General features: G+C 71.8%; 55 protein-coding genes and 2 tRNA genes (1 of these 57 only partly in view). 33 read left to right on the plus strand and 24 right to left on the minus strand.

Translation table 11 applies throughout. The features are described 5' to 3' along the window. Nucleotides 1–250: 250 nt before the first annotated feature. A complete protein-coding gene (locus tag ACFYP0_RS20840; protein WP_167457767.1) occupies nucleotides 251–421 on the minus strand; it encodes a DUF5679 domain-containing protein in 171 nt (56 codons plus the stop codon). Nucleotides 422–934: 513 nt separating this feature from the next. Between ACFYP0_RS20840 and ACFYP0_RS20845 the strand changes: the two genes are divergently transcribed. Beyond that, a complete protein-coding gene (locus tag ACFYP0_RS20845; protein ID WP_124853456.1) occupies nucleotides 935–1,468 on the plus strand; it encodes a M48 metallopeptidase family protein in 534 nt (177 codons plus the stop codon). A gap of 365 nt (nucleotides 1,469–1,833) precedes the next feature. Further along, a complete protein-coding gene (locus tag ACFYP0_RS20850) occupies nucleotides 1,834–2,442 on the plus strand; it encodes a hypothetical protein (protein ID WP_357008638.1) in 609 nt (202 codons plus the stop codon). Between the two features lie 124 nt (nucleotides 2,443–2,566). Here ACFYP0_RS20850 and ACFYP0_RS20855 read toward each other — a convergent pair whose 3' ends face one another. Further along, on the minus strand, nucleotides 2,567–3,919 hold the full coding sequence (locus ACFYP0_RS20855) for a zinc-dependent metalloprotease (protein ID WP_357008641.1): 1,353 nt from the start codon (nucleotides 3,917–3,919) through the stop codon (nucleotides 2,567–2,569). A 115-nt stretch (nucleotides 3,920–4,034) separates the two neighbouring features. Between ACFYP0_RS20855 and ACFYP0_RS20860 the strand changes: the two genes are divergently transcribed. From ACFYP0_RS20860 to ACFYP0_RS20870, 3 genes are all read left to right on the plus strand, one after another. After that, a complete protein-coding gene (locus ACFYP0_RS20860; protein WP_357008645.1) occupies nucleotides 4,035–5,048 on the plus strand; it encodes a YlbL family protein in 1,014 nt (337 codons plus the stop codon). 96 nt (nucleotides 5,049–5,144) lie between these two features. Beyond that, nucleotides 5,145–8,129: a UPF0182 family membrane protein gene (locus ACFYP0_RS20865; protein ID WP_357008649.1), complete on the plus strand. Its 2,985-nt coding sequence runs from the start codon at nucleotides 5,145–5,147 to the stop codon at nucleotides 8,127–8,129. A 191-nt stretch (nucleotides 8,130–8,320) separates the two neighbouring features. After that, on the plus strand, nucleotides 8,321–8,830 hold the full coding sequence (locus tag ACFYP0_RS20870) for an RNA polymerase sigma factor (RefSeq protein ID WP_357008652.1): 510 nt from the start codon (nucleotides 8,321–8,323) through the stop codon (nucleotides 8,828–8,830). 75 nt (nucleotides 8,831–8,905) lie between these two features. Here the strand turns inward: ACFYP0_RS20870 and ACFYP0_RS20875 are convergent, their stop codons facing one another. Continuing rightward, entirely contained in the window at nucleotides 8,906–9,229 is a 324-nt protein-coding gene (locus ACFYP0_RS20875) for a hypothetical protein (protein WP_357008655.1), read from the minus strand. On the opposite strand from ACFYP0_RS20875, the gene ACFYP0_RS20880 reads away from it, so the two are divergent. The 3 genes from ACFYP0_RS20880 to ACFYP0_RS20890 all read left to right on the plus strand — a co-directional run bounded on the left by ACFYP0_RS20880 (nucleotide 9,222) and on the right by ACFYP0_RS20890 (nucleotide 10,103). Then, nucleotides 9,222–9,743 carry a hypothetical protein gene (locus tag ACFYP0_RS20880; RefSeq protein WP_357008658.1) on the plus strand — a complete coding sequence of 174 codons (522 nt, stop codon included), beginning with the start codon at nucleotides 9,222–9,224 and terminating at the stop codon, nucleotides 9,741–9,743. The genes ACFYP0_RS20875 and ACFYP0_RS20880 overlap by 8 nt on opposite strands. 84 nt (nucleotides 9,744–9,827) lie before the next feature. Beyond that, nucleotides 9,828–9,901, plus strand: a tRNA-Met gene (locus tag ACFYP0_RS20885). Between the two features lie 125 nt (nucleotides 9,902–10,026). Beyond that, nucleotides 10,027–10,103 (plus strand) — tRNA-Met (locus ACFYP0_RS20890). Between the two features lie 119 nt (nucleotides 10,104–10,222). On the opposite strand, the gene ACFYP0_RS20895 is transcribed toward ACFYP0_RS20890, so the two are convergent. Further along, nucleotides 10,223–13,999: a S8 family serine peptidase gene (locus ACFYP0_RS20895; RefSeq protein WP_386997237.1), complete on the minus strand. Its 3,777-nt coding sequence runs from the start codon at nucleotides 13,997–13,999 to the stop codon at nucleotides 10,223–10,225. Nucleotides 14,000–14,162: 163 nt separating this feature from the next. On the opposite strand from ACFYP0_RS20895, the gene ACFYP0_RS20900 reads away from it, so the two are divergent. Beyond that, nucleotides 14,163–14,411, plus strand: coding sequence for a hypothetical protein (locus ACFYP0_RS20900; RefSeq protein ID WP_124853751.1), 249 nt, complete (start codon nucleotides 14,163–14,165; stop codon nucleotides 14,409–14,411). 57 nt (nucleotides 14,412–14,468) lie between these two features. Here the strand turns inward: ACFYP0_RS20900 and ACFYP0_RS20905 are convergent, their stop codons facing one another. Next, a complete protein-coding gene (locus tag ACFYP0_RS20905) occupies nucleotides 14,469–15,788 on the minus strand; it encodes an ABC transporter substrate-binding protein (RefSeq protein ID WP_355494537.1) in 1,320 nt (439 codons plus the stop codon). A gap of 138 nt (nucleotides 15,789–15,926) precedes the next feature. Between ACFYP0_RS20905 and ACFYP0_RS20910 the strand changes: the two genes are divergently transcribed. Then, nucleotides 15,927–16,760, plus strand: a complete 834-nt coding sequence (locus ACFYP0_RS20910) for a phosphoribosylaminoimidazolesuccinocarboxamide synthase (RefSeq protein ID WP_124853753.1) — start codon at nucleotides 15,927–15,929, stop codon at nucleotides 16,758–16,760. A 4-nt stretch (nucleotides 16,761–16,764) separates the two neighbouring features. On the opposite strand, the gene glpK is transcribed toward ACFYP0_RS20910, so the two are convergent. After that, entirely contained in the window at nucleotides 16,765–18,249 is a 1,485-nt protein-coding gene (gene glpK / locus ACFYP0_RS20915) for a glycerol kinase GlpK (RefSeq protein ID WP_386997240.1), read from the minus strand. A gap of 101 nt (nucleotides 18,250–18,350) precedes the next feature. On the opposite strand from glpK, the gene ACFYP0_RS20920 reads away from it, so the two are divergent. Then, nucleotides 18,351–19,289: a ribose-phosphate diphosphokinase gene (locus tag ACFYP0_RS20920; RefSeq protein ID WP_124853755.1), complete on the plus strand. Its 939-nt coding sequence runs from the start codon at nucleotides 18,351–18,353 to the stop codon at nucleotides 19,287–19,289. A 143-nt stretch (nucleotides 19,290–19,432) separates the two neighbouring features. Here the strand turns inward: ACFYP0_RS20920 and ACFYP0_RS20925 are convergent, their stop codons facing one another. Beyond that, nucleotides 19,433–19,888 (minus strand): ATP-binding protein, encoded by a 456-nt coding sequence (locus tag ACFYP0_RS20925; protein WP_124860808.1) that lies wholly within the window; start codon nucleotides 19,886–19,888, stop codon nucleotides 19,433–19,435. A gap of 119 nt (nucleotides 19,889–20,007) precedes the next feature. Between ACFYP0_RS20925 and macS the strand changes: the two genes are divergently transcribed. After that, nucleotides 20,008–21,141: a MacS family sensor histidine kinase gene (macS, locus tag ACFYP0_RS20930; RefSeq protein ID WP_386997243.1), complete on the plus strand. Its 1,134-nt coding sequence runs from the start codon at nucleotides 20,008–20,010 to the stop codon at nucleotides 21,139–21,141. A 14-nt stretch (nucleotides 21,142–21,155) separates the two neighbouring features. Beyond that, nucleotides 21,156–21,809, plus strand: a complete 654-nt coding sequence (locus ACFYP0_RS20935) for a response regulator transcription factor (RefSeq protein ID WP_357008892.1) — start codon at nucleotides 21,156–21,158, stop codon at nucleotides 21,807–21,809. A 7-nt stretch (nucleotides 21,810–21,816) separates the two neighbouring features. On the opposite strand, the gene ACFYP0_RS20940 is transcribed toward ACFYP0_RS20935, so the two are convergent. From ACFYP0_RS20940 to ACFYP0_RS20950, 3 genes are all read right to left on the minus strand, one after another. Then, nucleotides 21,817–22,389, minus strand: coding sequence for a DUF5709 domain-containing protein (locus ACFYP0_RS20940; RefSeq protein ID WP_112583682.1), 573 nt, complete (start codon nucleotides 22,387–22,389; stop codon nucleotides 21,817–21,819). An 88-nt stretch (nucleotides 22,390–22,477) separates the two neighbouring features. After that, nucleotides 22,478–23,269, minus strand: coding sequence for an ATP-binding protein (locus tag ACFYP0_RS20945; RefSeq protein WP_355494533.1), 792 nt, complete (start codon nucleotides 23,267–23,269; stop codon nucleotides 22,478–22,480). Continuing rightward, the gene (locus ACFYP0_RS20950; RefSeq protein ID WP_355494532.1) at nucleotides 23,269–24,267 is read right to left on the minus strand and encodes an SDR family oxidoreductase; all 999 of its coding nucleotides are present in this window, start codon (nucleotides 24,265–24,267) and stop codon (nucleotides 23,269–23,271) included. Before ACFYP0_RS20950 ends, ACFYP0_RS20945 begins: the two co-directional genes overlap by 1 nt. Before the next feature lie 224 nt (nucleotides 24,268–24,491). Between ACFYP0_RS20950 and ACFYP0_RS20955 the strand changes: the two genes are divergently transcribed. Further along, on the plus strand, nucleotides 24,492–25,691 hold the full coding sequence (locus ACFYP0_RS20955) for a glycosyltransferase (RefSeq protein ID WP_355494531.1): 1,200 nt from the start codon (nucleotides 24,492–24,494) through the stop codon (nucleotides 25,689–25,691). An 82-nt stretch (nucleotides 25,692–25,773) separates the two neighbouring features. Here the strand turns inward: ACFYP0_RS20955 and ACFYP0_RS20960 are convergent, their stop codons facing one another. Genes ACFYP0_RS20960 through aroA form a run of 4 tightly spaced genes read right to left on the minus strand, consistent with a single transcriptional unit; the run spans nucleotide 25,774 to nucleotide 29,968 of the window. Further along, nucleotides 25,774–26,628 carry a hypothetical protein gene (locus ACFYP0_RS20960; RefSeq protein WP_225855223.1) on the minus strand — a complete coding sequence of 285 codons (855 nt, stop codon included), beginning with the start codon at nucleotides 26,626–26,628 and terminating at the stop codon, nucleotides 25,774–25,776. A gap of 59 nt (nucleotides 26,629–26,687) precedes the next feature. After that, a complete protein-coding gene (hisN, locus tag ACFYP0_RS20965) occupies nucleotides 26,688–27,506 on the minus strand; it encodes a histidinol-phosphatase (protein ID WP_386997246.1) in 819 nt (272 codons plus the stop codon). A 28-nt stretch (nucleotides 27,507–27,534) separates the two neighbouring features. Beyond that, nucleotides 27,535–28,611 (minus strand): ribosome small subunit-dependent GTPase A, encoded by a 1,077-nt coding sequence (gene rsgA, locus ACFYP0_RS20970; RefSeq protein ID WP_091406102.1) that lies wholly within the window; start codon nucleotides 28,609–28,611, stop codon nucleotides 27,535–27,537. Nucleotides 28,612–28,666: 55 nt separating this feature from the next. Next, entirely contained in the window at nucleotides 28,667–29,968 is a 1,302-nt protein-coding gene (gene aroA, locus ACFYP0_RS20975) for a 3-phosphoshikimate 1-carboxyvinyltransferase (protein WP_124860796.1), read from the minus strand. 103 nt (nucleotides 29,969–30,071) lie between these two features. Here aroA and ACFYP0_RS20980 point away from each other — a divergent pair, with 103 nt between their 5' ends. The 5 genes from ACFYP0_RS20980 (at nucleotide 30,072) to rsrA (ending at nucleotide 33,388) form a co-directional block, all read left to right on the plus strand. Continuing rightward, nucleotides 30,072–30,782, plus strand: coding sequence for an SOS response-associated peptidase (locus ACFYP0_RS20980; RefSeq protein WP_356976750.1), 711 nt, complete (start codon nucleotides 30,072–30,074; stop codon nucleotides 30,780–30,782). 196 nt (nucleotides 30,783–30,978) lie between these two features. Further along, nucleotides 30,979–31,371, plus strand: a complete 393-nt coding sequence (locus ACFYP0_RS20985) for a WhiB family transcriptional regulator (protein WP_091406097.1) — start codon at nucleotides 30,979–30,981, stop codon at nucleotides 31,369–31,371. A 51-nt stretch (nucleotides 31,372–31,422) separates the two neighbouring features. Next, nucleotides 31,423–32,040 (plus strand): alpha/beta hydrolase family protein, encoded by a 618-nt coding sequence (locus ACFYP0_RS20990; RefSeq protein ID WP_356976747.1) that lies wholly within the window; start codon nucleotides 31,423–31,425, stop codon nucleotides 32,038–32,040. 234 nt (nucleotides 32,041–32,274) lie between these two features. Next, a complete protein-coding gene (locus ACFYP0_RS20995) occupies nucleotides 32,275–33,099 on the plus strand; it encodes a sigma-70 family RNA polymerase sigma factor (RefSeq protein ID WP_112583674.1) in 825 nt (274 codons plus the stop codon). 1 nt (nucleotide 33,100) lies between these two features. Further along, complete coding sequence (gene rsrA / locus ACFYP0_RS21000) at nucleotides 33,101–33,388, plus strand: mycothiol system anti-sigma-R factor (RefSeq protein ID WP_030336658.1); 288 nt, start codon at nucleotides 33,101–33,103, stop codon at nucleotides 33,386–33,388. 139 nt (nucleotides 33,389–33,527) lie between these two features. Here the strand turns inward: rsrA and ACFYP0_RS21005 are convergent, their stop codons facing one another. Further along, a complete protein-coding gene (locus ACFYP0_RS21005) occupies nucleotides 33,528–33,743 on the minus strand; it encodes a 50S ribosomal protein bL37 (protein WP_373861592.1) in 216 nt (71 codons plus the stop codon). 80 nt (nucleotides 33,744–33,823) lie between these two features. Here ACFYP0_RS21005 and ACFYP0_RS21010 point away from each other — a divergent pair, with 80 nt between their 5' ends. Continuing rightward, entirely contained in the window at nucleotides 33,824–34,045 is a 222-nt protein-coding gene (locus tag ACFYP0_RS21010) for a biotin/lipoyl-binding carrier protein (protein WP_196930429.1), read from the plus strand. Beyond that, on the plus strand, nucleotides 34,042–34,551 hold the full coding sequence (locus ACFYP0_RS21015) for a GNAT family N-acetyltransferase (RefSeq protein WP_124860786.1): 510 nt from the start codon (nucleotides 34,042–34,044) through the stop codon (nucleotides 34,549–34,551). Before ACFYP0_RS21010 ends, ACFYP0_RS21015 begins: the two co-directional genes overlap by 4 nt. A gap of 41 nt (nucleotides 34,552–34,592) precedes the next feature. Here ACFYP0_RS21015 and ACFYP0_RS21020 read toward each other — a convergent pair whose 3' ends face one another. Continuing rightward, on the minus strand, nucleotides 34,593–35,171 hold the full coding sequence (locus ACFYP0_RS21020) for a TetR/AcrR family transcriptional regulator (protein ID WP_124860784.1): 579 nt from the start codon (nucleotides 35,169–35,171) through the stop codon (nucleotides 34,593–34,595). Nucleotides 35,172–35,281: 110 nt separating this feature from the next. On the opposite strand from ACFYP0_RS21020, the gene ACFYP0_RS21025 reads away from it, so the two are divergent. Then, nucleotides 35,282–36,871: an MDR family MFS transporter gene (locus ACFYP0_RS21025; RefSeq protein ID WP_356976743.1), complete on the plus strand. Its 1,590-nt coding sequence runs from the start codon at nucleotides 35,282–35,284 to the stop codon at nucleotides 36,869–36,871. A 99-nt stretch (nucleotides 36,872–36,970) separates the two neighbouring features. Here ACFYP0_RS21025 and ACFYP0_RS21030 read toward each other — a convergent pair whose 3' ends face one another. Continuing rightward, nucleotides 36,971–38,797: a tetratricopeptide repeat protein gene (locus ACFYP0_RS21030; RefSeq protein WP_356976741.1), complete on the minus strand. Its 1,827-nt coding sequence runs from the start codon at nucleotides 38,795–38,797 to the stop codon at nucleotides 36,971–36,973. Nucleotides 38,798–38,986: 189 nt separating this feature from the next. Here ACFYP0_RS21030 and ACFYP0_RS21035 point away from each other — a divergent pair, with 189 nt between their 5' ends. Further along, the gene (locus ACFYP0_RS21035) at nucleotides 38,987–40,018 is read left to right on the plus strand and encodes an SIS domain-containing protein (RefSeq protein ID WP_356976890.1); all 1,032 of its coding nucleotides are present in this window, start codon (nucleotides 38,987–38,989) and stop codon (nucleotides 40,016–40,018) included. A 25-nt stretch (nucleotides 40,019–40,043) separates the two neighbouring features. Next, a complete protein-coding gene (locus ACFYP0_RS21040; RefSeq protein ID WP_356976739.1) occupies nucleotides 40,044–41,636 on the plus strand; it encodes a histidine kinase N-terminal domain-containing protein in 1,593 nt (530 codons plus the stop codon). 150 nt (nucleotides 41,637–41,786) lie between these two features. Here ACFYP0_RS21040 and ACFYP0_RS21045 read toward each other — a convergent pair whose 3' ends face one another. Both ACFYP0_RS21045 and ACFYP0_RS21050 read right to left on the minus strand, forming a co-directional pair. Continuing rightward, nucleotides 41,787–43,295 carry a glycosyltransferase family 39 protein gene (locus ACFYP0_RS21045; RefSeq protein ID WP_386997253.1) on the minus strand — a complete coding sequence of 503 codons (1,509 nt, stop codon included), beginning with the start codon at nucleotides 43,293–43,295 and terminating at the stop codon, nucleotides 41,787–41,789. Between the two features lie 36 nt (nucleotides 43,296–43,331). Next, nucleotides 43,332–44,357: an aldo/keto reductase family protein gene (locus ACFYP0_RS21050; protein ID WP_386997255.1), complete on the minus strand. Its 1,026-nt coding sequence runs from the start codon at nucleotides 44,355–44,357 to the stop codon at nucleotides 43,332–43,334. A 62-nt stretch (nucleotides 44,358–44,419) separates the two neighbouring features. On the opposite strand from ACFYP0_RS21050, the gene ACFYP0_RS21055 reads away from it, so the two are divergent. From ACFYP0_RS21055 to ACFYP0_RS21075, 5 genes are all read left to right on the plus strand, one after another. Continuing rightward, a complete protein-coding gene (locus ACFYP0_RS21055; protein ID WP_355494520.1) occupies nucleotides 44,420–45,331 on the plus strand; it encodes an ArsR/SmtB family transcription factor in 912 nt (303 codons plus the stop codon). A gap of 292 nt (nucleotides 45,332–45,623) precedes the next feature. Beyond that, a complete protein-coding gene (locus tag ACFYP0_RS21060) occupies nucleotides 45,624–47,336 on the plus strand; it encodes a nitrite/sulfite reductase (RefSeq protein WP_356976735.1) in 1,713 nt (570 codons plus the stop codon). Continuing rightward, nucleotides 47,333–47,494: a hypothetical protein gene (locus ACFYP0_RS21065; RefSeq protein ID WP_165435836.1), complete on the plus strand. Its 162-nt coding sequence runs from the start codon at nucleotides 47,333–47,335 to the stop codon at nucleotides 47,492–47,494. The genes ACFYP0_RS21060 and ACFYP0_RS21065 overlap by 4 nt, the downstream gene beginning before the upstream one ends. Beyond that, nucleotides 47,491–48,252 (plus strand): phosphoadenylyl-sulfate reductase, encoded by a 762-nt coding sequence (locus ACFYP0_RS21070; RefSeq protein WP_356976733.1) that lies wholly within the window; start codon nucleotides 47,491–47,493, stop codon nucleotides 48,250–48,252. The genes ACFYP0_RS21065 and ACFYP0_RS21070 overlap by 4 nt, the downstream gene beginning before the upstream one ends. Next, nucleotides 48,234–49,037, plus strand: coding sequence for a sirohydrochlorin chelatase (locus ACFYP0_RS21075; RefSeq protein ID WP_386997258.1), 804 nt, complete (start codon nucleotides 48,234–48,236; stop codon nucleotides 49,035–49,037). Before ACFYP0_RS21070 ends, ACFYP0_RS21075 begins: the two co-directional genes overlap by 19 nt. An 87-nt stretch (nucleotides 49,038–49,124) precedes the next feature. On the opposite strand, the gene ACFYP0_RS21080 is transcribed toward ACFYP0_RS21075, so the two are convergent. Together ACFYP0_RS21080 and ACFYP0_RS21085 are read right to left on the minus strand one after the other, a co-directional pair. Beyond that, nucleotides 49,125–49,382, minus strand: a complete 258-nt coding sequence (locus ACFYP0_RS21080) for a WhiB family transcriptional regulator (protein ID WP_088950012.1) — start codon at nucleotides 49,380–49,382, stop codon at nucleotides 49,125–49,127. A gap of 446 nt (nucleotides 49,383–49,828) precedes the next feature. After that, nucleotides 49,829–50,779 (minus strand): diacylglycerol/lipid kinase family protein, encoded by a 951-nt coding sequence (locus ACFYP0_RS21085; protein ID WP_355494517.1) that lies wholly within the window; start codon nucleotides 50,777–50,779, stop codon nucleotides 49,829–49,831. 43 nt (nucleotides 50,780–50,822) lie between these two features. Here ACFYP0_RS21085 and ACFYP0_RS21090 point away from each other — a divergent pair, with 43 nt between their 5' ends. Then, entirely contained in the window at nucleotides 50,823–51,212 is a 390-nt protein-coding gene (locus tag ACFYP0_RS21090; RefSeq protein WP_124853891.1) for a hypothetical protein, read from the plus strand. Between the two features lie 22 nt (nucleotides 51,213–51,234). On the opposite strand, the gene ACFYP0_RS21095 is transcribed toward ACFYP0_RS21090, so the two are convergent. The 3 genes from ACFYP0_RS21095 to sodN are packed head-to-tail and all read right to left on the minus strand — an operon-like array spanning nucleotide 51,235 to nucleotide 52,642. Then, nucleotides 51,235–51,642: an ATP-binding protein gene (locus ACFYP0_RS21095; protein WP_091406059.1), complete on the minus strand. Its 408-nt coding sequence runs from the start codon at nucleotides 51,640–51,642 to the stop codon at nucleotides 51,235–51,237. Nucleotides 51,643–51,674: 32 nt separating this feature from the next. After that, complete coding sequence (locus tag ACFYP0_RS21100) at nucleotides 51,675–52,241, minus strand: GNAT family N-acetyltransferase (protein WP_355494516.1); 567 nt, start codon at nucleotides 52,239–52,241, stop codon at nucleotides 51,675–51,677. Further along, complete coding sequence (gene sodN / locus ACFYP0_RS21105) at nucleotides 52,238–52,642, minus strand: superoxide dismutase, Ni (protein ID WP_088987805.1); 405 nt, start codon at nucleotides 52,640–52,642, stop codon at nucleotides 52,238–52,240. The genes ACFYP0_RS21100 and sodN overlap by 4 nt, the downstream gene beginning before the upstream one ends. Nucleotides 52,643–52,725: 83 nt before the next feature. Between sodN and ACFYP0_RS21110 the strand changes: the two genes are divergently transcribed. From ACFYP0_RS21110 to ACFYP0_RS21120, 3 genes are all read left to right on the plus strand, one after another. After that, nucleotides 52,726–53,076, plus strand: a complete 351-nt coding sequence (locus ACFYP0_RS21110) for a S24/S26 family peptidase (protein WP_356976888.1) — start codon at nucleotides 52,726–52,728, stop codon at nucleotides 53,074–53,076. A gap of 145 nt (nucleotides 53,077–53,221) precedes the next feature. After that, nucleotides 53,222–54,400: an NAD(P)-dependent malic enzyme gene (locus tag ACFYP0_RS21115; RefSeq protein ID WP_112583660.1), complete on the plus strand. Its 1,179-nt coding sequence runs from the start codon at nucleotides 53,222–53,224 to the stop codon at nucleotides 54,398–54,400. A gap of 179 nt (nucleotides 54,401–54,579) precedes the next feature. Further along, nucleotides 54,580–55,221, plus strand: partial view of a zinc-binding dehydrogenase gene (locus ACFYP0_RS21120; protein WP_386997263.1) — the 5' portion only. Its footprint extends 321 nt past the window's final position; 642 of the gene's 963 nt are visible here — the first part of the coding sequence; its start codon is at nucleotides 54,580–54,582; the stop codon falls past the right edge of the window.

Below are 55,221 nucleotides of genomic sequence, written 5' to 3' on the forward strand. Positions count from 1 at the left end.
CCGGCGTGGATCGACACCGACCTGCCGGTCCGCCCGGCAACCGCCCTGCTCGTCCTCGGGCACGGCGCGGGTGGCAGCGTCGGCGCGCCCCCCCCGCGCGCGGGGCGGGGCGCGGCGGGGGGCGCCCGCCCGGCGGGGGGGCGGGGGGCGCCCCCCCGACAGCCCACCCCCCGCTGTGCCAGTAACCCCCGACCCGGCCCGGGGGGGGGGGGGGCCCGGCGCCCCCCCCACCCCCGTTCACCCGTTCGGGTCAGACCTTGGCCTTGCCCAGGATGCGGTTCACTGTTGTACCGCATACCGGACACTTGCCCTTGGCCATGTTCATTCCGGTCTTCGAGACCTCGACGTGCCCCTCGAAGTCCCGCTTCTCCTTGCACTTCACGCAGTAACCGTTGTAGGTCGTCTGGGCCTGGTCGGCCACGGTGCCCTCCTCGTCTCGTCCGCCGGTCAATGCCGTTCCGGCGGGGTACCCGGCGGCGGGCCACACGGGGCGCCGGCGCTGGGTCTCACTCCGCGGCCACCTTCGTGACCGCTGGTTCGCGGACCCTACCCAGGTCTGGGCAGTTCCATGTCAGCTGTGCATCGACACTGTGAGCAAGTCGACGTCGAGAGTGTGCATGGCGAAATAGGTCGGATAAGTCAGTTTGGCGGGGACACGCCGACCAAACCCTGTCAGCCACCCGTGCGAGTGCCCCCGCAGCGGCATCCGGGGCGGTGATCACCTACGGTGGAGACGCGCCTCGCACCGGCGCCATCGGCGTTCACCAAGGGTGACGAGATGACGCGATGGCGCTGCGGTCAAGAAATTTTCGGGACGCCTGGCGACCAATCACCATTTTCTGGGCGCGTGTCGTGCGGTTGACCCTTGCGGACCCCTGGTCAGTGGGCATTAGCTTTCCTTCGTGACACGTAGTCGAGGCTGCGCGGCCCAGTGATGGCGGGGACGCGCAAGCCGGTCGTCGAGGTGCGGCGCAGTCAGCGTCGACGACGCACGGTGTCCGCGTACCGTGACGGTGAGCGAGTGGTCGTCCTCATCCCCGACCAGTTCTCCCGTGCCGAGGAGAGCGAGTGGGTCGACCGGATGCTCGCCCGGCTCGCCGCCCGGGAGGGGCGCCTCGCCCGGTCCGACGACGAGCTGCTGGCCCGCGCCAATCGGCTCATCGACCTCTACCTCGCCGGATACGCCACGAAGGCGCTGCCGGCCAGCGTCCGATGGGTCACCAACCAGAACGGCCGGTGGGGCTCCTGCACGCCGGCGGACCGCAGCATCCGAATCTCGCACCGCGTCCAGGAGATGCCCGAATGGGTGATCGACTACGTGTTGCTGCACGAGCTGGCGCACCTCATCGTGCCCAGCCACAACTCCCGGTTCTGGGCGTTGGTCGGCCGCTACCCCAAGGCGGAACGCGCCCGCGGCTACCTCGAAGGGGTCGCCGCCGCCTCCTCCTGTGCACCGCTCCCCACCTGATCCACACACCCCCGAGGCGCTGGCGCAGCCCGCCGAACCCTTCGGACACCGCGCCGCGCTCTTCGGACGCCGCGGGTCGAGCCCCTGGGCGCCGCGCCGAGCGCCGGCCGCTGTCTGACGCGCGATCGGCCTAGATCCACTCGCCTTCCTGAAAAACGCGCTATCCAGGCTGCCGGGACGCCCCGACTTCAATGAAGCCGAGTCGATCATGTTGCCGCCGCGCCGCGCCGAGCCGCTCGGGGTTGGGTCGGATTGCCCGGTTCGGATCGTTTGCGTCGGGTGATCGGCCTCGGGTAGGTGGGTCGGCCTTAGGTAGGGCGGGCCGGGTGGAGTGGCTGCGTGGGGTGGGGCACTAGGGTCGGGGGATGGCGCGACGGTTGGTGGTGGCGTTGCTCGGGCCGGTGCACTGGTCGCCGCCCGGCGTCGACCTGGCGCAGTGGCGAGCGGCTCTCGCAGAAGACGTGATCGACCTGTTCGTCACGCTCAACGAGGTGGAGGTCGCGGTCGCGGTGACCCCGGCCGACCGGGCCCTGGCCGATGCGCTCGTGTGGCCCGGTACGGCGGTGTACGAGGTGGCCGAGCCGACGCCGAACGCCGTGTTCGCCGCGCTGGAGGGGTACGACCAGGCGGCCGTGCTGGTCAGTGACGTGCCTGACCTGCCTGCCCTGACCGTCGGCAAGCTGCTCCGCCCACTCACCAGTCGGCCGGTCGCGGTGGCCCCGGTCGAGGGCGGCGGCCCGGGCCTGCTCGGGGTCGCGGTACGACTGCCCGCGCCGGACTGGCTGCCGACGCTGGAGTTGGACACGGCGACGCCTGCTGAGGCGCGGGCCAACGCCCCGCGCCCGGGTGACGTGGCGGTCACCACCGGTTGGCGACGACTGCGCGGCCCGGCTGACCTGGCCACGCTGGACCCGGCCTTCGAGGGTTGGGAAGCGACCCGCGCCCTGCTCTCCGGGTCGGGCCGACCTGCCTGAACCGTCGGCACCGCCGAACGCGCCGCGGGTGCCCCCACCTGAACCGTCGGTACCGCCGAACGCGCCGCGGGTGCCCGCTGTCGATCTGCGGGCACCCGCGGCGCAGGCCGTCGATGCGCGGGCGTCAGGACTTGGTGTCGCCCCCGCCGTCGGTCTCGTCGGACGGACCGGACTGCCCCGACGGACCCGACGGACCGGACTGACCCGACGGACCGGACTGATCCGACTGGCCGGGGGCCTTCTCCTCCACCCCGCCGGGGGCGGTGAAGTCGAAGCTGTCCAGCTCGCTGAGGTCCATGTCGTTCATCGCGAAGGCGACCGGGTCGGCGAAGTCGTCGTCCGACGGGAGCAGGTCCGGGTGGCCCCAGACGGCGTCGCGGCCCTCGATGCCACGGTGCTGGGTGAGCGCGGCCCAGAGAGCCGCGGCCTCGCGCAGTCGGCGGGGGCGCAGTTCCAGACCGACCAGCGCGGCGAAGGTCTGCTCGGCGGGACCGCCGGCGGCCCGGCGACGGCGGAACGCCTCGCCCAGCCGGACGACGTTGGGCAGCCGGTCGCTGGCGGCGCTGTCGACGACGTGGCACACCCAGCCCTCGACCAGGGCGAGTGCGGTCTCCAGGCGGGCCAGTGACGCCTTCTGCGCCGGGGTGTCCTCCGGGGTGAAGATGCCCTCCAGGGCGATCGCCTGCATCGACTCGGGGTCGGTCGGGTCGACCCGGCCCATCGCCTCCTCGATCGCCTCCCGGTTGACCCGGATGCCCGAGGCGTACATCTCGACCGCGCTGAGCACATGCCCACGCAGCCACGGGACGTGTTGGAACAGCCGCTGGTGGGCGGCCTCGCGCAGCGCCACGTAGAGGCGGACCTCGTCCTCGGGCAGCTCCAGGCCCTCGCCGTACGCCCGGATGTTGGCCGGGATCAGTGCGGCCGTGCCGGCCGGGCCGAGCGGCAGCCCGATGTCGCCGGCGGAGAGCACCTCCGCGGCGAGCGAACCGAGGGCCTGGCCCAGCTGACCGCCGAAGAGCGCGCCACCGAGGGACGCCACCATCGACTGCATCGGGCCGAGCTGGGCGCGTGCCTCCGGTGGCACCAGGTCGCCCATCGCACCGACCATCCGGCTGGCGACGGGGTCGCACAGCTTGCGCCACACGTCGAGCGTCTTGAAGATCCACTCGTTGCGGTTCCACGCAACGGGGTTCTGGATGCCGGAGGGCCACGCCGAGGCGGGCTCCAACCACAGGTCGGCGAGGCGCAGCGCCTCCTCGACCGCGTTGCGTTCGTACATCGACACCGCCGGGTCACCGGCGGCCGCGAGCTGGCTGGCTGCTACCTGCCGGGCCAGGTCCCAGTTGACCGGCCCGCTGCCCGGCGCGGAGAGCAGGTGCTGCAACTGCGACATGAACTGCTGCATCTGCGCGGGATCGTTGGGGTCTGGTGGTTGCCCACCCGGGAGCGCGAAACCGAACGGAATATCAGGCACGACATCTACGGTACGCGGACCGCGCCCCAGGTAGCCGCCGCTGGCGTTGCGCTGAGGGCGAAGTCGCGCGGCGCAACCGGCGGGTGACCCGCAGCCGGTCGGTACGCTCTGCGGCATGAGACGTCGTGGCCTGACGGTCCTGCTCGGTGCCCTGTTCACCGCCCTGCTGAGCATCGGGGTGCTCCGGGTGCCGATTCCGTACGTGGTGCTGGGCCCGGGGCCGACGGTCAACACCCTCGGTACGACCGACGGTAAGGAGGTCATCCAGGTCTCCGGTCGGGAGACCTCGACCTCGGCCGGCCAGTTGCGGCTGACCACGGTGGGGGTGCAACCCACCGTGCGGTTGCGGGGGGCGATCGCGGGCTGGTTCTCCGACGACGAGGCGGTGGTGCCGCGTGAGCTGGTCTACCCGCCGGGGGAGTCGACGGAGCAGGTCGAGCAGCGCAACGCCGAGGACTTCAAGGCGTCGCAGACCAGCGCGGAGACCGCCGCGCTGCGGGAGCTGGGCTTTCCGGTGCAGGTGGTGATCAAGACGGTGGCCGGGGACGGCCCGGCGGCCGGGGCGCTGAAGGCCGGCGATGTGATCACCTCGGTCGACGGCCAGCCGGTGCCGGTGGCTGCGAAGGTCACCGAACTGGTCCGGGCCAAGCCGGCGGGCACGGCGTTGACCGTCGGCTACACCCGTGACGGCGTGCCGGCCACCGCGACGGTGACCAGTCAGGAGCAGGACGGCCGACCGCGGATCGGTGTCGAGATCGATCAGCAGCAGCCACACCCGTTCACGCTCGGCATCGACCTGGGCGACATCGGTGGGCCGAGCGCCGGTCTGATGTTCGCCCTGGGGATCGTGGACAAGCTGACCCCGGCCGACCTCACCGGCGGCCAGATCATCGCCGGCACCGGCACCATCGACGACGAGGGCGCCGTCGGCCCGATCGGCGGGATCGCCCAGAAGCTGGTCGGCGCCAAGCGCGCCGGGGCGAAGGTCTTCCTGGTGCCGGCGGACAACTGCGCGGAGGCGGTCCGCAATCCGCAGCCCGATCTGCCGCTGTTGCGGGTGGGCTCGTTGGACGAGGCGATGACCGCTCTGGAGACGTTGCGCGCGGGTGGTCAGCCGACGCGTTGCTGACCGGTGTGACCGTGCCCCGACACGCTCAGGAACACCCCGTACTCTGGGTGCCTGGTCGGAGCCGATCATATCGAGCGTGCGGAGCCAACAGTGGTCATGCGTAGCAGCAGCCCCCTCCCGAGGATGAGCCGGCGCGGGCGCGTCACCATCGCGGTCCTGGTCGGGGTGTTCGTGCTCTTCACCCTGCTCGGCTGGGGTGTCCAGGCGTGGACCGACTGGCTCTGGTTCGACGAGGTCCGCTACACCGAGGTCTTCACCGGCGTCCTGCTCACCCGGCTGGTGCTCTTCCTCGCCATCGGCCTCGGCATGGCGGTGATCGTCGGTGGCAACCTGTGGCTGGCCTACCGGTTGCGCCCGCGACTGCGTCCGCACTCGGTGGAGCAGGCGACCCTGGAGCGCTACCGGATGGTGCTCAGCCCGCGTCTCGGCACCTGGATCTCGCTGACCGCCGCGGTGGTCGGGCTCTTCGCCGGTCTCTCCGCGCAGAACCGGTGGAACCAGTGGCTGCTCTTCCGCAACGGCGGTGACTTCGGCGTCAAGGACCCGGAGTTCGGGGTCGACATCGGCTTCTACGTCTTCCAACTGCCGTTCTGGCGTTACCTGCTCGGGGTCGCCTTCACCGCTGTGGTGCTGGCCGTGATCGGCGCGCTGGCGGTGCACTACCTCTTCGGCGGGGTCCGCCTGCAGGGCGTCGGCGACCGGATGAGCAACGCGGCCCGCGCGCACCTGAGCACCCTGGTCGCGGTCTTCGTGCTGTTGAAGGCGATCGCGTACGTGTTGGACCGGCGGGCCATGCTGCTGGAGTACAACGAGGGCGCCAAGTTGTACGGCGCCGGCTACGCCGACGTCAACGCGTTGCTGCCGGCGAAGGAGATCCTCGCCTACATCTCGATCGTGGTGGCGATCGCGATCCTCGTGTTCTCCAACGCCTGGATGCGGAACCTGGTCTGGCCGGGGATCTCGCTGGCGCTGCTCGGCGTGTCCGCGGTGGCCATCGGCGGCATCTACCCCTGGGCGGTGCAGACCTTCGAGGTCAAGCCGAGCGCCAAGGACAAGGAAGCGCCGTACATCCAGCGCAGCATCGACGCGACGCGGGCGGCGTTCGGGTTGGGGGCCACCGAGACGACCCCGTACGCGGCGAACAACCTCACCCCACCGGCGAACCTGGCCACCGACACCTCGGTGGTGTCGAACGTGCGACTGCTCGACCCGCAGTTGGTCAGCGAGACCTACACCCAGCTCCAGCAGGTGCGTGGCTTCTACGACTTCGGTCCGAAGCTGGACATCGACCGGTACGGGGTGAACGGCAAGGTCTCCGACTACGTGGTCGGCGTCCGGGAGATCAACTACGGCGAGCTGACCGACCAGCAGAACACCTGGATCAACCGGCACACCGTCTACACCCACGGGTACGGGCTGGTGGCCGCCCCGGCCAACCAGGTGGTCTGCGGCGGGCAGCCGTTCTTCGTCTCCGGCTTCCTCGGTGAGAAGACCCAGGAGGCGTGCTCCTCGCAGACCGAGCAGATCCCGGCCAAGCAGCCGCGCATCTACTACGGCGAGCGGATGGCGGCCGACGACTACGCCATCGTCGGACAGTCCGACCCGAACAAGAAGGCCGAGTTCGACCGGCCGGTCGGTGAGGGCGGCGGCGAGTCCTACACCTACACCGGTGAGGGCGGTGTGGAGATCGGCTCCTTCACCCGGCGACTGCTGTACGCCATCAAGGAGCAGGAGTCGAACTTCCTGCTCTCCGAGGCGGTCAACAAGGATTCCAAGCTGCTCTACGTGCGCAACCCTCGCGACCGGGTGGAGAAGGTCGCGCCGTTCCTCACCCTGGACGGCGACCCGTACCCGGCGGTGGTCGACGGTCGGGTGCAGTGGATCGTGGACGGCTACACCACGGCGGCCTCCTACCCGTACGCGGAGAAGGTCAACCTGCAGACCGAGACCACCGACGAGTTGACCAACCGGGGCACTTTCCAGCTGGCCCGGGAAGACGTCAACTACATGCGTAACTCGGTGAAGGCCACCGTCGACGCGTACGACGGCACGGTGAAGCTCTACGAGTACGACGACACCGACCCGGTGCTCAAGGCGTGGAACAAGGCGTTCGGCGGTGACCTGGTGCTGCCGAAGGCGGAGATCCCGGTCGAGCTGACCGAGCACCTGCGTTACCCGGCGGACATGTTCAAGGTGCAGCGCAACCTGCTGACCAAGTTCCACGTGACGAACCCGGGTGACTTCTACTCGGCGCAGGACTTCTGGCAGGTGCCCAACGTGCCGGACGCTCCGGACAGCGGCCAGAAGCAGCCTCCGTACTACCTCTTCACCCAGTTCCCCGGGCAGGAGAGCCCTCGGTTCCAGCTCACCTCGGCGGTCACCCCGAACGGGCGGCAGAACCTCGCCGCGCTGATCTCCGGGTCGTACGTCGAGGGGAAGCCCCGGCTGGAGGTGCTGGAGTTGCCGGACCAGACCCGGATCTCCGGCCCGGTGCAGGTGCACCAGCAGATGACCAACAACGCGAACATCCGTCAGCAGCTCAACCTGCTCTCCAGCAACCAGGCGCAGGTGCAGTACGGCAACCTGCTCTCGTTGCCGTTCGCCGACGGGATGCTCTACGTCGAGCCGGTCTACGTGAAGAGCAACCAGCAGGACGCGTACCCGCTGTTGCAGAAGGTGCTGCTCTCGTACGGTGACGGTGGCTCCTTCGTGGCGCTCGCCGACAACATCAACGACGGCATCAAGCAGTTGGTCGAGCAGGGTAAGAAGGCCGGGCAGGGCACGTCGCCGCCACCGACGACCGGGGGCAACCCGACGACCCCGACGCCGACTCCGGCGCCTTCGGGAACGGCGGCGCCAACGCCGACCCCGAGCGCCGGCACGCCACCGCCGACCGGTGACCTGGCTGCCGCCGCGGACCGGGTGCAGACCGCGATCACCGAGGTCCGGGCCGCGCAGACGTCGGGCGACTTCGAGCGGTACGGGCGTGCGCTGAAGGCCCTCGACGAGGCGCTCACCGCGTTCCAGCAGGCGCAGCAGGCCGCTGGTGCGCCGGGTGCCAGCCCGAGCGCCGGCGGCTGACCCGCCCGCCACCGCCGGGAGTACGTCTCGGAGCCCTCGTCGTTCGGACCGCACCGGTCCGAACGGCGGGGGCTCCGCCGCGTCCGGGCTGTGCCCCCCTTTGTCACCTCGCCGACAGGGGCAGTTGGCCGCAACCTGCGGGACCTGTCCGCCGTCCTCAATTGCAACGGGGTGGATGAGGGGGAGCAATTGTGAGGGACGGGCAAAGCTTTGATGACTTCTACCGCAGTACGACGCGGCGGATGATGCGGTACGGCTATGCGGTCGTCGGCGACTACAACGAGGCGCAGGACCTGGTGCAGGAGGCGTACGCCCGGGCCTGGCGGCAGTGGGGGAGGTTGTCGGCGCATCCGGCGCCGGAGGCGTGGCTGCGGCTGGTGGTGTCCCGGTTGGCGACCGACCGCTGGCGGCGGCTGCGCGGTCTGCGGGGCGCGTTGCGGTTGGCCGGGCCTCCGCCGTCGGTGTCTCCGCCCAGCGAGGACAGCGTGCTGCTGGTCCAGGCCCTGCGTCAGGTGCCGGAAACCCACCGGCGAGCCCTGGCGCTGCACTACCTGTTCGACATGCCTGTCGAGGAGATCGCCGATGAGATCGGCGTACCCGTTGGCACGGTGAAGTCGTGGCTTTCCCGCGGGCGGGCCCGACTCGCCGCGTTGCTGCCCGATCTGGCTGTCGTGGAATTGGAGGCCACTGATGTCGCGTGAACTGTCCGAATTGTACAGGTCCCTCGCCGCCGACGCTGACGCTCGCGATCTGGGCCTTCCCGACGTGCTCCGGCATCAGGCGGACCGTCGGGCCCGCTTCCGTGCGGCCGGGGGGACCCTCGCCGTGGGGCTGGTGGTGGTGGGCGTGGTGATCGGGGCCCAGGTGGTCACCCCGCCGCCGGCGTCCGTACCCGCGCCGGCCGGCACGCCGACGCCGTCGACGTCGCCGTCTCCCAGCGCGACTGGCGGTTCGCCATCGCCGTCCGTCCCGCCGACCACGCCCGGCCGCTCTCCGGGTACGACGTCTCCGGGTGCCACCGGCACGCAGCCCGCCAGGACGCCGACCAGCATCCCGGATCGGGCGTTCTTCGCGCTCGCGCCGACCAACCAGGTGGGCATCGCGCCAGAGTTCCGGGACGAGGCCGTACTGCCGAACCTGTGCGGCGCAGACATCGGGGGTGAGGCGGTCGTGCACCGCCGTACTCGGCTCCTGATCTACAAGCTGCCGCAGACCCCCAAGGGGTACGTCCCGGACGGCACCTACACGCACTCCATCACGATCTACCGGGCCGGGCGCGCCGACGACGTGCTGAAGGAGTTGCGGCAGGCGGTGCGGGACTGCCCGGTGCAGAAGATGCCGGGCGACGACACGCTGGGGGAGAGCAGGCAGCGGTTGATCTCCGACAGCGGGTTCGGCGACGAGTCGGTGCTGTTCGAGATGCGCAGCGCGGGTCAGGACGTCAACGGCGACCCGACCGGTGCGGACGTCGTTCGCCTGGTCCGGGCGATCCGGGTCGGCGACGTGGTGACCATTCTCTGGGAGGGGGGCTGGGAGGGCACCTCCAGCCAGCGGGCGCAGGTCGACGCGGACAGCCGCCGCGCGGTCGCCGCCATCCGGAGGTGGCTTGGCTGACCGGGACGTGCCGGACCGCGGTCCGGTGGATTCGGATGTCGTTTTGCGGGGCCCGGGGGTGGTGCGCTACGGTTAGCGAGCCGACGCGGGGTGGAGCAGCTCGGTAGCTCGCTGGGCTCATAACCCAGAGGTCGCAGGTTCAAATCCTGTCCCCGCTACAAGTTCGAAGCCCGTCTCCGGGTCACCGGAGGCGGGCTTTCGACTTTCTGGCGTGGCGGGCCCCAGCGGTTGGTGACCCCCGCTGATCATCGCCGGAACGGGTGGGTTAGTCTTAACCAGTCGACGCGGGGTGGAGCAGCTCGGTAGCTCGCTGGGCTCATAACCCAGAGGTCGCAGGTTCAAATCCTGTCCCCGCTACCACTGAAAGTGATATAAGTCCGGCCCCCACAGTGTGGGGGCCGGACTTGTTGGTGCCGTTGTCGAAATGAGGTGCCCCGGAGGGGCCGGCACCTCATCGGCGCCGGCCCCCGGCGGTTTTTCTACCGCAGGCCGAAGGCTCGGGTGACGGTCTGGGTGACGCCGCCACCGTTGCGCTGCTTGGCGGTGACCCGGATCGACACGAAGTCGGCCCGGTGCGGCGCGTTCAACGACGCCTGCCAGGTGCCCTTCTTCTCCCGCAGGTCCTGCCGCTGCCAGCTCACCCCGTCGTCGTAGGAGATCTCCAACTGGAGCGACGACACGGCGTCTCGGGCAGCGGTGCTGCCCACCACCACGGGCGTGATCGAGAAGTCGGTTCGGCGCTTCGTCCGACCCGCGAAGTCCACGTCCGTTCCGTAGTCCAGTTGGACCAGCGGGATGGCCTGCACCTCAGTGCTGCCGCCGGAGATGAAGCTCCACTCGGTGTGCGTGGCGGTCGAGTACGGGCTGAACTCGGGCTTGCCAGTGGTCTCGACGACCAGTCGGTACGGCAGCTTCTCCGGCGACAGGTCACCCGCGCCGACCTCCGGCCAGCCGTCGAACTGGGTCAGTTGCTTGTCGCCCTGATAGAACGTGGCGATCTGCGACATGCTGGCCCCGCCACTGTGGGCGGCGCCCGCGTCGCCGAAACCCTGGATGTAGGCGCTCATGGCGGTCTCACCACGGAACGGGATCTCGGTGCTGAGCAGCCGTGGCCGGGTGATGGGCCCGAACCAGCGGTCCTTCTGGACGCTGCCCGGCCGGTACGCGATGGCCTCCGTGTTGGACCGCGCCCAGTCGGCGACGTCGGCGTACTGCATCCACTTGACGCCGCCGCCCGCGGAGACCCAGTCGGTACGTGGTCCCGGCGCGACCGGCTCGAACGGGAAGGGCCGCGCTGCCGCGTACTCGTACGGCGGGAAGTCCATCCGGGTCTCGCTGGACTGCTTCCCCGGGGGCGGGGAGAAGGTGAGATCGATCCGGGCGAGGTTGCGCGGGTCGGTCTTGGCGGACGGGTCCTTCGGCACCCCGCCACTGTGGTAGTCCACCAGGTCGTACAGGTACTTCGCCCTGGGGTGGGCGACCACGACCAGTCGTACCGGGTTGCGGCCCGCAGCGGTGATCTTCTGGATCAACGCCTCGCCCTCGTCCATCGTCACCGAGGCCACTGGGATCGGTCCGGTCGTCACGGCGTCGGGGTTGCCGTACCAGTCGCTCTTACGGCCCGCGCGGTCGTTGACCACGACGAGCATCGCTGCACCGGCGGTGTGCGCCGCCGCTGCCTGGTCCGTGGGGGTCACCGAGTCGGTGGCGCGGACGATTACGGCCCTGCCGCGGGCGGCGAGGCCGGCGTAGTCGGCGGTGCCGCCGGCACCCGCGAAGACGGCGTCCAGGCGCGAGGTGCCGTCGGGCAGCGGCGGGGAACCGGGCTGGGCGAGCGGGTCGCTGAGCTGCCGGCCGGGGTAGCTGATGGCCAGCGGCGTCTGCTCGGCGCGGATCCGGGTGGTGAAGACGAAGCTGCCCTTGCGCACCTTGTTCCCGGTCGGCAGGGCCCACAGGCTGTCGTAGGCGGCACCCGGCCAGAACGTCTCGCGGAGGGCGCTCCAGTCGGCGGGTGTCGGTTCGCTCGAGGTGAAGGAGCGGTAGACGTCGATTCTGCTGTGGACGACGGCGGTCGGCTGGGGTGTCGCCACCTTCACCTGGCGGGCCCTGGCAGCGTCGAGTTCCACGACCCGGTCGGTGCTCAGGTCGACCTCGGGAGCGGTCAGCATCGCGAGCCCGAGGGAGCGGGGCCCGTGCAGACCCTCCACGTCCGCCGCCGCGACGACGGTGTACGAGCCGGGCGCGAGGCGGGCGGTGAGCTTTCCGTCCGGCACCCACATGAAGGCCGAACCGGTTTCGGCGTTGACGACCTCGACCTCACCGCTCATGGGTCGGCCGGCGCGGTCCTTCAGGTGGATGGTGAGGTTGTGCTTCTTGGACTCCACGGCGAGCCCGACGGCCGTGTGCACCTCGCCGGCGGCGAAGCGGGCCGTGACCTGGGCGGAGTACCTGCCGGCGGGAAGGCCGGCCGGGGCCACCACGACGTCGACCGTCGCGCTGGCCCGAGCGGGCACCGTGACGCGGTCGGCGGTTGCCGTGAACGTCTGCGCGGGGGTGGTGCCGCCGTCGACGGAGAGCTCCAACGCGATCGGGCTGTCCGTGGTGTTCGTGTAGGTGATCGTCCGCTTGATCGGTTGTGGTGCGGTGCCCCAGCCGACGAGTCCGGCGTCCACCGACCCGGACGCGACGACCTGGTCCTGGTGGTAGGCGGCGGCGACGTTCAACCGACCGCTGCCGGCCTGGTAGGCGTCGTAGTCGGGCGTGCGGACGCTGGTGCTCATCAGCGCGTCCTTGATCTGCCGTGCGCTCCAGGTCGGGTGCTTCTGCACCAGCAGGGCGGCCGCCCCGGCGACGTGCGGCGCTGCCATCGAGGTGCCACTGTCGGCGTAGTAGTAGCCCTCACCCCAGGGAATGTGTTGCGAGCGTGCCGCCAGCACGTCCACCCCGGGAGCGGTCATGTCCGGCTTGAGGGCCTCGTCGTTTATCCGGGGTCCGACGCTGGAGAATTGCGCCAGGTGGTCGGAGGTGTCCACCGCGCCGATGGTCAGCGCGGCGTCCGCGGTGCCCGGCGCACCGAGGGTGTACGGGTCTGGGCCGCTGTTGCCGGCGGCCACGACGAAGAGCGCGCCCGTCTCGGCGGTCAGCTGGTTGACGGCCTGGCTCAGCGGGTCGTCCTGGGTGTGCCACGCGCTGACGCCGAGGCTCATGTTGATCACTTTGGCGTGCTCGGCCCGCGCCGCCCACTCCATGCCCGCGATGATCCCCGAGATGGACCCGCTGCCGTACTCGTCGAGGACCTTGCCGATCACCAGGTCGGCGTCGGGGGCCACGCCCCGTTCCTTGCCGCCGGAGGCGGCGCCCGTCCCGGCGACGGTGGAGGCGGTGTGGGTGCCGTGCCCGTTCCGGTCGATCACGTCCTGGCCGGGGATGAAGCTCCGGGAGGCCACCACCTGGTCGGCGAGATCCGGGTGGGTGGTGTCCACCCCGCTGTCCAGGACGGCGACCCGGACACCGCTGCCGGTGCCACCCGCTGCCCACGCCGCGGGCGCGCCGATCTGGGAGGTGGTGTCGGCCAGGGTGGCCTTCGCCTTGCCGTCGAGCCACACCTTGTCGACGCCGGCCGCGAAGGAGGGTGCCGGGGTGGCAGCGCTGCGGCCGGTCGGCGACTGTCCATCGGTGAGGGCCGCCCAGAAGTCCGCGGCCTGCGATCGGCGGGTGCGGATCGCCTCGCCACCGACGGAGGGAAGCTCCAGGGTGGTCTGCGCGCCCGGCAGCGTGGTGCCGGCCCTGAGCTTCGCCGCACCCGTCGTGCGGGTGACGATCAGGGGGAGTTCGGCGGTCCGTGCGTCGTCGTAGCCCTGGGCGATGAGCTGGGTGACGTCGAACAACTGCTTGTCGAGTCGACCGGTGGCGAGGTACGGCAACGCCTCGTCCGGGTACACGTAGGTGTCCCGGCCCTCCGTGGAGACGCGTACGGAGCCGGTGGCACCCGGGGCGCGCTTGACATCCACCGAGGGGCTTGCGCCGTGGACGCCCGGGGTCACCGTCACCCGGTCGCCGGTGATCAGCGTGACCGTGACGGGTGCGCGGTCCGCGTTGCCGCTCGGAGCGGATCTCGTCGTCGGCGGCGGTGGGGGCGGTGGGGCGCCGTGCGCCGCCGTGGGGGTGAGCAGAGCGGCGACGAGGGTGACGCCGACCGCTGCCGCCGCAGATCTTCGGGTACGAGAGATCCGCGCACTGTCTACAGAGTTGAGCATGAGGCGAATCCGATCACCTCAAGACATTCATGTAAAGATCATCATCTTTGCCGGGACGTTGCGAGCGCGTTGCGCCCCGGCCGGAGAGCTTCCCGAGCATCCGGTCCCGTGATTCGGCGTGGACCGACGTGCCGAGGTTGCGCCCTTCGGCGAGGATGGGCACATGTCTTCATTCGGTAAGTGGTGGGGCCGCCTGAGCGCGGTCTTCGGTGCGGTCGTACTGGCGGTCTTCGTGCCGGTCGCGGCCTGGGCGTCCACAGGCACCGGCGAACTCGTGGTGGAGGCCGCCCGGCGGCGAGGCCGCAGTGGCTTCGGGGTGCTCCCTCTGCTCTGCTGCCTGGTGGTGGTCGCGATCATCGTGTTCCTGGTGTTGCGTCTGATGCGCAACCGCCGGGGTGGCCCGCCGCGCTGACCGGGCCCGAGGCGTCGACGGGTCACCAGCGGCCGGCCCCGGGCCGGCCGCCGGTGCTCACACCGCCAGGGCCGCGATGGCCTGCGACAGGAAACGCGCGGTGGCCTCGCGGGTGCCGTCGCGCTTGACGCGGATGCGCTCGGCGGCGGTGACCAGCAGGGTGCGCACCTTGGCGTGCCCCTTGGGCGGCGGCGCAGGCGCAGGCCCGAGCAGGTCGGCGATGCTGGCGCCGAACTCGGCGGCCCGTCGCTGGGCCGGGTCGGTGATGCTGCCCTCGGCGTAGCGGCGGACCTGGGCACTGGCGTTCAGCCCACGCTCGTGGCCGAGAACGGCGCCAACCTCACCATTGGTGGTCAAAAAGTTGATCACGTCGGCGACCGCGTCCGGGTGGCGGGTGCCCCGGAAGGCCGCCCAGTACATCGACGCTCGCGCCCACTGAGCCCCCGGCGGCCCGGGAACGCCGACGATGCCCAACTCGGACTCGGTGAGTCGTTGCAGCTCCGGTAGCTGGTGCGACCAGGCGAAGGACGCCGCCGTCACCCCGTTCACCACCAGTTGCCGGGCCGGCTCGCCGCTGTCGGCCTGCTCGACCAGGGCCGCGCTCGGCGTGGCCCGGCCCCGGCGCGCCCGCTGCCACAACTCGAACCACGCGATCAGCTCGTCCGCGCCGAAGCCGAGCTGGTTGCCCCGGTAGAACTCGCCGCCCTGCGACCGCAGCCAGAGCCAGAGCGCCCGGTAGTCGCCCGACCCGTCCATGGTGCCGGCCACCCGGCGGTCGCTGGCCTCGGTGACCTGCGTGGCCCAGGAGATGTACTCGGCCCAGGTCATCCCGGCGCGTGGCTCCGGCATCTGCAGCTCCCGCAGCAGGTCCCGGTTGAACACCACGACGGCGTGGGTCTGCCCGGCGGCCACCGCCATCGTCCGCCCCTCCACCGTGCCGTAGCGGATCAGACCCTCCGGCAGGCCCCGAAGATCCAGGTGGTGGTCGGTGAGGTCGAGGATGACCTGACGTTGGGTGTACTCGGTCAGCATGGCGTCGTCGATCTGGATCAGGTCCGGTACGTTCCCGCCGCCCGCCTGGGTGGCCAGCCGGTCGTAGTAGCCGTCGGCGCCCTGCCAGGTGACCCGGAAGGTGACCCGGGGGTTGCGATCCGAGTAGAGCCGCAGCGCCTTCTCGGTGAGTTCGGCCCGCTTGGTGCCACCCCACCAGAAGACCGACAGCTCGACGGGCCCGTCCTGGGTCGAGGTGGCGGCGCCGTCGGTGCACCCCGCCAGCCCGCCGGACGCGAGCAGAGGTGCGCCGAGCAGCGCGCCGAGCAGTCGGCGCCGGCCCGGGTCGGCACCGAGGCGGTCGAGCGGGGGTCGAACAACGGGCACGGGGCTCTCCTGGACCTACGGGGGTGGCGGTCGGACCATTCACGCAGGCAGCGCACGAAGGTGTCAACGTCCGTCCGGTCACCCTCGGCCGGGTGGTCGAATCAGGCCCTTCCAATGTCGCGTGGTGTACTAGGGCGCGTGGAACTTCTGCACTCGGGCAAGGTCCGGGACGTCTACGCCGACGGCGACGACCTGATCCTGGTGGCCTCGGATCGCATCTCGATCTACGACGTGGCGCTGCCGACGCCGATCCCGGACAAGGGTCGCCTGCTCACCGCGCTCTCGCTCTGGTGGTTCGAGCAGCTCGCCGACCTGGTTCCGAACCACGTCATCTCGGCCACCGACGTGCCCGCCGAGTTCGCCGGGCGGGCCATCCGCTGCCAGCGGCTGGACATGGTCCCGGTCGAGTGCGTCGCCCGCGGTTACCTGACCGGCGGCGGCCTGCGGGAGTACGAGCAGACCGGCGCGGTCTCCGGCGTACCACTGCCGCGAGGGCTGGGCGAGGCGTCGATCCTGCCCGAGCCGATCTTCACGCCGTCGAGCAAGGCGCCGATGGGCGAGCACGACGAGCCGATCACGTACGACGACGTGGTGGACAAGGTGGGCCAGGCCACCGCCGAGCGGCTGCGGCAGATCACCATCGACATCTACCGGCGCGGCGCCGAGTTGGCCGCCGACCGGGGCATCCTGGTCGCCGACACCAAGATCGAGCTGGGTTGGGCGCCGGACGGCACGCTGGTCCTCGCCGACGAACTGCTCACCTCCGACTCGTCGCGGTTCTGGCCGGCCGAGTCGTACCAGCCGGGCCGGGTGCAGTTCTCCTACGACAAGCAGTACGTGCGGGACTGGGCCACCGGCAGCGGCTGGAACAAGCAGGCCCCCGCCCCGGACATGCCGGCCGAGGTGGTCGAGGCGACCCGGGCTCGCTACATCGACGTCTACGAGAAGCTCACCGGCAACCGCTGGGAGTGACAGCTCACTCCACCCAGTCGAGGGTGCGCTGCACGGCCTTGCGCCACTGGCGCAGCTCCTCCTCGCGCAGCTTCGGGGCCATGGCCGGCTCCCACTGCGCGTCGGAGCGCCACTGCGCCCGCAGGGTGGCCAGGTCCGGCCAGAAGCCCACCGCCAGACCGGCCGCGTACGCGGCGCCCAGGCAGGTGGTCTCGGTGATCCGGGAGCGGATCACCGGCACGTCGAGCACATCGGCGACGAACTGCATGAGCAGGCCGTTGGCGGTCATCCCGCCGTCCACCCGGAGGCGGCGCAGCGCCACATCCGAGTCGGCGTTCATCGCGTCGACCACCTCGCGGGTCTGCCACGCCGACGCCTCCAACACCGCACGCGCCAGGTGCCCCTTGGTGATGTAGCCGGTCAGCCCGGCGATCACCCCGCGGGCGTCGCTGCGCCAGTGCGGGGCGAACAGCCCCGAGAACGCCGGCACCACGTAGCAGCCGCCGTTGTCGTCCACGGTGCGGGCCAACTCCTCCACCTCGGCGGCCGTGGAGATCAGCCCGAGGTTGTCCCGCAGCCACTGCACCAGCGAGCCGGTGACCGCGATGGCGCCTTCGAGGGCGTACGCCGGTGGTTGGCCCTTGATCCGGTAGGCGACCGTGGTGAGCAGGCCGTGCGTCGACGGGACCGGGCTGGCGCCGGTGTTGAGCAGCAGGAAACTGCCGGTGCCGTAGGTGCACTTCGCCTCACCCGGCTGGAAGCAGGTCTGCCCGAACAGAGCGGCCTGCTGGTCGCCGAGCGCACTCGCCACCGGCACCCCGGCGAGCACCCCGCCGGCCGTGCCGTACACCTCGGCGGAGCAACGGATCTCCGGCAGCATCGCCGCCGGAACACCCATCGCGTCCAGCAGCTCCGGGGCCCAGTCCAGGGTCGTGAGGTCCATCAGCATGGTCCGGCTGGCGTTGGTCACGTCGGTGACGTGCTCGCCGGTCAGCTTCCAGATCAGCCAGCTGTCCATGGTGCCGAAGAGCACCTCGCCGCGCTCGGCGCGCTCGCGCAGGCCGTCGACCTCGTCGAGCAGCCAGCGCAGCTTCGGCCCGGCGAAGTAGGTGGCCAGCGGCAGGCCCGTGCGGGCCCGGAACCGCTCCTCGCCGTATGTCGACGCGAGCTCGCGAAGCAGCGGCCCGGTCCGGGTGTCCTGCCAGACGATGGCGTTGGCCACCGGGCGGCCGGTGGCCCGGTCCCAGACGACTGTGGTCTCCCGCTGGTTGGTGATGCCGACGGCGGCCAGCCCGGACGCGTCGGTGCCGGCGGCCCGCAGCGCCTCGGCGACCACCTGCTCGACGTTGTCCCAGATCTCCTCGGCGTCGTGCTCCACCCACCCCGGTCGGGGGAAGATCTGCCGGTGCTCGCGCTGGGCCACGGCGACGATGTCCCCGGCCCGGTCGAAGACGATGCACCGCGAGGAGGTGGTGCCCTGGTCGATGGCGGCGACGTACTGGGGGGTCACCGCAGCACCGTACCCGGACGGCGGCGCGGCGCGACAGGCGTCACGGCGGGTTCCGGCCCGCCGCCGTCGGCGGCCGTCGGCGTCCCCTACGATGTGCGAACGTGCGCGACATCGCAGTTTTCAGTGGAACCGCCCATCCCGATCTGGCTGCCGAGATCTGCGCCCACCTGGGGGTGCCGCTGCACCCGGTGCGGGTCTCCCGGTTCGCGAACGACTGTCTGGAAGTCCAGTTGCAGGCCAACTGCCGGGAGCGGGACGTCTTCCTGATCCAGCCGTTGGTGCCGCCGGTGCAGGAGCACCTGGTCGAGCTGCTGCTGATGATCGACGCCGCCCGGGGCGCCTCCGCCGGTCGGATCACCGTGGTGCTGCCGCACTACGCGTACGCCCGGTCGGACAAGAAGGACGCGCCACGGATCTCGATCGGCGCGCGGCTCGTCGCTGACCTGCTCACCTCGGCCGGGGCGGACCGGGTGCTCGCGATGACCCTGCACTCGCCGCAGGTGCACGGCTTCTTCAGCGTCCCGGTGGATCACCTGCACGCGCTGCGGGAGCTGGCCACCCACTTCCGCCGCTACGACCTCAGCAACACCGTGGTGGTCTCGCCCGACCTGGGCAACGCCAAGGAGGCCGCGGCCTTCGCCCGGCTGCTCGGCACGCCGGTCGCGGCCGGGGCGAAGCAGCGGTTCAGCGACGACCTGGTCAAGATCAGCGCGGTGATCGGCGACGTGGCCGACCGGGATGTCATCGTGCTGGACGACGAGATTGCCAAGGGCAGCACGGTGGTCGAGTTGATGGAGCATCTGCGCGGCCTGAATGTCCGGTCGATCCGGCTCGCCTGCACGCACGGCCTCTTCTCCGGCGACGCGTTGCAGCGGCTCAGCGACCAGGACGGCGTCCTGGAGATCGTCTGCACCAACACGGTGCCCATCCCCGCCGCCAAGCGGGTCCCCAAGTTGCAGGTCCTGTCGGTGGCCCCCGCCCTGGCCGAGGCGACGCGCCGAATCCACAACGGAGAATCCGTCTCCGCCCTCTTCGCCTAACCCGCCGTCGTCCCTCGTCCCTCGCCTCTTACCCCGCGCGATCTTGCAGTTTGTGTCGTCGGGATGAGCTGTTCTGGGCGATTCGCCGGGACAGTAAGTGCAAGATCGCGGGCTGCGGGGGTGGGATGCGCGGGTGAGGGGGGTCAGCGCGGGGTGCGCTTGTGGTTGGTGACGCCGGTGGTGATGCGCACTGTGGTGCCGGCGGTGCCGGTGACGACCTCCATCGCGTCGGTCAGCTCGCGGGCCAGCCAGAGGCCCCAGCCGCCGGCGGTGTCCGGGGCGGGCCGACTGCGGTCGCCCAACCGTTGCGGGCTGATCCCGTGCCCGTGATCGGCGACCTCGCAGACCAGCAGACCCGACTCGTGCCAGAGCCGCAGCCAGCCGCGCCCGCCGCCGTGCCGCACCGCGTTGGTGATCAATTCGTTGATCGCGAGCACGAAGTCGTCCAGCCGTTGGCCGCTGAGACCCGAGGCATGCGCGCAGGAGGTGACCGAGTGTCGAATCTCGGTCACCTGGGCCTGGTCAAAGGCTTCGGCGATCAGGAGGGCAGGTTCGATGGGCACAACCGTACGCGGTGCGTGCGGGTCTGCGTTCGTCATGGGCCCGTCCCGGCGGCGCATCTCGGAGTATTTCGCGGCTTTTCCACCGTACGTCAGGGTTTCCCGAACCGCACTCGCTGCTCGCCGTGCACCGACCCGGTTATGGCATCCTGACCGCCATGCCGTCGCCGCCGGGTGGGTTCGAGGTGCCGCTGTGGCGTGCCCTCACCGTGTTCAGGCTGGCCTCCCTGGCGTACGTCTGCGCGCTCGCGGTGCGCGACGCCGACCGGTACGCCCACCCGTACGCCGTCGGCGCCCTGATCCTGCTGATGATCGCCTGGACCGGCGCGACCGCGATCGGGTACGCCCGACCGGCCTGGCGGCGCTGGCCGCTGCTGCTGGCCGACCTCGGGGTGGTCGTGGCCATCGTGCTGGCCACCCCGTGGGTGGTCGGCCGGACGGCGCTCACCCACGGCGTACCCACCCTGGGGGTGGCCTGGATGGCCGGCCCGGTGCTGGCCTGGGCCGTCTCCGGCGGCCGGCGGCGAGGCACTGTCGCCGCGCTGCTGGTCGCCGGCGCGGACCTGGCCACCCGGGAGCGGATCGGCCAGTCCTCGTTCACCGGGGTGATCCTGATGCTGCTCGCCGGAGTGGTGGTCGGGCACGTGGCCCGGCTCGCGGTGAGCGCCGAGGAGCGGTTGCAGCGTGCGGTGGAGCTGGAGGCCGCCACCCGGGAGCGGGAGCGGCTGGCCCGGGACATTCACGACTCGGTGCTCCAGGTGCTGGCGCTGGTGCAACGGCGCGGCGCCGACCTGCCCGGGGAGGCCGGCGAGCTGGCCCGGCTGGCCGGCGAGCAGGAGGTTGCCCTGCGGGCGCTGATCGCCGGCACCGGCCCGGCCGCCGCGAGCCTCCCGGACGGCGGCGAGGCGGTGGACCTGCGGACCCTGCTCGGCCGGTACGCCTCGGCGGCGGTGGCGCTCTCCGCGCCGGCCACCCCGGTGCCGCTGCCCCGACGGGTGGCCGGAGAGTTGGCCGCCGCGACCGGCGCGGCCCTGGACAACGTGGGGCGGCACGCCGGTGGGCGGGCCTGGGTGCTGATCGAGGACGAGGGGGCGACGGTGACCGTGTCGATCCGTGACGAGGGGCCGGGCATCCCGGACGGTCGGCTGGACGAGGCGGCCGCCCAGGGTCGGCTCGGCGTGACCCAGTCGATCCGGGGCCGGGTGGCCGACGTGGGCGGCACGGTTCGGATCGTGTCCGCCCCCGAGGCGGGCACCGAGATCGAGCTGAGCGTGCCGAGGTCACCGCGGTGAACCCGATCCGCGTGATGGTGGTGGACGACCATCCGATGTGGCGGGAGGGCGTGGCCCGCGACCTGACCGAGGCCGGTTTCCTGGTGGTGGCGACCAGCGGCGAGGGACGACAGGCCATCCGGGTGGCCGCCGCCGCCCGGCCCGACGTCGTCGTCCTCGACCTGCAACTACCCGACATCTCCGGCGTCGAGGTGATCCTGGGGTTGCGCGCGGCACTGCCCGCCGTACGGGTGCTGATGCTCAGCGCCAGCGGCGAACAGCAGAGCGTGCTGGACGCGGTCAAGGCCGGGGCCACCGGTTACCTGGTGAAGTCGACGGCGCCCGCCGAGTTCCTGGAGGCGGTGCACCGCACGGCGGCCGGCGACGCGGTCTTCACCCCCGGCCTGGCCGGGCTGGTGCTCGGCGAGTACCGCCGGCTGGCCGCCGGACCGGGGCGGGGGACCGGCCCGGTCGGCGCTGCCGAACCCCCGACTCCCCAGCTCACCGAACGGGAGACGGAGGTGCTGCGGCTGGTGGCGAAGGGGATGTCGTACAAGCAGATCGCCCAGCGGCTCGGCCTGTCGCACCGCACGGTGCAGAACCACGTGCAGAACACCCTGGGCAAGCTGCAACTGCACAACCGGGTCGAGCTGACCCGGTACGCGATCGAACGCGGTCTGGACGACTGAGCGGACGTCAGACCGAGCGCGGCGGCTCCGTCTCGTGGATGGCCAGCTCCTCGGCGGTCGCTCCGCCCCCGGCCGATCCGGCGTCGTACGCCACCGAGTCGGTTTCCTGGTCGGTGTGCGAACCCTCGTCCGGTTCCACCAGCCGGCCCACCGTGGCGTCGGCCACCGTGCCGAGCTGACCGTGGTCGTAGAGGGAGACCGGTGAGTTCGGGTCCGAGGTCGGCCCGGGATCCATCACGTCGGCGTCCAGCTGAGCCTCCGCCGCGGCTTCCAGGTTGTCCGCCTCGAAGGCGATCTTCGGGTCGATGGTGCCGGCCAGCGGGTCGTCCGCCGGGCGCTCGTAGACCTCGCGGTCGAGCTTGTAGTCCAACGACTCACCGTCGAGCTGCTCCTCGGCGGTCGTGCCGAACCGGTCCACCGCCACCGGCGTCCGGTCGCCGGGCAGTTGGGCCGGGTCCGGGCCGTCCGCCTCGCGCCCGGTGAGGACGTCGTCGTTGGCGGTCGAGTCGTCATCAGCGGTGTCGGGCAGGCCTTGCGCCTCGGTGTCGGACACGGGGGTCGGGTACTCGTTGTCGCGCATGTCTGATCACTACCCGCTGCCCTGCCGCCATAACCGGGCGGCCCCCGGCGGTACGTAGCCGAACCGGGCGCCGACGGCGAAAGCCCCGTCAGGAGGCCTCGTCTTCCGGGTCCAGCACACACCAGACGACCTTGCCGTCCGGTACGGCACTGCTGCCCCAGCGACGGGTCACCGTGTCGATCAATAGCAGGCCCCGGCCGCCGGCACGGTTCGGCGGGGAGATCCCGGCGAAGGTCGGTTGACGCGGGGAGTGGTCGCGAACCGCCAGGTGCAGGGTGGTCTCCCGGGGCGCCAGCCGAACCGTCATCGGGGTCCGCGCGTGCGCCACCACGTTGTTGACCATCTCGGTGATCGCGATGCACGCCGGGTCGGTGAGCGTCGGCATGCCCCAGCGTTCGCAGCCGGTGGTGACCAGCTCGCGTGCCTGCCGGGCGGCTCCGACCGCCGGAGCCAGCTCGGCGGTGAGCACCGCCGCCAGTGGCGTCGCCGCCACAGCGGCCAGCGCACCGTCGAGCGTCGGCCAGGCCGGCACTCCGGCGAGCGCGGCGTCCGGATGGGCGGGCCCGTCGACCGCCGGGTCACACAGCAGCAGGTCCGCGGCGGGCCAGTCGGCGACCTCCCGGCGTACGTCGGCGAAGACGCCGCGCCCGGTCGGGTCGACGACCCGCAGGCCGGTCACGTCGGCCACCACCGGGCCGGGCCGGGCCAGCAGACGGGCGAGCAGTGCGCCGCGTACCGCCTCGGCGCTGGCGGCATCGAGCACACCGGTCAGCCGGACCACCGCTGACGACTCGTCGACTTCCACGAGACAGCTCGACATGATCGCCCCATTGTGCGCGCCGGTGACGGTCAGCGCATTCGGGCGCTCGACATCGGCCATCAGCGGTCCGACCGGGAGCGGCGGTTGATGGCCGCCAGGGTGCCGACAGCGGTGCCGGCGGCGGCCAGACCGAACGCGGCGGTCATCCGCACCAACTGCCGCCGCCGACCGTGCCAGCCACCGTCCTGGCGCGCCAGAGCATCGGCGTGGAACACGTTGCCGCTGCTGTCCACCCGGGCGCCCGGGCCGAACTGGGTGCGGTGGGCGTACCAGCCGAGGGTGCGCTCGACCAGCGCGGGCGCCAGCCGCCACTGCAGGCCGATCAGCCGCGCCGCGCCGCCGGCGTACGCCTCGCGGCGGGGCCGGCGCAGCAGCCGGACGATGGTCTCGGCGACCACCTCAGGCGGGTAGATCGGAGGAGGCGGCATCAGCTCCCGGCCGCTGTGGTTGCCGGTGTGCCGGAAGAACGGGGTGTCGATCGTGGCCGGCAGCACGGTGCAGACAGAGATGTGACCGCGACCGGTGACCCGCAGCTCCTGGCGGACCGTGTCGGCCAGCCCGCGGATGCCGTGCTTGGAGGCGTTGTACGCCGACTGGTACGGCATGGCCACCTCGGCCAGCACCGAGGCGTTGTTGACCAGAACACCACCACCGGCGGCGCCCAGGTAGGGCAGTGCCGCCTTGATGCCGTGCACCGCCCCGAGCAGGTTGACCTCCAGCACCCGGCGGAACTCGGCGACCGGGATCTCGTCGAACAGGCCCACGGCGCTCACCGCGGCGTTGTTCACCCAGGCGTCGATCCGGCCGAACTCGGCCGCCGCCTGCTCGGCCAGCCTCCGCACCGACTCCAGGTCGGTGACGTCGGTCGGTACGACCAGCGCCCGGCCGCCCAGCTCCCGGCACCGCTGCGCGACCTGTAGCAGGGCCGGCTCGCTGCGGGCGGCCAGCACGACGGCGGCACCCCGGCGGGCCAATGCGTACGCGGTCGCGGTGCCGATGCCGCTGGACGCGCCGGTGATCACCACGGTCGAATCGTCGAGACTGCGGGTCAGCGGCATTCCTGAGCGGTACCCCCGGCCAGGCCTGGTCACACCGACGACAGCTTGTCGATCATCGTCGAACCGTGCTGTCGCGTGTCACCTGTGCTTGCCGTGGCGCAAGTGTCGGTGGCACTCGCACGGACTCTTCCTGATCTGCCAGGTTTCGGCTCAGCGTCGCGGGGTTAATGGGACGCTCTGACCGGGAGGACCACCGCCGAGGAAAGATCGCAGGGAGGTGACCCATGCGCGTCGGCCTCGTCTGCGCGCACGCCAGTTCCTACCGCCACGCCGACGGCCCGCCGGTCGGCACCCGACAGCACACCGCGAGGGTCGCCGCCGAGCTGGCCGAGCGAGGCCATGACGTCCGGCTCTACGTACGCCGGGACGACCCGACGCTGCCGGCGACGATGAGCGTCGACGGCTACCAGGTGCACCAGGTGCCCGCCGGCCCGCCCACCCCGCTACCCACCGTCGAGCTGATCCCGTACGTGACGGAGGTCGGCCGGTGGCTGGCCGACGAGTGGTCGGGTTCCTGGCGGCCCGAGGTGGTGCACGGGCACTACTGGGTCGGTGGCCTGGCCGCCGCGCACGCCGTTCGGGAGACCGACGTTCCGGTGGTGCAGACGTTCCACTCGCTCGGCATCGAGCAACTGCGTCACCTGGGCGGCCACTACGACGGGCCGGGGCAGCGGATCACGCTGGAGCGCGCATTGACCAGGGCGGTCGACATCGCCGTGGCCCAGTCCAACGACGAGGTCGACGAGCTGACCCGGATGGGTCTGCAACGCAGCTCCGTCGCGTTGGTGCCGGCCGGCGTCGACATCGACCTGTTCCATCCCGACGGCGAGGCAGCACCGCGCGAACAGCGGCCCCGCATCCTCTCGGTGGGCTCGCTGGCCGCCGGGCACGGCCAGGAGGACCTGATCCGGGCGATGCGGCTGGTCGGTGACGCCGAGCTGGTGATCGCCGGTGGGCCGCCGGCCGACCAGTTGGCCAACCACGCCGAGGCACGACGGCTGCGCGAGCTGGCCGAACAGCTCGGCGTCGTCGACCAGGTACGGCTCGTCGGGGCGGTGCCGCACGACCAGATGGCCACCTGGTACCGGTCGGCGGACGTGGTCGCCTGCACGCCGCACTACTCGTCGGCCGGGCGGGTCTCGCTGGAGGCGATGGCCTGCGGGGTGCCGGTGATCGGCTACGCGATGGGCGGCCTGGCGGACGCCGTCGTCGACGAGGTCACCGGCCGCCTGGTGCCCCCCGGTGACGTACGGGCACTCGGAGTGTCGCTGCGCCGGCTGCTCTCCGACAACGCCGGTCGGTTCGCCTACGGGCACGCCGCGGTGGACCGGGTGCGCAGCAGCTACACCTGGGAGCGGACCGCCGGTGCGTTGGAGCGCCTCTACGAACGGGTGGTGAGCCGCCGCAAGCCGGTCGAGGCCTGAGTCGGCGGTGCTGCGACACCTTGGCGCGCCGACCACCGATCGGCCGCGCTGGGCGAGGTCGCCGTGGTGCGGTGCCGGATGGTCAGCCGGGCCGGCCGGCACCGACCATGGCGGGGTCCCGACGGCGTGCCACCGAGCGGTGTTGCTGCGGTTCGGCGTACCGGGTCAGGCCGATCACCGCGGCCAGGGTCACCAGGAAGCCGACCGCGGCCAGCCACTCCCGCCCCGGCCAGATCTTGTCGTTGAGCAGCAGCAGGCCGACGATCGCGGCCGGCACCGCGCCGGCGGCGTCCATCGCGGCGACAGCGGCGGTCGTCGAGCCGCGCTGCATGGCCAGACCGAGCAGCAGCTGGCCCACGATCGAGTGGGCGATCAGCAGGTAGAACAGCGGGTCGGCGAGGAACGCCTCGGCGGACGGCGCGGACGCCAGCGGCCGGGCGGCGACCGCGGCCGAGCTGAACGCCAGCCCGGCCAGTGAGCCGAGGGCCACCGAACCCGGCGCCCCGTGCAGCCGGACGGCAAAGAAACCGAGCACCGCGATCACGCCCAGCGCCACCAGCAGGGCGATCGAGCCGGCGGTGCCGAGCTGCTTCGACGGCGCCGGCCGGGCGGACAGCACCAGCGCGGTGATCCCCGCGAAGAGCAGCGCCAGCAGCACCACCTCCGCCGCCGGCAGCCGCCACTTCAGCACCAGCACCCCGAGGATTGCGGTCACCCCGAGCCCGGCGGCCACGCTGGCCTGCACGAGGAACAGCGGCAGGTCCCGCCGGGCCAGGAAGGCGAGCACGAAACCGCCGATCTGACAGCCGAGACCGATCAGGTACGTCCGGTGCCCGGCGAGGCGCAGCAGCAGGCCCGGATCGAATGTGTGGTGGACCGTGGTGCGGGCCGCCGCCACCGACTGGAGCAGGTTGGCGAAGCCGTACGCGACGATCATCGCCGCGAGAAAACACCAACCGGAGGAGACCACCTGGCGAGGATAGAGGTTGCCGAGGGTCAGCGCTCGGCTGGTCGATCGAGGCGGGCGAGGATGTCGGCGTGCAGCACACCGTTGGTGGCCACCACGCTGCTGTCGGTGCCCGGAGCGCCGGCGGGGGCCGGTTGTCCGGCCAGATCCGTGACCGTGCCACCCGCCTCCGTGATGATCGGCACCAGCGCCGCCACGTCCCACACCGACAACTCCGGCTCGGCCATCACGTCCAGTGCCCCCTCGGCCAACAGCATGTAGCCGTAGAAGTCGCCGTACGCCCGGCTGCGCCAGCTGTCCCGCATCAGGTCGAGCACGGCGTCGAGCCGCCCGGCTTCCTCCCACCCGTTCAGGGACGAGTAGCAGAAGCTGGCATCCGCGACCCCACGCACCGCGGACACGCCGATCCGCTCGCCGGCCGCGGGGCCCGGCCCGGCGTACGCCCCCGCACCCGCGCTGGCCCACCAGCGTCGTCCGAGCGCTGGTGCGGACACCACGCCGACCGCCGGCCGGTCGCCGTCGTAGAGCGCGATCAAGGTGGCCCAGATCGGCACGCCACGGACGAAGTTCTTGGTGCCGTCGATCGGATCGATGATCCACCGGCGGCCGTTCGGGTTGGCCGACGACTGCGCGCCGTACTCCTCACCGAGCAGCCCGTCGGCCGGCCGGTGCTCGGCCAGCAGGGCACGGATCTCCCGCTCCACGGCGGTGTCCGCGTCGGAGACGGGGGTCAGGTCGGGCTTCGCCTCGACGCGCAGGTCGAGCGCGCGGAACCGGGCTGTGGCGATGGCGTCGGCCCGGTCGGCGAGCAGATGGGCGAGGGCGAGGTCGTCGGCGTACCCGGTCATGCCGGCAACCTAGCCCACACCCGTCGGGTCACTCGTCGGGGCCGCGCCGGTCACCCTCGCCGGGGCCGCGCTGGTCGCTGTCGCCGCGCGAGTCACCCTCGCCGGCCCGGGAGGCGAGCAACCGACGGTACGAGGCCAGCCGGCGCGGGTCGGCCTTACCGGCGGCCACCCAGGCGTCCAGCCCACACTCGGCCTCGTCGGCCGTGTGGGGGCAGTTCGGCGGGCAGTCGACGGTGCCCTCGACAAGGTCCGGAAAACCGTGCAGCAGGCTGTCGGCCGAGACGTGCGCCAACCCGAAGCTGCGGATCCCGGGGGTGTCGATGATCCAGCCCGGGTCGGTGTCGATCCCGGGCACCGGTGGCAGCCGCAGCGCCACCGCGCTGGTCGAGGTGTGCCGGCCCCGACCGATCGCGCTGACCACGCCGACCGCGCGCAGCGCGTCCGGAACAAGGCGGTTGACCAGCGTCGACTTGCCCACCCCTGAATGCCCGACCAGCACCGACACCTTGCCGCTCAGCAGCGCGCGGAGCGCGTCGAGGTCGGAGTCGGGGCGGTTGAGCACGTAGGGCAGCTCCAGCTCGGTGTAGTAGCCGAGCACCTCCTCCGGCCCGGCCAGGTCGGCCTTCGTGAGGCAGAGCAGCGGCTCGACGTCCGCGTCGTACGCGGCCACCAGGCAGCGGTCGATGAACCCGGTGCGCGGCGGTGGGTCGGCCAACGCGCTGACGATCACCAACTGGTCCGCGTTGGCCACCACGACCCGTTCCAGCCGGCCCTCGGCGGTGGTCTCGTCGTCGTCGGCGGTGCGGCGCAGCACCGAGCGGCGTTCGGCGATCCGGACGATGCGGGCGAGAGCGCCCTCCGCGCCGGACGTGTCGCCGACCAGGCTGACCCGGTCACCGACCACCACCGACTTGCGGCCCAACTCGCGGGCCCGCATGGCGGTGACGGTGGGCAGCTCGGCACCGACCACGCCGCGTTCGGCCCCGGAGAGCACACAGGTGTAGCGCCCCCGGTCGACGGCGATGACGAACCCGTCGACCGCGTCGGCGTGCTGCGGGCGGGTGCGCGTACGCGGGCGCGACGACTTTCCGGGCCGGACCCGCACGTCGTCCTCGTCGTACTCCCGCCGTTTGGTCGCCAGGACCTGTCCTCTTCTCGCGTCAGCTCTTGCCGGTCACCATCGCTGACCATAGTGCCGGGAACTCGGGCATGGTCTTGGAGGTACACCCCACGTCGTCCACCTCGATGCCCGGAACGGCCAGCCCGGCCACCGCGGCGGCGTGCGCCATCCGGTGGTCGTGGTAGGTGCGGAAGACCCCGCCGCGCAGCGGTCGGGGCCGGATCTCCAACCCGTCCGGTGTTTCGGTGATGTCCGCGCCGAGCCCGCCGAACTCCCGCGCGAGCGCGGCGAGCCGGTCTGTCTCGTGCCCACGGATGTGCCCGACGCCGGTGAACACCGACGGCGAGTCGGCCAGCATGGCCATCGCGGTCAGCACGAGGGTCAGCTCGCCGACGTCGGACAGGTCGGCGGTCAGGCCGTGCACCACGCCGGTGCCACGGACGGTCAGCCCGTTGGTGGTGAGGGTGACCTCACCGCCCATCCGCTGTAGCAGCGAGCGGAGTTTCTCGACCGGCTGCGCGCTGCTGTGCGGCCAACCCTGCAAGGTGACCTCGCCGCCGGTGACCAGGGCGGCGGCGAAGAACGGCACGGCACCGGAGAGGTCCGGCTCGATGTCCCAGCCGCGCCCGGCGAGCGGGCCGGGCTCGACGGCCCAGACGTCGGGGGTGCTGTCGTCGACCGCCGCGCCGGCGGCCCGCAGCATCTGCACAGTCATCCGAAGGTGCGGCGCGGAGGGCACCGGCGGGCCGACATGGCGGACCACGACGCCCCGGTCGAAGCGCGGGGCGGCCAGCAACAACCCGGAGACGAGCTGACTGGAGGCGGACGCGTCGATCACGACCTCGCCGCCGGTGATCCGGCCGGTGCCGAGGACGGTCAGCGGCAGGCTGCCGGTGCCGGTGACGTCGATCCGGACGCCCAACGAGCGCAGCGCGCCGACCAGCGGGCCGAGTGGCCGGGTGCGCACGTACGGGTCACCGTCGAAGGTGACCTGCCCGTCGGCCAGGCCCGCCACCGGTGGCACGAACCGCATCACGGTGCCGGCCAGCCCGACGTCGACGTGGGCAGGGCCGGCCAGCGGGTGCGGTCGGACCAGCCAGCGCTCGTCGTCGCTGATCGAGACGTGTGCGCCCATCGCCCGCAGGCCGGCGGCCATCAACTCGGTGTCACGTGCGCGCAGTGGCCGGGCCAGCGTCGACGGGCCGGCGGCCAGCGCGCTGAGCACCAGGGCCCGGGCGGTCATCGATTTGGAACCAGGCAGGCGCAGCGTCGCCGCCACCGGGTCGGATGCGGTCGGTGCGGTCCACGGCTGCGGCGGCCGGGTCGCGGTCAGGTTGCCCACGGTTACATTCTGCCGTGTCGGCGGGCGGGCGGCGGCGCCCGGCGCTCGTGCTCCCGGTTGGCGGGACAGCCGACGGGGCCTCCGACGCGTTAGCGTGTGCCCCATGTGCGGCAGGTACGCGACGACCCGGAGCTCCGGCGAGCTGAGCGCGCTGTTCGAGTCGTCCGACGACTCCGACGGCCTGGTCCGGGCGGACCACAACGTCGCGCCGACCGACCCGGTGCCGCTGGTCCGGGTCAGCCCGGAGGGGCACCGCAGCCTCTGTGTCGGCCGCTGGGGTCTGCTGCCGCACTGGTCCCGGTCCGCCTCGGGAGCCGCCCGGATGATCAACGCGCGGGCGGAGACGGTGGCCACCAGCCGGGCGTACGCCGGCTCCTTCTCCCGTCGCCGTTGCCTGGTCCCGGCCGACGGCTGGTACGAGTGGGTCCGGCTGCCCGACGGCGGGCGACAGGCGTACTTCATGACCCCCCGGGACGGCTCGGTGCTCGCGCTGGCCGGCATCTGGTCGGTCTGGGAGTCCGACGCAGAGACCCGGCTCACCTTCAGCGTGCTGACCACCGCGGCGCTCGGCGACCTGGCCGAGGTGCACGACCGGATGCCGGTGCTGCTGCCCCCCGAGCGGTGGTCGTCGTGGCTCGCACCGACCGACGAGCCGGGGCGGCTGCTCACTGCGGCGTCGACGGAGCAGTTGGCGGGGTTGGAGATCCGCCCGGTGGGTGCGGCGGTGGGAGACGTTCGTAACGACGGGCCACGGCTGACCGCGCGGGTGGCGGTGGCGCCGACGGTGTCACCGCAGGAGCTGACCCTGTTCTGACGCCGCAGTGCATTGTCGGCCGCCGATTTGCCAGGGTTCCGCGCGATTCGTCTCCTGGCTGTTCAGTCATGTTCCCGGCAGACCCTTGTCCCGGTGTTGTGAAGTGCGATAGAACACAGCGCCGGTAGTGGCTGTCGGTCCGCACGGGGCGGACGACGTCCACAGCTTTTGCCGGTCCCACGGGGGAGGTGGGTGGATGACACGGGCACGTATGCCGCGCCCGCACGAGGTGGCAGCGGCGCGGCGAGATCCGCGACTGCTGCGGGCCGTGCGAGAACGGCGACAGGATGACGCTTGGCGCACCAGAGGAACCTGCCAGAGCGTCGATCCGGAGACATTCTTTCCGGCACCGAACGAGCCGGCGGACGCTGCCGTCGCGCTGTGTCGCAGTTGTGACGTGCAGGGGTCCTGCCTGGCCTGGGCCCTCGACGTCGGTGACTGCCACGGCGTGTGGGGCGGCACCACGCCGCGGGAACGACGGGCGATGCTGGTCGCCTGGCGCGGCGAGGTCGAACCCGATCCGGACGCCATCGACGACGCCGGCCCGCCGGTGCGCGATCGCCTGCTCGCCCTGGTCCCGCTGAGCTGATCGGCGGCCCGGTTCGCACCCGACGCCCGTCCGGCGGCGCAGAATAGGCCGGTGCCAGCCAGCAACGAGATCGACACCCCGCGCGGTCCGGCGTGGATCGACACCGACCTGCCGGTCCGCCCGGCAACCGCCCTGCTCGTCCTCGGGCACGGCGCGGGTGGCAGCGTCGACGCGCCCGACCTGCTCGCGGTCCGGGACGCGTCGGTGGCAGCCGGCCTGGCGGTGGTCCGGGTGACGCAGCCCTACCGGGTCGCCGGTCGACGTGCGCCGGCACCGGCAGGTCACCTCGACGAGGCCTGGACGGCGGTGCTCGCCGAGCTGCGTGCCCGGCACGCCGACGTGCCGACGGTGGTGGTCGGTGGGCGTTCCAGCGGCGCACGGGTGGCCTGTCGGACGGCCCGTGCGGTGGGCGCGGTGGGCGTGGTCGCGTTGGCCTTTCCACTGCACCCGCCCGGCCGACCGGAACGCTCGCGCGCCGCTGAACTGGGCACCGGCCTGCCGACGTTGGTCGTCAACGGCGACCGGGATCCGTTCGGCACGCCGGAGCCTGGACCGGCCGTGCAGGTGGTGAGCCGTCCCGGTGAAACGCACGACCTGCGCCGGGATCCGGCCGGCACCGCCGCCGCCGTTCGCGACTGGCTGTCCGCCCAGGGCTGGGCGGCCAGCTGACCCGTCGCGGCCGGCGCGCCGGGGCGACCGTTTCCGGCGCGCGCACGGGTCGTTGCATCCGATGGTGCCGCCGGCCCGAGCAGGGCCGGTGACACCAGTCCTCCCAGGCCCTTCCTGGTCCCAGCGCCGGCCGCCGTCGGGGCCGGGACCAGGAACGGGGAGGGCCGGCCGGAATGCCCCAGTGGTCATCTCGCGTTACTACCCCCGGACGACTTTTCTGTGAGGGGGTGACCGGTGCCAACCGAGACACGAAGCCTGGAACGGGACGAGCGGGACGCCCGGCAGCTGAAGCGGCTGCTGGATGGCCCGGAGTGGCCCGCGACGGCGGGACCGGGCGGGGTGGGTGCGGTGAGCACGGGCACACCGGCCGGAAGTGAATCTGCGGGCAGGTCCGTGCGCGTATCCTCGGCGGGAAAGCATCCGACGCGAGGGGATGTGCGGTTGACCACCGAGAAGACGGACGAGCGCAGGGCCCGATTCGAGCGGGACGCGATGCCATTCGTCGATCAGCTCTACGCTGCTGGGCTGCGGATGACACGCAACCCGGCGGATGCCGAGGACCTGGTCCAGGAGACGTACCTGAAGGCGTACGCGGCCTTCCACCAGTTTGAGCAGGGCACGAACCTGAAGGCCTGGCTCTACCGGATCCTGACCAACACCTACATCAACTCCTACCGCAAGCGGCAGCGCCAGCCGATCCAGGCGCCCACCGAGGAGATCACCGACTGGCAGCTCGCCGAGGCCGAGTCGCACACCTCGAGCGGGTTGCGCTCGGCCGAGACGGAGGCACTGGACCGGCTGCCGGACAGTGACGTCAAGGAGGCCCTCCAGCAGTTGCCGGAGGAGTTCCGCCTGGCCGTCTACCTCACCGATGTCGAGGGCTTCTCCTACAAGGAGGTCGCGGACATCATGGGCACGCCGATCGGCACCGTGATGTCGCGTCTGCACCGGGGCCGTCGTAATCTGCGCAAGCTGCTCGAGCGTTACGCCGGGGAGCGGGGCTTCAGTGCGGCCCGCTCGGCGAAGGGCTCGACTGCCGCTGCCGGCCGGGAGGTGTGACGTGAGCTGTGGGGAGCCGCACGAGACGGACTGCCGCGAAGTGCTCGCGGAGGTGTATCTCTACCTGGATCTGGAGTGCGCCGACGAACGTCGCTCGCTGATCCGGCACCACCTGGACGAGTGCGGGCCCTGCCTGCGCGAGTACGGGCTGGAGCAGGAGGTGCGGGCGTTGGTGGCGCGTTGCTGTGGCAACGAGACCGCGCCGGATGAGCTGCGTGAGCGGCTGCGCGTCAAGCTCACCGAGCTGGTGGTCTTCGAGACCAGCGACTCCCGTGAGCTGGCCGACTGATCGTCTGAGCTGGCCGACCGAGCGTCGGCACGAGCTGGCAAGACCGGTGGCCCGGGTCGATGTCGACCCGGGCCACCGGTGTACCCGGCCTCGGCCGGGTCGAGCTGAGCGGCGACGGGCAACCGGCCCGTCGACCCGTTCAGGAGTTGGGACGCTTGCCGTGGTTCGCGGCGTTCTTCTTACGAGCCTTCTTCTTCCGGGACTTCTTCGCCATGCTGACCTCCTCGTGATGGGTCGGATCCGTCCTGCGCACGACCTCGGCGCGGATGCGGCCACCGGCGGTCCGGCGTCGGGTCCGACCCGCTGATGGTAGTGCGGTCGACACCCGCCGCCTTCCCCAGGGCGGGCCTGTCATCCCGGCTGTGCCGCTGCCCGCCCATCGCCGGTCGACGCATGATTGGATACATCGGCAGGCACGTCGCGAAGAGGGAGGGCCTGGACATGGCCGAGGAGATCCGCGCCGAGATGGTGGCCAACGTCTGGAAGGTCGTCGCCACTGCGGGTGACACGGTGGCCGAGGGTGACACCCTGGTGATCCTCGAGTCGATGAAGATGGAGATCCCGGTCGTCGCCGAGTCCGACGGTGTGCTCCAGCAGCTCGTCGTCAACGAGGGCGACGTCGTGCAGGACGGTGACCTGATCGCCGTGATCGCTTGACCGGGTTGCGGGTCCGTCCGGCCGAGTCGGTCGACTTCCCGGCGGTGGCCCGGCTGACCGTGGCCGCGTACGAGGCGGACGGTCAGCTCAAGGGCGAGCACGGGTACGGCGAGGTGCTGGCCGACGTGTCGACCCGAGCCGCCAGTGGCGAGGTGCTGGTCGCGGTCGACGAGGTGACCGGGGCGGTGCTCGGGTCGGTCACGTTCGTGCTGCCGGGCACCCCGTTCGCCGAGCTGGCCGGGCCGGGCGAGGCGGAGTTCCGGATGCTCGCGGTCGACCCGGGCGCTCAGGGGCGGGGTGTGGGTGCCGCACTGGTCGAGGCGTGTGTCGACCGGGCGGCCGGGCTGGGTTGCACGGCGGTGGTGATCTGCGTCCGGGCCGGGATGGCCGATCCGGCGCACCGGCTCTACTCGCGGCGCGGCTTCGTCCGTTCGCCGGAGAAGGACTGGTCACCGCTGCCGGGTGTGGACCTGCTCGGCCTTCGGCTGGAGCTGACGCGCGGCTGAGCCGGCAACCGACGGGCCCGGACCGGCACGATCACCCCCGGTCAGGCGTTGGGCCGCGTGCCGATGGCGGCCAGCAGTTCGTCGGCCACCTCCAGGGCGAGCTTGCGGCGTTCGTCGTCGCTGATGTGTGGCGCGCGGACCGCGAACCAGCTGGTGTGCACCGCAAAGATTGACAGCGCGGCGCGTAGCTGGGCGGCGGGGGATTCATCGCCCCGGCAGAGCGCGTCGGCCAGCTCCAACATCCGACCGCGCATCTTCTTACCGGAGGAGAGGCTCTTGAGCGCGGTCTGGTTCTGCTCGAAGAAGCGCATCACCGACGGCTGAGTGCCGTCGAACATCGTGTCGGCGTACCGGGAGATCAGCTCGCGTCGGGTGGCCAGGGTGGCGGGCTGGGTGGCGGCCCAGGCGATCAGTGCGTCCATCCCCTCCAGCCGGTCCTCGACGAAGCTGGCGACGATGTCGTCCTTGCTCTTGAAGTGGTAGTAGAGCGCGGCCTTGGTGACGTTGAGGCGCTCGGCGATTTCCCGGAGCGAGGTCTTCTCGTACCCCTGCTCGGTGAAGAGTTCGAGCGCGACGGCCTTGATCCGTTCCCGCGTTCCGCCGCCTGTGCTCTCGCTCACGCAAACCCTCCAAATGGCTTGACCGTTACTCGTACCCAACTTACCGTGCGGCTAGTAAGGTGACTAGCCGGGCGGCAAGTAAGTACGGCAATCTTCGGGGGAGCTTACCCATGACTCAGGCAACCCAGGCCGGCACGCGACCCAACAACATCCGGGTCGTGCTGTTCGGGCTGATGATCGCGATGATGCTCGCGATGCTCGACAACATGATCGTCAGCACCGCGTTACCGCGGATCGTCGGCGAGTTCGGCGGGCTCAACCACTTCACCTGGGTGGTTACCGCGTACGTCCTGGGCACCACCGTCTCCACCCCGATCTGGGGCAAGCTCGGTGACCTCTACGGCCGCAAGTCGGTCTTCCTGACCTCGGTCGTCGTCTTCCTGGTCGGCTCCGCCCTCTGTGGCATGGCCGGCTCCGGGATGCTCGGCGGCCCAGAGGACGGCATGGTCCAGCTCATCGCCTTCCGGGCCGTGCAGGGCCTCGGCGCCGGCGGCCTCATGGTCGGCGTGATGGCGATCATCGGTGACCTGGTCCCGCCCCGCGAGCGCGGGCGCTACCAGGGCATGATCGCCGGCATCATGGCCATCGCCATGGTCGCCGGCCCGCTGGCCGGCGGATTCATCACCGACCACCTCTCCTGGCGCTGGGCGTTCTACGTGAACCTGCCGCTGGGCGGAATCGCGCTGCTCGTGCTGATCACCACCATGCACCTTCCGAAGTACCGCACCGAGCACCGGATCGACTGGCTCGGCGCCGGGCTGCTCTCGGTCGGCATCACCGCGATCGTGCTCATCACCACCTGGGGCGGCAACGAGTACGACTGGACGTCGCCGCAGATCCTCGGCCTGGCCGTGCTGGCCGTCGTCGCGTTGGTGGCGTTCGGCCTGGTGGAACGCCGGGTCCAGGAGCCGATCCTGCCGCTGGCGCTCTTCGCCAACCGCAACTTCGCGCTGATCTCGGTGATCGGCTTCCTGCTCGGCTTCGCGATGTTCGGCGCGATGAACTTCCTGCCGCTCTACCAGCAGACCGTGCAGGGGGCGTCGGCCACCAACAGCGGTCTGCTGCTGCTGCCGCTGATGTTCGGCATGCTGGTCGTCTCGCTGGTCATCGGCCGGGCGATCACCCGCAACGGCAGGTACCGGGCGTACCCGATCATCGGTGGTGTGGTGATGACCGCGGGCATGGCGCTGCTGTCCATGCTCGACACCGACACCAGCAAGCTGATGTCCTCGCTCTACATGATCGTGCTCGGCGTCGGCATGGGCTTCCTCATGCAGACGTCGATGCTGATCGCGCAGAACAGCGTGGAGCAGAAGGACCTTGGCGCGGCCAGTGGCGCGGCCACCTTCTTCCGGTCGATCGGCGGTTCGTTCGGCATCTCGCTGTTCGGCGCGATCTTCGCCAGCCGGCTGGCCAGCTCCGAGGGCGGTCGGGCGTTCGGTGGCGGCGAGGCCGGCGCCGGGTTGGACCTGGAGAAGCTCAAGGAGCTGCCCGCCCAGGCTCGCGAGGCGGTGCTCGGTGGTCTCTCCGACGCCATCTCGCACGTGTTCCTCTGGGCGGTGCTGTTCACCATCGTGATCCCGGTGCTCGCCTGGTTCATCAAGGAGATCCCGCTGCGCACCGCGAACGAGGCGCCGCCGCAGGCCACCCCGGAGGAAAACGCCGAGGTCGCCCTAGGCAAGGCCGCCCCCGTCGCCTGACCCCGAACCTCCGCGATCTTGCACTTTGTGCGGGTGCATAAGCACCGTTTTCGACAAAACGGCGACAGTAAGTGCAAGATCGCGGGGGTTGGCGGGGAGTCAGCGGCGGAGCAGACGTTGCCAGAGGCGGCGCAGAGGGTTGCGGGGGCGGGGAAGCCGGGGGGAGTGGGTGGCCAGCAGTTCGGTGGCCAGTGCCGCCGTCGCCGGGTCCAACTGCGGGGCGGCGAGCGCCAGGTGAGCCAGCGAGGCGGCGATCGGGACCGGTCGGCTCCGCGCCACGGCAGCCACGTCGGCCAGCCGCTCCGCCACCACCCGGGCCACGTCCGACCGCACCGAGGGGTCCACCCAGGCGGCGGTGACCAGGGCGAACAGTGCCGCCTCGGTGACCCAGTCCTCGACGCCCCAGATCAGATCGAGCAGCACCCGGCGCCGGGTCGAGCCCTCCCACGGCTCGTCGGTGCGGTGGTGCAGCAGCCCCAGACAGGCCCACACCTGCACCCCACGGACCCAGACCGACGGGTCGTGGGCCGCCAGCAGCCGACCCACCGCGTTGGCCGGCGCCGCCGGCGGGTGTACCAGCAGACCGAGCAGGTCGCCCAGGTCGAGGCCGGCCAGGCCCACCGCCGCGTCGTACGCCGCCGGTGGGTGTGCCCACGCCGGGTGGGCGATCTGCCCGATCCGTTCGACCGCGGCCGCCGAGGGCGCCGCCAGCGCGGGCGTGGGGACCGCGTCCGCGTAGTGCCACAACCGCTGAGCGGACTCCCGCCGGGGCTCGCGCGGGTCGGGCTCGGGCGCGCCGACGACCTCGATCCGCAGCCCGGGGGCGGTGGAGATCGCCGTCCCGACCGCGCTCGGCGGGGCGGCGGCGGGTAGGCGTACGGCACCGCCGAGACCGTTGTCGTCATCGGCCACCGCCTGGCGCATCGCGTCCACCAGGGGCCCACCGGCCGGGGTGAGTTGGCCGAGCCAGGGCCGACCCCGGCAGCACTGGGCCAGGTCGCCGTGCTCGTGGCTGTCGTCCGGGTGGTCCCGCACGAAGTCGGCGAGCGCGACCAGGTGGGCGAGGTCGCCGTCGCGCAGGTGCCGCAGGCGGTGAGCGGTGTGCACGGCGCAGTCGAACGACGGATCGCGCGCCAGCGCCCGCTCAATCCACTCCAACGCCTCGTCCAGCCGGCCGATCTCGGCCAGGGTGCCGGCGATGTCCGCGTAGATCGCAAGGTCGTCGGGGTCCAGCTCGACGGCCCGACCGAGGGCCGCGAGGCCGTCGCGGGTCCGGCCCGAGCTGCGGTACGCGTACCCGAGCCACACCTCGCCCATCTTCGAGGGCTGCGCGCGTACCCCTCGGGTGGCCCACCGGACCGCCAGCTCGACTTCGCCGAGGCGGCGGGCCAGCGCGGACGCCGCACCCAGCAGAAGGCCGTGTTCGGGGTGCACGGTGGCCGCGTTGCGGGCGAGGGTGAGGTACGGGGTCAGCGGGGCCCGGCCGATCCGCGGCACCGGGTCGGGCAGTGCGGCGCAGACCTGCATGAGGACGCGGGCGATGTGCTCCGGGTCCAGTCGTTCGGCCAGCTCCGGCGCGGTGACCCAGGGCACGCCGGCCCACTCGGTGCCGGGCGCGTACGACGTCGCCGCGGCCAGCAGCTCCAGCCCTTCGGCGGGGCGTCCGGCGGTGGCGAGGAGGTGGGCGCGGGCGACGACCGCACCGACGAAGGTGTGGTGGTTGATCGGGAAGAGGTCCAGGCCGCCGCCGCTCGTGGCGGCGAGGCGGGCCAGCGTCTCGTGCACCTCCGGCAGGGTGGGGGCCCGTGCCAACGCGCCGGCGAGGTGGCCGGCGGCGTGGTGCAGGTCGCCCTCGTCGAGTGCCAGCCGGGCCAGCGCCAGCTCCTCCGTCGCGGAGAGCGCGGGATCGTCCGTTCCCTCGGGCACGTCGTCCTCTCGTGGCAGTTAGACCGGGCACAACGGGTAAAGCCTAGTTGATATTGAGATCAACTGGTGATCACCTGCGCAGTCCTGCTCGTTCGGTTGCTTAGATGCGCTTAAAAGTGCAAGACTGAGCAAGAATCGCGCGGCAACCGCGCAAGGGGAGGGGTTTCCGTGACACGTGCAGGGGCTGGAATGGCCGCCGACATCGACGAGCAGCCAGCTGGCTACGCGCGTCTGCTCTCCGCTGCCAACGCCGCCGAGATCGCCCGGGTGGCAGCGGTCATCGCGCAACGTCGGCCACGGCACGTGGTCTTCACCGCGCGGGGCACCTCCGATCACGCGGCGCTCTACGGGGCCTACCTGACCGAGATCCGGCTCGGCCTGCCCGCCGGGCTGGCCTCGCCCAGCGTCGTCACCCTGTACGGGGCCCGCCCCGACCTCTCCGACGCGCTGGTCGTCGGGGTCAGCCAGAGCGGCGGCTCGCCCGACCTGGCCGAGGTGCTGCGCGCAGCCCGAGCCTCCGGTGCGCTGACCCTCGCGGTGACCAACGCCCCCGACTCGCCGTTGGTCGACGTGGCCGAGCTGAGCGTCGACATCGCCGCCGGGCACGAGCGGGCGGTGGCCGCCACCAAGACGTACACCGCCGAGCTGCTCGCCCTGCTGATGCTGGTGGAGGGGATCCGGGCCGGCGACGGCGTGCTCCCGAAGGCCGAACGGGAGGCGCTCGACGCACTGCCCGAGCTGGCCACCCGCACCCTGGCCGACGGCACCCCGGCCCAACTCGCCCCGCGCTACCGGTTCGCCCGTCAGTTGGTCACCACCGGCCGGGGGTACGCCTACCCCACCGCCCGGGAGGCCGCGCTGAAGCTGATGGAGACCTCGTACCTGCCGGCGCTCGCCTTCTCCGGCGCCGACCTGCTGCACGGCCCGCTCGCGATGACCGACCCGGAGGTGCCGGTGCTCGCCGTGGTCGGCTCCGGCCCCGGCGGCCGGTCGATGGGTGAGGTGCTGCCCCGCCTCGGCGAACGCCGCGCCGACGTCGTGGTGGTCGGCTCCGCCGACGTGCCGGGCGCCACCCGGCTGGCCGTCCCCGAGGTCGACGAGCGGTACGCCCCGCTGCTGGACATCCTGCCGATGCAGCGGTTGGCGCTGGCCCTGGCGCTCACCCGAGGCGAGGACCCGGACGCGCCGCGCGGGTTGAAGAAGGTCACCGCGACGATGTGAGGCGCGGCGTGGCACCCTGGTCACCGTGTCCACGCTGCGCGACCTCGCCGAGGAGCACACCCATCTCCGTCCGGCCGACATCGACCACCTGCACCGGATCGCCGGCGACTGGCAACTGCTCTCCGATCTGTCCTTCGCTGACCTGCTGCTCTGGGTGCCGGTCGACGCCGACGGCACGTTCCTCTGCGTCGCCCAGGTTCGCCCGACCACCGCACCTACCGCCTACCAGGACGACCAGGTGGGTCGGATCGTCGGCGGGCCGGAGGTGGCCCACCTGGGGGTGGCGTACTCCCAGGGCCGGATCTGGCGCGAGGGCGACCCGGTCTGGTACGGCGACGTGCCGGCCCGGCACGAGGCGATCCCGGTTCGGCTGCGTACCGCCGAGGGGGAGGCCGGCGAGGTGATCGCCGTGGTGGGGCGGGACACCAACCTCTCCACCGCGCGTACGCCCAGCCAGCTGGAGCTCAACTACCTCACCACCGCCGACGACCTGGCGCAGATGATCGCGGACGGCACCTTCCCGCCGCCGCGGCATCCGGGCGAGACCACCTCGGCACCCCGGGTCGGCGACGGCCTGGTCCGGCTCGACGCCGGCGGCAAGGTCACCTATGCCAGCCCGAACGCGCAGTCCGCGTACCGCCGACTGGGCTACGCCTCGCACCTGGTGGGGGAGGACCTGGCCGCGTTGCACCGTCGGCTGGCCGGTGACCCGCTGGACGGCACCGAGGCCTCGAACGGCATCCTGGCCGCGCTGCGCGGTGAGGCGCCACCCCGGCGGGAGATCGACGCACGAGGTGCCACGATGCTCACCCGGGCGCTGCCGCTGATGCCGGCCGGGGTGCCGATCGGAGCGTTGGTGCTGGTCCGGGACATCACCGAGGTCCGTCGCCGGGACCGGGCACTGATCACCAAGGACGCCACCATCCGGGAGATCCACCACCGGGTGAAGAACAATCTCCAGACGGTGGCCGCGCTGCTGCGGTTGCAGGCCCGCCGGGTGGCGATGCCGGAGGCCCGGGTCGCGCTTGAGGAATCGGTCCGTCGGGTCGCCTCGATCGCTCTGGTCCACGAGACGCTCTCGATGTCCAGCGACGAGGCGGTGGAGTTCGACGGCATCGTCGACCGGGTGGCCAGCGCGGCGACCGAGGTCGCGGCGACCGAGGTGAGCGTCGGCATGCGCCGGCGGGGCAGCTTCGGCGTACTGCCGGCGGAGATCGCCACGTCGCTGGTGATGGTTCTCAACGAGTTGCTGCTCAACGCCGTCGAGCACGGCTTCCCGCCGGCCGAGGAGGCGGAGGAGGCCCCGGTGGCCGCCGCCTCCGGCATGGTGCCGGTCGCCGCTCCCGAGGTGGACCCGTCGCTGCGGCCCGAGGTGGTGGTCTCCGCGCACCGGTTCCGCAAGATGCTGCACGTCTCGGTGACCGACAACGGGCGCGGCCTGCCCCCGGACTTCGACGCCGAACGCGGCAGCCGGCTCGGCCTCCAGATCGTCCGAGCCCTGATCACCGGGGAGCTGCGCGGCACCATCGAACTGCGCGCCGGCGCCAACGGTGGCACCGAGGCCATGCTGGTCGTTCCGTTGGCCCGCACCACCCCCGACGGCCGCTCGCAGGCCTGACCCGCCCTCCCACCTCCGGTGGGGCGGGGTCTGCGGCGGGAGCGGATATCAGGACGGGCGTGATGCCTCTCAGTCATCAAAATGACTCACCGGCATCAGGCGCATCGAGGTGGGCGAGCCCGACCCCCCGGCCGGCGCCCGGGGGTCGGGTCAGCGTTCGGGGCGGCTGTTCAGCAGGGCGACGGTGAGGCCGGGTCGCTGCCAGACCTGCGTGACGGTGAAGTTCGTGCGCAGCGCGTCGCCCTTGGCACCGGACACGGCGGCCAGCGGCTCGGCGTGCCGGCCGGAGACGACGAGCCACACCCGTGTCGTACCGGCGAGGCACTGGGCTGGCTGCGGACACTCGGCGGCCCACAGATCGCCGCGGCGGACCTCGTCCTCGGTGACCAGCACGTCGCGTGGTGGGTCGCTGAGGTGGTACTCGATGCCGAGGTCGAGGAAGAGCCAACTGTGCCGGGGCGAGTAGACCACGGCGTCCCCCGGGCGTTGGCCGTCGGCGATCACCCGGGCCGCTCCCGCGTAGTCCACCGGCGCGCTGCGTGGCCACTCGTGTGTCCGCCGCAGCGCGGCCTGGTCGGGTAGGCCGAGCAGCCCGGCCAGGACCACCACGACGAGCGCGGCCGGGGCGGCCACGGCGGCCAGCGCCGCGCCCGCCAGCAGGCACGCGAAGGGCACCACGAAGACCAGGTACCGGGGCACCCACAGCGGTACGACAGTGCCGGCGGCGAAGAGCAGCAGTACGGGCAGCAGCACCGCGCCGACCGGCAGCAGGGCGCGCCGCCCGACTCGGGCCGCGCCCAGCGCCGCGACCCCGACCAGCAGTCCACCGACCAGACTGCTCTGGGTGACGCCGCCGGGCAGCGCGGTGAGGTCGTCCAGTCGGGCCAGGTGGACCCAGTTCAACTGCCGGGACTGCTGGGTCCGGGCCTTGACCAGCAGCGGGCCGGCCAGCAGCGCGACCGGCACCACGGCGACCAGCCACCTCCACACCCGTCGGTCCCGCTCGGCGTCGGGCTGGGCCGGGGTGGCGACGCCCGCCGGGACCGGGCCGCGCCACCAGGCGATGAGGACGACCAGCGCGTGGGCGGCGAGCACTGTGAGCGCGATCAGGTGGATGAGCCCGAGAGCGGCGACGGCGGCGGCGTAACCGGCCCAGCGGGCCCAGCTCGGTCGACGCAGCGCGGTCACCAGCAGCAGGGTGGCGAGCACGGCGAGCATGGTGGCCAGCGCGTACGGGCGAGCCTCCTGCCCGTAGCGGGAGGTGCCGGGGAGCACCGCGAACAGCAGCCCGGCGAAGAGGCCGCTGCGCCGGTCGACGAGCCGCGCGCCGAGCACGGCGAGCAACCCGGCGGCCACTGTCATCGCCAACACTGCCGGTACGCGCAGGGCGATCGTGGAGTCGCCGAAGACCCTGGTCCAGCCGTGCATCAGCAGGTAGTACGGCCCGGTGGCGGCGTCGATGGTGCCGGCCAGTCGGGCCAGGTCGCCGGGCGACCGGGTGGCCGCGCTCCACGTCGCCAACTCGTCGCGCCAGAGCTGGGCGGAGCCCAGCCCGGTCACTGTCACCGCCAGGGTCAACAGCGCCGGGGGGAGCCAGACCGGCAGGCGGCGCAGGTGCTCCCACGCCGCCCCGGCCGACCTCTCGGACAATTGCCCCACGGTCCGAGCCTGCCACGGCCACCCCCTCCGTGGGCGTCAGCCGGCGGCAGGTGACGGGCGCCAGGCGGGCATCACGTCGTTCGGCCGGGCGGTCTTCGCCGGATCACGCTCCACGAGTTCGTCGAGAACGGCGTCGATTTCGGCCATCAGCTCGTCGTCGAGCCGTACCGTGGCGGCCTTGGCCGTCTCCGTCAGCTGCTCGGGCCGTGACGCGCCGACGATCGCGCCCGCCACGGTCGGCTGGCGCAGCACCCACGCCACCGCCAACTGGGCCATCGTGCAGCCGGCGGCCTCGGCGATCGGTCGGAGCCGGCGTACCCGGGAGAGCAGCAGATCCGAGGAGTAGCGGGCGATGAACGAGCCACCGAAGCCGTCGGTGGCCCGGGAGCCGGCGGGTGGACGTGCGCCGGGCTCGTACCGACCGGTCAGCACGCCCATCGCGAGGGGCGACCAGGCGAGCTGGCCCAGGCCCAGGTCGGCGCAGGCGGGGGACACCTCGGCCTCCACCACCCGCCACAGCATCGAGTACTGCGGCTGGTTGGCGATGAACGGGATGTGCAGCTCGGCGGCGAGCCGCAGGCCCGCGCGCAGTTGCGGGGCGGTCCACTCGGAGGCCCCGACGTAGAGCACCTTGCCCTGGCGGACCAGGTCGGCGAAGGCGAGCATCGTCTCCTCCAGCGGCACGCTGTCGTCGTACCGGTGCGCCTGATAGAGGTCGATGTAGTCGGTGCCCAGCCGGCTCAGCGAGGCGTGACAGCCCTCGATGATGTGCTTGCGGGACAGCCCGGCGTCGTTGGCCCCCGGCCCGACCGGCAGGCACACCTTCGTGCACAGCTCGATCGAGCTGCGCCGGACGCCGCTCAGCGCCTTGCCCAACGCCTCCTCGGCCCGCCCCTGCGCGTACCGGTCGGCGGTGTCGAACGTGGTGATGCCCGCGTCGAGGGCGGCGGCCACGCACGCGGCCGCCGCGCCGTCGTCGAGCTGGTTGCCGTGGGTGACCCAGTTGCCGTACGCGACCGCGCTGACGCGCAGGCCCGACCGGCCCAGTTGCCTGAACTCCATACGAGGATCCTCGGGCCGCCCCGCGCTGTCGCCGAACCGTTCGAACGTGGTCGAATCCGTAGGTGATCGAGGTCCGGTTCTCGCCCGACGACCTGAGCCGGGTCCGGTTCGTGCACTCGCCCCTGGCCGAGCTGGTGGCGAGCTCTTGGGCGTTACGCAAGCCGGCGAAGTACTGGATGCACCGTCCGTGGCGGGAACGCGCGGAGCGGCTGCTGCCGGATGCCGGCCTGGAACCGCTGTTGGCGGTGCTCAGGTCGTCGAACGGCTACGTGCCGGATTTCCTCACCCCGATCGGGGTGGCACCGAACCTGGCCGCCGAGCTGCGGGCGGTCGCCGGCACCGACCCGTCCCGGGTGCGGCGGCAACTGGAACGCGCTGGCGCACCCCGCCTGTCCCCGGACGAGTTGGTCGCGCAGCTCCACCGCTACTTCACCCTGCTGATCGCACCGGACTGGCCCCGGCTGCGGGCGCTCGCGCTGGCCGACATCCGACGGCGGACACTGCTCGCCGCCGAGCAGGGCGGGCGCACCCTGCTGCGCGAGGTGCACCCGTTGATCCGGTGGGACGGCGCGGCGCTGCGGGTCGCCGTCGGCGCGACCCTGTCGGCCGGCCTGGACGGACGCCCGTGGACGCTGCTGCCCACCGCGTTCTCCGGGCCGACGGTGCACGCGATCATGGAGGGTGACGCCGGGCCCGCCCTCTGCTATCCGCCCACCGGGCTGGGCGGGCTGTGGGATTCGCCGCCGCCCAGCGCGGCGCTGGGCGCTCTCCTCGGCGGTACCCGGGCGGCGGCGCTCTCCCTGCTCGACTCGCCGCTGAGCACCGGCGAGCTGGCCGCGATGCTGGGTCTCGCGCCCGCGACCGCGTCGCACCACCTCACCACGCTGCGGGACAACGGCCTGATCGTCGGCGTACGACAGGGGCGGGTGGTGCGTTATGCCCGAACTGTCCTTGGTGACCAGCTGGTCGGGTGAGCCCCGGCCCGTGATGTGGGATCCAGCACGCGGACATTGGCCGGCCCGCATGGGGTGTGGCAGCATGGGCCCATGACCGCCGCAGTCGTCCGCCGCTTCGTGGCACGTCGCCACGTCGATTACGGCCGCGTGCGCAGCGCGATCTGTCCGGCCCACTGACGACGCCCGACCATTCTGTCTCGGGCGCGCTCCGCGCCGGCTGTCTGAAGACACCGTTGTCCCGCCCGCTTCGCCGGGCCGGCCGCCGCGCCCCGCGTATCCCGAGGCACAGCAGACAACGGAGGACGCCGCGATGGCGGTCAGCAGCATCCCGGCCCGTTCCGAGGACCCGACGGCTCGCCCGACCCGAGCGCCGCGCCGGCCACGGGGTGAGGGTCAGTGGGCGCTCGGCCACCGCGAGCCGCTCAACCCCAACGAGCGGATCAAGAAGGACGACGACCCACTCAACGTCCGGGCCCGCATCGAAACCATCTACGCCCACCGCGGCTTCGCCTCCATCGACCCGCAGGATCTGCGGGGCCGGTTCCGTTGGTGGGGTCTCTACACCCAGCGCAAGGCGGGCATCGACGGCGGGCGTACCGCCGTGCTGGAGCCGCACGAGCTGGAGGACGAGTTCTTCATGCTCCGGGTCCGCATCGACGGCGGCCAGCTCAGCCTGGCCCAGCTGCGGGTGATCGCGGACATCTCCCGGGAGTTCGCGCGGGACACCGCCGACATCACCGACCGGCAGAACATCCAGTACCACTGGATCCGGGTCGAGGACATGCCGGAGATCTGGCGCCGGCTGGAGTCGGTCGGCCTGCAGACCACCGAGGCGTGCGGCGACTGCCCGCGGATCGTGCTGGGCAGCCCGGTGGCCGGGGTCGCCCGCGACGAGCTGCTCGACCCGACCCCGGCGATCGACGAGATCGTCTCCCGGTACGTCGGCGACAAGCAGTTCTCCAACCTGCCCCGCAAGTTCAAGACGTCGATCTCCTGGCTGGTGGACACCCCGTACGAGTCGAACGACATCGCCTTCCTCGGTGTCGACCACCCGGAGCACGGGCCCGGCTTCGACGTCTGGGTCGGCGGGGGCCTCTCCACCAACCCGATGCTGGCCAAGCGGCTCGGCGTCTGGGTGCCGCTGGCCGAGGTGCCGGACGTGTGGGCCGGGGTGGTCGGGATCTTCCGCGACTACGGCTACCGCCGACTGCGCAACCGGGCCCGGTTGAAGTTCCTGGTGGCCGACTGGGGCGTGGAGCGCTTCCGTGAGGTCCTGGAGAAGGACTACCTCGGTCGTACGCTGCTCGACGGCCCGGCGCCGGTCCTGCCGTCGAAGCCGGTCGACCACGTGGGCGTGCACGAGCAGGCCGACGGGCGGCACTACGTGGGCGCCGCTCCGGTGGTCGGGCGGGTCTCCGGCGCGCAGCTCAGCCAGCTGGCCGACGTGGTCGAGGCGCACGGCAGCGACCGGGTGCGGCTCACCCCGTACCAGAAGCTGCTGGTGCTCGACGTGCCGACGGAGCGGACGGAGTCGCTGATCGACGCGCTGCGCGGGATCGGTCTGGAGGCCCGGCCGTCGGCCTGGCGGCGCGGCACGATGGCGTGCACCGGCATCGAGTACTGCAAGCTCGCCATCGTCGAGACGAAGGCCCGCGGCGAGGAGTTGGTGGCCCGGCTGGAGCAGCGGCTGCGCGACTTCGACGCGGACATCTCGATCCACATCAACGGCTGCCCGAACGCGTGCGCACGCACCCAGGTGGCCGACATCGGGCTCAAGGGTCAACTGGTGGTCGGCCCGGACGGCCGGCAGGTCGAGGGTTTCCAGGTGCACCTGGGCGGCGGGCTGGGCATGGCCCAGGGGCAGACCGCCGGTTTCGGCCGCAAGCTTCGCGGCCTGAAGACCACCGCCGACGAACTTCCGGAGTACGTGGAACGGCTGGCCCGTCGCTACCTGGCCGGTCGGAGCGAGGGCGAGACGTTCGCCAACTGGGTGATCAGAGTCGACGAGGAGGAACTGCGGTGAGCAGCGAGAACCGAGCGGCACCTCTGTACTGCCCGTACTGCGGCGAGGAGGACCTGCGGCCGCACGAGGCGGGTCACGGCGCCTGGGAGTGCCACGCCTGCACCCGGGTCTTCTCGGTGAAGTTCACCGGGTTGCTGAGTCGGGCGGTGACCTCATGAGTCTCGTCTCGGCCGCGAGCCTGCGCCTGGTGGGCCCGGGCGGCTCGACGCCCACCGACCCGGCCCGGCGCGACCCGGACGAGCTGCGGGCCCTGGCCGAGCAGGCCGCTCGGGACCTGGAGGGTGCCCCGGCACTGGAGATCGCCCGTTGGGCGGCGCAGACCTTCGGTGAGCGGTTCTGTGTGACCAGCTCGATGGCCGACGCCGTGCTGGCGCACCTGGTCTCCCGGGTGGCCCCCGGGGTGGACGTGGTCTTCCTCGACACCGGCCTGCACTTCCCCGAGACGCTGCGGGTACGCGACGAGGTCGTCCGGACGCTGCCGGTGAACGTCAGGTCGATCCGGCCCCGGCTCACCGTCGGTCAGCAGGACGGCCAGTACGGCCCCCGGCTGTTCAACAAGTCGCCGGACGACTGCTGCCAGTTGCGCAAGGTGGAGCCGCTGGAGCGGGCGCTGACCGGGTACGACGCCTGGGCCGCCGGTCTGCGTCGGGACGAGTCGCCGAGCCGGGCCAACACGCCGGTGGTGACCTTCGACGCGCGTCGGGGCAAGGTCAAGGTCAATCCGATCGCGGCCTGGTCGCAGAAGGATGTGGACTCCTACATCGCCCGCTTCAACGTGCCGGTCAACGAGCTTTTCAAGCAGGGGTACGGGTCGATCGGCTGCTGGCCGTGCACCCGCCGTACGAAGGCGGGCGAGGACGCGCGGGCCGGCCGGTGGGCCATGTTCGAGAAGACCGAGTGCGGGCTGCACGTCTGACCTCCCCGGCGACGCCCCTGACCGGCCCGACCGTGGCCGGCGGGGCGGACCCGGTGGTGCTGGTCGCGCACGGCAGCCGTGATCCACGAGCGGCCGATGCCACCCGGGCGCTGGCTCGGGCGGTGTCGGCGGCCCGGCCGGGCACGCCGGTGTGGGCGAGTTGGCTGGACCACACCGAGCCGGGGCCGACCGAGGTGCTGCGCGACCTGGCCGTGGCCGGTCACCGCCGGGCGGTGCTGGTGCCGCTGCTGCTGACCGCCGCGTACCACCGTCGGGTGGACATTCCGGCGGCGGTCGCCGCGGCGGCGCGGTCCGGGCCACCGCTGGCGGTACGGGTCACCGATGTGCTCGGCCCAGTGGACGACACGACTGATCCTGGGCTGCTGGCGGGGCTGTGCCGTCGGTTGGGTGAGACGCGTCCGGGCCGCTTCGACGCGTTGGTGCTGGCGGCGGCGGGCACCCGGGACGCGCGGGCGCGACGGTCGGTGGGCCGGGTCGCCGATGCGCTCGGTGCGGAGTTCGGGGTGCCCTGCCGGGTGGCGTACGCGTCGGCGGCCCCACCGGCGGCCGGCATGGCGGTGTCCCGGCTGCGGGCGTCCGGCGCGCGCCGGGTCGCGGTGTCCGCGTACTTCCTGGCACCGGGGCTGTTCCACGACGCGGTGACCGAGGCGGCCGGGGCGGCGGGTGCGGTGGCGGTCGCCGCGCCGCTGACCGATGCACCGGAGTTGGTCGAGTTGGTGCTGCGTCGGGTCGACGACCGGCCCGTGCTGGCGTCTACGGGCTGATACCCGTGCCGGCACGGCGTGACCGGGGCCGGACAGCAGAACGCCCCGGTGGGCGAACCCACCGGGGCGTACAGCTGTGTGTTGGGATCAGGCGGAGTGAGCGCGCAGCACCCGGAGACCGCCGCGCCGCTTGACGGCGCGCCGCTCTTCCTCGCTCATCCCGCCCCAGACGCCGGCGTCCTGACCCGACTCGAGTGCCCACTGCAGGCACTGGTCGGTCACGGAGCAGCGCCTGCAGACGGCCTTTGCCTGCTCGACCTGCAGGAGAGCAGGTCCGGACGTCCCGATCGGGAAGAACAGTTCCGGGTCCTCGTCGCGGCAGACACTATGGTGACGCCAGTCCATGGCGGCAACACTCCTCATTCTGGATGGGTGGCAACAATTGCTTGTCGTGCTTTTCCTATATGCATCCGCAGTGCCGACGTGACCCTTGGCGTTCGTCAATTCGGCAGTGCGTGAGCAGGCGGTTAGCGCCGGGGACCTGCTGGAACAGCTCAACCTGACGAGCATATCCAGGCAATGTCCCGGTAACTCAAGTTCGCTTGTGAATACTTTCACGAACAGTCGTGATGTCAAGGGTGACGCTCGGAAAAACTCCGGGCGGTGAGCAAGCCCACAACCCATTTGTCCGGATACCAGTGCTTTCCTGGTTACCCGCCGTGCCACAGTCGAGGATCAATATAGTACAGTCCGCGTGACATTGCTGACATTTCCGGCACCTGTTCTCGGTGTCGCAGCGGCGTGTCGATCGGCTGTGGCCACCGCGTCGACCAAGGGCAGTACCCCGAGACCTAGCAGATTACTCTCAGTGCGGCCGGAACGGAGGTGAATCTGACTTTCTCCCGCTCGCCGAGATAGTCCCCGTCCAGCTGGAACGCCTGCGGACGGCCGGAGACCAGCGTGAACTCCGCCGTGTCATGGAGTCGTAACACCTGTCGGCCGCGTGGATCCGGCTGCCGGGACAGGAACTGCGTCACTGTCCGTGTTGTGCTAGCCACCCGGAGCTGACGCAACGCCAGCACATCCAGCCCGAGATCGAACGACGCCGCCGGGTTCGGGTTGACCTCCCGGTCGCCCAGGTACGTCCAGGGGGCCGTGTTCTGGATGATGACGGTGGCCAGCTCGGCCTCCGCCGGCTCGCCCGGACGCTCCAGAACGATCGCCGGGTGCCGCCGGTCCGAGGCGAAGAAGTACTGGTTCATGATCGAACGCAGATAGAGCGACGGTGTGGAGACCCGCCCCTTCCGCCGGGCCTGCTCCACCCGGTGGATCACCGCGGCGTCCAGACCGAAGCCGGCGCAGAAGGTGAAGTAGCGGTCGTCGGCGAGGCCCAGCCCCACCGTCCGGCTCCGGCCCAGCCGCAGTCCTTCCAGGATCATGCTGGTCGCCTCCGGCCACTCCCGGGGCAGACCCACCGCACGGGCGAACACGTTGGTCGAGCCACCGGGGACGGTCGCCAGCGCAGGCAGTCGCTCGGCCATCGGCGCGTCGCCGGCGCGAGTCGGCGGTTCGGCCGTCATCAGGCCGTTCACCACCTCGTTCACCGTGCCGTCGCCACCCAGGGTGACGACCAGGTCGACGCCCTCAGCGGCTGCCTCCCGGGCCAACGCCACGGCGTGCCCACGCCGACGGGTGTAGCGCACGCTGAGATCGACTTCGCTGCGCAGCGCCCGGACGAGCACGTCCCGGCTGCGTTCGCTGGTGGTGGTGGCCTTTGGATTGACCACCAGGACGGCCCGCATGGGCGGCACTGTACCTTCCGACAGCCCGGGTATCGTGGCGCGCGTGACCATCGACTCGGACCCGATCCCCGTCACGCTCCGCTGGGCGGTCCGGCTGCTGTGGGCGGAGGCGGCCGTCGTCGGGCTGATCGCCGTCTGGCTGGTCTGGGCCGACCTCACGGCCACCCGCACCGACCTGCTGGCGGCATTGCTGGTGACCGTGTTCGCCATCGGGGCGGCCGTCGCGCTCTGGGCCCTGGGTCGCGCGCTGCTGCGCCGTCAGGCGGGCGCACGAGCCCCCGCGATCGTGCTCCAGTTGATGCTGCTGCCGATCGGGTGGTTCATGATCCAGGCCGGCCTGGGCTGGCTGGGCGTGCCGCTGATGGCGCTCGGCCTGGGCGTGGCCTGGCTGCTGATCTGCCCTCCGACGACCCGCGCCCTCGGCTTCGAGTGACCTCGCCGGTGCGTCGGGTCGGTCAGTAGCCGCCGGAACGGCGGGTGAGCAGCGCGATCGTGGCCCGATCGTCGGCGGAGGTGGCGGACGCCGAGGTGGTCAGCGCGGTGAGCACCTTCCAGGCGAAGGACGACTCGGCGGGCAGGGTGGCACCGCGCACTGTCGGCACTGTCACCTCGACGGTCAGCGCGTCCTCGGTGACCGCGAAGCGGCACTCCAACTCGGCGTCGCGGGTGGCGATGGCGAGCAGCATGGCGCACGCCTCGTCGACCGCGATCCGCAGATCCTCGATCTCGTCGAGCGCGAACTGCAACCGGGCCGCGAGACCGGCGGTGGCGGTGCGGAGCACGCCGAGGTAACCGCCGTCGGCAGGCACAGTGAGGTGCACCACGTCGTCGTCGATCGCTGGCTGGCCAGTCAGTTGAGTCACGCCTCATCCCCCCGGTCGGGGACTCTACCCGGTCAGTCGCCCATACGCGTGCTGGCGGTGGTGGCATGCTCGGCCAGCTCGCGGAGCGCGGCGCCGCTGAGTCGGTAGGGAACCCACTCGCTCATCTGCTCGGCGCCGATCGAGGCGTAGAAGCCGGCGGCCGGATTCCAGTCGATCATCCACCACTCCAGCCGCTGGTAACCGCGTCGTACGCAGATGTCGGCCAGCGCGGCGAGCAGCAGTCGCCCGGCGCCGGTGCCCCGGGCGGCCGGCCGGACGTAGAGGTCCTCCAGGTAGATGCCGTGCACGCCGGCCCAGGTGGAGAAGTTGAGGAACCACAGCGCGAAGCCGATCGGCTCGTCGTGCTCGTCCACCGCGACGTGACCGAAGAGCGCCGGAGCAGTCGCACGACCCGGCGCGTCTGACGCCACGCCGCGACCTGGAGCAGTCGTGAAGAGAGCCGAGGTCAGCTGTTCGGTGGTGAGGTGGCACTGCTCGGGGGCACGTTCGTACTCGGCCAGCTCGTGCACCATGGCGACGACGGCCGGCACGTCCTCGGGACGTGCCGGCCGGATCGTCGGGATGACCGGGGAGGTCACGCCTTCTTGGTCTCCCAGAAGATCTTCGAGATCTCGTCGATCTTCGCGAGCAGCTTGTCGGCGGTGGCCGGGTCGAGGCTGCCCTTGACGCCACCGGCGCCGGCGAGCTTGGTGGCCTCGTTGAACAGGCTGTGCAGGTTCGGGTACTTCTCGAAGTGCGGCGGCTTGAAGTAGTCGGTCCAGAGCACCCAGAGGTGGTGCTTGACCAGCTCGGCGCGCTGCTCCTTGATGATGACGGCGCGGGTGCGGAACTCCGGGTCGGTGTTCGCCTGGTACTTCTCGCAGATCATTTTGACCGATTCGGCCTCGATCCGGGCCTGAGCCGGGTCGTAGACACCGCACGGCAGGTCGCAGTGAGCGCTCGCGGTGACGCGGGGCGCAAGGATGCGTGGAAGTCGCATCGGGATCCTCCATGGGAAGTTTGCGATGATCAAAGGCGACATTACTCCTGGGAATGCTCCCCTAACGGGTGGAGGTGAAACCAGTGGTGGCCGATCACCCGGCTGAGGTGCCCCGGTTGCGGAGGCCGCTGACCGCCGTTCTGGTGACCGGCCCGTCCATGGCCCCGACGCTGCGGCACGGTGACGCGGTGCTGGTTCGTCCCGGTGGCCGCCCGATCCGAGCCGGCGACGTGGTGGTCGCGGTCTTCCGGACCCGGCCCGATCTGCTGGTGGTGAAGCGTGCGGTTCGGCCGCAGGACGGCGGCTGGTGGCTGCGCGGCGACAACGACCTGATCACCGATGACTCCCGGGCGTACGGGGTGGCCGACGTACGAGGACGCGTGGTGGCCCGCTACTGGCCGCGCCCCGGACGGCTACCTCGTCGTCAGTTATGACCCTGCTCACATCCGAGGGGTGGTGTCGACACTATGCTCGGAAAGTGCCCGGGTGACCCCCCGCACCGCGTGCCACCGCTCGCCGCCCACCTCGCGGCGGGCCCGGCCGCCTCACATCTGCTCGACAGATCCTGGAGTCACCACCATGTCTTCGTCCACCGTGGACCCCGCTGATCCCGTCTTCCTGCTGCACCGGGGCGGCAAGATGGCCGTCACCTCGACCGTGCCGCTCACCAGCCGGGAGGACCTCTCCCTGGCGTACACCCCGGGGGTGGCCCGGGTGTGTGAGGCGATCGCCGCCGACCCCGCCCTGGTGGACGACTACACCTGGGTGTCGCACACGGTCGCGGTGGTCACCGACGGCTCGGCGGTGCTCGGGCTGGGCAACATCGGTCCCCGGGCCGCGCTGCCGGTGATGGAGGGCAAGGCGGTGCTGTTCAAGCAGTTCGCCGGGGTGGACGCGGTGCCGGTCTGCCTGGACACCCAGGACGTGGACGAGATCGTCGCGGTGGTGCGGGCGCTGGCCCCCTCGTTCGGTGGGATCAACCTGGAGGACATCAGCGCGCCGCGATGCTTCGAGATCGAGCGTCGGCTCGACGAGGCGCTGGACATCCCGGTCTTCCACGACGACCAGCACGGCACCGCCATCGTGGTGCTGGCCGCGCTGCGCAACGCCGCGACGTTGCTCGACCGCAAACTCGGTGACCTGCGGGTGGCGGTGAGTGGCGCGGGCGCGGCCGGTGTCGCCGTGACGAAGATGCTGATCGCCGGGGGCGTCAACCCCGACCAGGTGGTGGTCTGTGACTCCAAGGGGATCATCGGCCGGCATCGCACCGAGCTGACCGGCACCAAGGCCGAGCTGGCGGCGAGCACCAACGCCGACGGCCGCCAAGGCGACATCACCGAGGCGCTGCGCGGCGCGGACGTGCTCGTCGGGGTCTCCGGCGGGCAGATCCCCGAAGCCGCGGTGGCCGGGATGGCGCCCGGCGGGATCGTGTTCGCGCTGGCGAACCCGACTCCCGAGGTGCACCCCGAGGTGGCCGCCCGGCACGTCGCGGTGGTCGCCACCGGGCGCAGTGACTACCCCAACCAGATCAACAACGTGCTGGCCTTCCCCGGTGTGTTCCGCGGTGCGCTGGATGCCGGTGCCACCCGGATCACCGAGGCGATGAAGGTCGCCGCCGCGGACGCCATCGCCGGTGTGGTGGCCGATTCCCTGACCGCCGACGCGATCGTTCCGTCCCCGCTCGACCCGCGCGTCGCGCCGGCCGTGGCCGAGGCGGTCGCCGAAGCCGCCCGCCGCGACGGCGTCGCCCGCCGGTAGGCGCACGCGTCGGCCGGGGCGCTCCGGCGCCGCTGGCCTACGCGCACGCGTGGGCCAGGGGCGCTCCGGCGCAGCATGCGCCGCCGGCCTGCGCGCACGCGTGGGCCAGGGGCGCTCCGGCGCAGCATGCGCCGCTGGCCTACGCGCACGGCTTCTTAACGAGCGCTCAGCTTGTTACCGTGCCGATCATGCGTGCTGCCTTTGCCTCCCGTTTCGACGACGCCGATCCGCTCGCCGCGCTCACCGTCGGCGAGCGGCCCGAGCCGACCCCTCCGGCCGACGACTGGGTGACCGTGCAGTTGCGGGCCACCTCGCTCAACCACCACGACCTCTGGTCGCTGCGCGGGGTGGGTCTCACCGAGGCCCAGCTGCCGATGATCCTCGGTTGCGACGCGGTCGGGCTGGACCCGGAGGGGCGCCGGGTGGTCGTGTACCCCGTGGTCGTCACGCCGGGTGACCCGCGCGGGGTTTCCATCCTCTCCGAGCACTTTGCCGGGACGCTCGCCGAGCGGGTGGCCGTACCCCGATCGAATCTGATCCCGCTGCCCGACGGCATGGCGGCGACCGACGCGGCGTGCCTGCCCACGGCCTGGCTGACCGCGTGGCGGATGTTGACCACCAAGGGCCGCGTCGCGGACGCCGACAGCGTGCTGGTCCAGGGCGCGGGCGGTGGCGTGGCCACCGCGGCCGTCGCGCTCGCCGTCGCAATGGGCAAGCGGGTGTACGCGACCAGCCGCGACGCCGTCAAGAGGGACCGGATCTCGGCCCTCGGCGCCGTCGCCGTGGAGCCCGGTGCCCGGCTGCCGGAGCGGGTGGACGTG

The organism is Micromonospora arida (genome assembly GCF_042873195.1).
In the GTDB taxonomy this organism is placed as follows: domain Bacteria; phylum Actinomycetota; class Actinomycetes; order Mycobacteriales; family Micromonosporaceae; genus Micromonospora; species Micromonospora arida.

Excerpts from the sequence above, each read along its gene's own strand:
- ACFYP0_RS21080 (WP_088950012.1), bottom strand. The coding sequence starts at position 49,382 with ATGGACTGGCGTCACCATAGTGTCTGCCGCGACGAGGACCCGGAACTG.
- ACFYP0_RS20935 (WP_357008892.1), top strand. The coding sequence starts at position 21,156 with ATGGTGGTGGACGACCATCCGATGTGGCGGGAGGGCGTGGCCCGCGAC.
- ACFYP0_RS20900 (WP_124853751.1), top strand. The coding sequence starts at position 14,163 with ATGTCTTCATTCGGTAAGTGGTGGGGCCGCCTGAGCGCGGTCTTCGGT.
- hisN (WP_386997246.1), bottom strand. The coding sequence starts at position 27,506 with ATGACCGGGTACGCCGACGACCTCGCCCTCGCCCATCTGCTCGCCGAC.
- ACFYP0_RS21005 (WP_373861592.1), bottom strand. The coding sequence starts at position 33,743 with ATGACAGGCCCGCCCTGGGGAAGGCGGCGGGTGTCGACCGCACTACCA.
- ACFYP0_RS21085 (WP_355494517.1), bottom strand. The coding sequence starts at position 50,779 with ATGCGGGCCGTCCTGGTGGTCAATCCAAAGGCCACCACCACCAGCGAA.
- ACFYP0_RS21035 (WP_356976890.1), top strand. The coding sequence starts at position 38,987 with ATGGCCGCCGACATCGACGAGCAGCCAGCTGGCTACGCGCGTCTGCTC.
- ACFYP0_RS20955 (WP_355494531.1), top strand. The coding sequence starts at position 24,492 with ATGCGCGTCGGCCTCGTCTGCGCGCACGCCAGTTCCTACCGCCACGCC.
- ACFYP0_RS20865 (WP_357008649.1), top strand. The coding sequence starts at position 5,145 with ATGCGTAGCAGCAGCCCCCTCCCGAGGATGAGCCGGCGCGGGCGCGTC.
- sodN (WP_088987805.1), bottom strand. The coding sequence starts at position 52,642 with ATGCGACTTCCACGCATCCTTGCGCCCCGCGTCACCGCGAGCGCTCAC.
- ACFYP0_RS20925 (WP_124860808.1), bottom strand. The coding sequence starts at position 19,888 with ATGACGAACGCAGACCCGCACGCACCGCGTACGGTTGTGCCCATCGAA.
- ACFYP0_RS20960 (WP_225855223.1), bottom strand. The coding sequence starts at position 26,628 with ATGATCGTCGCGTACGGCTTCGCCAACCTGCTCCAGTCGGTGGCGGCG.
- ACFYP0_RS20950 (WP_355494532.1), bottom strand. The coding sequence starts at position 24,267 with ATGCCGCTGACCCGCAGTCTCGACGATTCGACCGTGGTGATCACCGGC.
- ACFYP0_RS20940 (WP_112583682.1), bottom strand. The coding sequence starts at position 22,389 with ATGCGCGACAACGAGTACCCGACCCCCGTGTCCGACACCGAGGCGCAA.
- macS (WP_386997243.1), top strand. The coding sequence starts at position 20,008 with ATGCCGTCGCCGCCGGGTGGGTTCGAGGTGCCGCTGTGGCGTGCCCTC.
- ACFYP0_RS21050 (WP_386997255.1), bottom strand. The coding sequence starts at position 44,357 with ATGGAGTTCAGGCAACTGGGCCGGTCGGGCCTGCGCGTCAGCGCGGTC.
- ACFYP0_RS20875 (WP_357008655.1), bottom strand. The coding sequence starts at position 9,229 with ATGCCCACCTGGTTGGTCGGCGCGAGCGCGAAGAACGCCCGATCCGGG.
- ACFYP0_RS20945 (WP_355494533.1), bottom strand. The coding sequence starts at position 23,269 with ATGGCCGATGTCGAGCGCCCGAATGCGCTGACCGTCACCGGCGCGCAC.
- ACFYP0_RS21115 (WP_112583660.1), top strand. The coding sequence starts at position 53,222 with ATGTCTTCGTCCACCGTGGACCCCGCTGATCCCGTCTTCCTGCTGCAC.
- ACFYP0_RS20985 (WP_091406097.1), top strand. The coding sequence starts at position 30,979 with ATGACACGGGCACGTATGCCGCGCCCGCACGAGGTGGCAGCGGCGCGG.
- ACFYP0_RS20860 (WP_357008645.1), top strand. The coding sequence starts at position 4,035 with ATGAGACGTCGTGGCCTGACGGTCCTGCTCGGTGCCCTGTTCACCGCC.
- ACFYP0_RS20980 (WP_356976750.1), top strand. The coding sequence starts at position 30,072 with ATGTGCGGCAGGTACGCGACGACCCGGAGCTCCGGCGAGCTGAGCGCG.
- ACFYP0_RS20895 (WP_386997237.1), bottom strand. The coding sequence starts at position 13,999 with ATGCTCAACTCTGTAGACAGTGCGCGGATCTCTCGTACCCGAAGATCT.
- ACFYP0_RS21025 (WP_356976743.1), top strand. The coding sequence starts at position 35,282 with ATGACTCAGGCAACCCAGGCCGGCACGCGACCCAACAACATCCGGGTC.
- ACFYP0_RS21060 (WP_356976735.1), top strand. The coding sequence starts at position 45,624 with ATGGCGGTCAGCAGCATCCCGGCCCGTTCCGAGGACCCGACGGCTCGC.
- ACFYP0_RS20845 (WP_124853456.1), top strand. The coding sequence starts at position 935 with ATGGCGGGGACGCGCAAGCCGGTCGTCGAGGTGCGGCGCAGTCAGCGT.
- ACFYP0_RS21070 (WP_356976733.1), top strand. The coding sequence starts at position 47,491 with ATGAGTCTCGTCTCGGCCGCGAGCCTGCGCCTGGTGGGCCCGGGCGGC.
- ACFYP0_RS20850 (WP_357008638.1), top strand. The coding sequence starts at position 1,834 with ATGGCGCGACGGTTGGTGGTGGCGTTGCTCGGGCCGGTGCACTGGTCG.